The following is a 55886-nucleotide window of genomic DNA, read 5'->3' on the forward strand; positions in this document are numbered from 1 at the left end:
CCCGTGCACAGCCTCCACCACACCCGCGATACCGCCACCGGCAAGGGGCCCCCCCGGTCCCCCTGCCTCGAACACATCCGACGCGCGCCCGATGGCGGGCTGCTGCGCCGGACGGTTCGCGGGTCCCTGCGTCGGCGGCTCGGGCGGCCGACGCGGAGCGACCGGAACAATCGAGGGCTGCATGCGCGAGAGGAAGGTCATGGCCAGGCTCCTGGGCAGGGTGGAAGCTGCCTCACCCTTCCAGGACATCCGGGCCGGAATTCTTTTGCATTCCTGGCCGCATCTTCCGAAGCCCCGGGACGTTTCCGGCCCGGGGCCCGGGTGCTACTTGCCCAGGAGTCCGCCGAGCATTCCGCCCAGCCCGCCGCCGCCTTGGGAGCCGCCACCGCCCGCGAGCATGGGGGCCACGGCGAGGATCTTCCCCACGAGGCCCGGGTCCAGCCGGGACTTGAGGAAGTCGAGGAGGAGCGGGGCGACGAGGGTGGCCTTGCCCGCGTCCAGGTTGAAGCGCTGGAGGATGGCGACCACACCGGCCACTTCGCCCGCGTGGGCCGCCGCGCCGCCCAGGGCGCCCATCAGGCCGCCGCCTCCGCCACCACCCATGAGGCCGCCCAGGGCGCCCATCAGGCCACCGCCGTCGGCCGCGGGGGCTTCCGCCTTCTGCTGCCAGCCCTGCATCTCCGGGATGGCCTGGTCCATCTGCTTCGCCGCGTCCGGGCCGACCTTCTCCTGCACCGTGCCCTGCACCATCTTCAGGAGGGAGCCCGCGAGCCCCTGTGCCTGCGTGCCATCCACTCCAAGCTGCTGTGAGAGCTGTCCGATGAGGTCCATGCCGCGCTCCTTCGTGTCCGCGTGAGAGGCGGACGTTGTAGCGGGCCGGAAGGCAAAGCTCGCGGGAATCCGTGGGGGGCGGCCGCGCGAGCGTTGGTCCGCGGACGGGCCCCGGGCCCTGCGTCCGGACCGCTACAGTCGGGTGAAGGACCAGCTCACCGCGTGGCCGTTGGCGTAGGGCATGACGCCATGGAAGGGGCGGGGGTCCGCGTCGAACACGAGCGGCAGGAAGTGCCGGTCCCCGTCCCACAGCGACAGGGACAGGATGGACGACACCGGGACCCAGGACAGGGAGCCCTCGGGGTTCTTCTCCAGGGGCGTGCCCTCGAAGGCGTCGATGCGGAAGATGAAGCCCAGCCAGTCCTCGCCGTGCTTGCCGAAGCCGGGCCAGGACAGGGTGCCCCGGAGCACCATGCGCGTGCACTCGATGCCGGCCTCCTCACGGATCTCCCGGCGCATGCACGCGGCCACGTCCTCGTCCCGGTCCAGCTTGCCGCCCAGCCCGTTGTACTTGCCGTAGTGGGCGTCCTCCGGCCGTGCGTTCCGGTGGATGAGCAGGACCTGCTGCCCGTCCGGCGACAGCACGTAGCCCAGCGTGGCGACGATGGGGGTGTAGGGCATGCGCGCGTTCTCCTGAAGGAGGGGAAGGGACGCGCGGACATACCGCGACCGTGCCTGCCCGCAAGGTGGGAAAGCGGTCGTACGCACCGTCGGAGTGGGAAACACAATCGGTAACGCGAGGGACATTTTCGCGGCACATGGGGGGCGCACCTTCTCGTCCTGTCAGCCCGGAAGCCCCGGGCCTCGGCGACACGGGCCTTCGTGGGGGGCAAACCCCTCCCAGTCGGTCCCCCACGGTGTCCACGTGTCGCCAGGCCCCGGCTTCCGGGTGCGGTCATTCCGCGCACCCCGCGCGAAACCCTGGAGGAGCGTCACCATGAAGCCCCACCTGTTCATGTTGGGCCTGCTGCTGTCCGTTCCCGCCTTCGCCGAAGCCACCAGCTCCACCACGCAGGCCGCGCCCCGGCCGCCCCACGAGCGCAAGTCCCAGGTCCAGATGCTGCTCGAGCACCGTCAGGACCTGGCCCTCACCGACACCCAGGCCGCGAGCCTGGAGCGGATCCAGGCGGCACTGGACACGAAGAACGCGCCCCTGAAGCAGTCCCTCGAAGCCCTGAGGCCGCCCCGGCCGCCGGGTGACGGAACGCGCCCCCAGGGCCCGCCGCCGGGCAGCGGCACGGACGACGCCACGCGCCGTACGAACCGGGAGCAGGCCCAGGGCCTCTTCGGCCAACTGCGCACGAACGACACCCAGGCCTACCAGGAGGCCGAACAGCTCCTGAGTGACGCCCAGAAGACCCAGGCCCGGACGCTCATCCAGGCGGAGATGGCGGCCCACCGGCCAGGGCATGGAGGCCGGGGCGGTCCTCCCCCTGGGGAGTAGCCCTGGAAGCGCGGGGCCCGGCCCTCCGTCCGCCCGGGGGGCCGGAAACCCGCCGGTTGGAATGTCGTTTCCTGAAAGTCACGAACTCCCCGTCAGGATGTCGGAGGGTCCCCGTATGTTTCCGGGAACATGGGGGCGCAGATGCAGGCGATGTTGGTGTTCGTACCGGTGGTCCTGTTGGTGGGGGCCGTGTTGATGATTCCCCGCTCCCGTCGTCGCGTGCGGCGGTGGAAGGTGCGGGCCGGGTAGGGCGGATCCGGGGTCCGGATCCGACCCCCGAAAAGGGGGCGGAACGGAATGATCAGGGGGCCGAAAACGTATGCTTGACTGAGGCGTGCGGGCTCGGTACAAGCGGCCTCACTGAAGCAACGGCGGGCCGCCAAGGGCGGATAGCTCAGCGGTAGAGCGGCGCCCTTACAAGGCGATGGTCACAGGTTCAATCCCTGTTCCGCCCAAGAGATTTTGTGGGGAGTTAGTTCAGTTGGTTAGAACGCCGGCCTGTCACGCCGGAGGCCACGGGTTCAAGTCCCGTACTCCTCGCCACTGAAGGGCCCGGAACCGAAAGGTTCCGGGCCTTTCGTTTTTTCGCGCCCAGGCTCCTCCTCCGGCGCGTTGCCCGTCTCCAGCATGTCTCCAGAAGTTCGGGGGACCGCCGCATCCAGCAGGCCGATGGCGGCGCCCTTGGCCGCTGGAGACAAGTGCATGTGCCGCTGAGTGGTGGAGAGGTTTTCGTGCCCGGCCAGTTCCTGGATGGCCTTGGCGGGAGCCCCTCACATCGCCGGCCGCGAGCAGAGCGTGTGCCGGAGGACGTGGAACGCTCGTGTCACCGGCAGTCCGGCGCGCTGCTGCGCCTTCTCCATCCAGCGGTAGACCGCCACCCGGGTTGCGGTTGGCCGTCGTCCCGGTAGAGCACGCGCGGCCCCTTCAGATCCTTGGCCACCTGCGCCCGGGACTTGCCCTCCTCCAGCACTTGCTTCACCGCCCGGGCTTTGAACTCCGGCGTGTACTTCCTTCGTTCTCGTCTCGGCATCGTCGGGGACATCCTTCGGTCACCTCATCTCAGGTCTCCACAAAACCCGGGAAGGCTCAGTCCCGCTTGGCGGCTGGGGATGGAGCACTGCTGGGTTTGACGCTACACTCCCAGTGCGACCGTGAGCACCCGCGGTCTTTCTCGCGGAGGAACGCGCGCAATCATGGTTCCCTGGATTCAGGCGCTTGGGATGTCGAGCCCGCTCGGCACGCTGGTTCAAGGTTGCGCCGCGATTCGCGCGGGCCTTTCAAGCGCACGCCCCTCTCCCTACCTGTCACATGTGGGGGAAGGGGAGAGCCTCGCCCAGCCTGTCATGACCAGCGAGGCGTCCCTGGTCACCCTGGGCTTCTCGAACGTGGGCCGACTGGTGGCCCTGCTCGTGGAGGCCCTGGAGGATTTATCCAGACGCGTGAGCCTCTCCACGATGCCCGCCGATACCCTCCTCTTCGTGGCGATGCCAGACCCGGTGGAGCGTGGCATCCCCCTCTCGCCCGAGCTCGAAGCGGACCCGTTTCGGAGATGTGAGGCCCTCGGCCGCCGGGTGATGGAACGCGCATTGGACGGAGTGGGTGTGACGTGGCGGGGAGGCGCCTGGCACTTCTTCAGCGCGGGACATGCGGGCTTTGCCCAGGCCTTGAAAGCCGCCACGAACGCACTGGCCGAGCGGCGCTGCGGCAACTGCCTCGTCGTCGCGGTCGACAGTCTCTGTGGCCCCGACGTGCTGCCTGAATTCAGCGTGCAGCGCCGGCTCAAGACGTCGGACACTCCGACGGGCTTCATCCCTGGGGAGGGTGGGGTCGCGCTCTGGCTGACCGGGCGGAGCGCCTCGGTATCTCCATCCGGGCCGGAGCCTCGCATCACGCTTCGCGCGGTGATGCTGGGAGAGGATGACGCCCGGTTCCGGGGCGCGACGCTCCCGCCGGACGGACGCACCCTGGCGGCCTGCGTGACGTCCGCGCTCCGCATGGCCGGCGGTGATGGCAGTCGCCTCGTGCTGGTCGGAGACCACAATGGTGAGGAGTACCGTGCCCGCGAGTGGGGAATGATGCTGATGCATCTGCACTCCGAGCGCCTGGGCCAGGAGACGCAAGTCTCCTGGTTTCCGGCGGAGGGCTTCGGGGACACCGGGGCCGCTTCCGGAGCGCTCGGGCTCTGTGTGGCGGTGCGGAGCCTGCAACGCCGTTACAGCCCGTCACCGATGCCCGTCGTCCTCTCCATTTCTGACGAGGGTCCGCGCGCCGCCATGGTCGTCTCGGTGGCCACCTGAACCACCTGGAGGTTTCACATGGCGATCAGTGGCAAGAGCGCGAAAAAGCTGGAGCGGAAGTCCAAGGTCCGCAGTGCCTCTCCGCCCGATGACAGCAAGTTCCCTGAGCTGAAGGCAGGCTATCCCGACTCGTACATTCAGGAGAAGGCTGCCTCCAACTCCTTCCACATGGACGAGGGCCAGCCAGAGACCTCGATACTCACGAGCGGCAACTACTACGCGTATCGCGGCCCCAGGTTCATCTTCCAGGATGCGCCGCGGAAGAAGATCTACAACGACTTCAATCGCTCCATCTTCAGCAAGACGAGCGTCCTCTACTACTTCGGGGGACGCGTTCGCAAAGGTGGGGAGCCACCGCTCTACGTCACGGCCAGCCGGGAGAAGTGGTCGCAGGTGGCCATGTTCCCCGAGGCAGGAGGCAAGTTCCCGGGGGAGCTGGGCAATTTCTACTACCTGTCTCCCCAGGGACAGCGCCTTCCCTATCCATGGCAGGCGCACCATCTGCTGCCGCAGTCCGTGTTCTTCGACAAGAACACCCCGTTCAACTACGAGCAGATGATGGTGCTGAGGCGCTCGTTCTACGACATCAACAACGGGCACAACATCGTCATGCTGCCCGCGGACGCGAAGTACAGCCCCGTCCACACGCTCGTGGTCCACTTCTCGGACCACCCCGCCTATACGAGCCACGTCCAGACGCGCATGGACGAAGTCTCTGCGGAGCTCGACAAGGTCTTCAAGAAGGCGAAGAAGGAGAAGGAGCACCTTGCTCCCTTCGAGGCCATCCTGAAGGCGCTCCATGTCCTCGAGGATGAGTTCTGGTCGCTCATCATCATCATGAGCAACGCCGCCGCCGCCGCCGCCTTCAACGACATGGAAGAGGAGGCGACGCAGGCCTATGGCGATATGCTCAAGTTCTGGACCACCAACAAGCAGGGCGAACGGATCCGCCACCTCTTCGGTATCCTCAAGTGAAAGACGTCATCATGAGCTATTGGGTCATGACTCCCTCCGGAGTGAACGGAGGGGCGGTGCTCGAGAAGCTGCCGGCAGGCAGCCCTGGCAAGTCCGACTTCTTCGAAGCCGTTCCCCTGGGTGAGAGCTTCCCCCGGGGCGGCACCATGAGCTTTTCGAATAACTACCCCGACTTCATCCAGGTCTTCGACGTCGTCGCCAACACGCTGGGGCTGCCCATCGTCTCGAACCGGGTGTTGGACGTGCTCATCCGGCTGGGAGCGAAGCGGTTCGAGTCGCTGCCCGTCGTGCTCCAGGACCACAAGGGCCGGGTTGCATCCAAGGACCACTGCATCGTCAACATCCTGGACGTCCAGGACATCATCGACATGGAGCGCTCCGAGTACGACCTCAGCCCGTTCGACTCGAGCCAGATATTCCGTATCAAGCAACTGGCGGTGAAGCCGGACGGCGTGGCGCCGGAGGCGTTGCTGTTTCGCGCCCGGACCCGCATGCGGGAGGTGTTCCTCCACGCGTCGCTCCATGAGGCCCTGCTCCAGGCGGGAGTCACCGGGCTCAAGGCCTTTCCCGCCGAGGGCTGGAATGGCTTCGCGCTATGATGCGCATCGACTTGGTCTCGCTGGGGCAGCGCGCGGCGGAGACCGTTCCCTCGCTGCTCCGCCGCATCGACCTGAAGGGGGACCGCGAGCCGGAGCTGCGGAAGTTCGAGGAGCTGTGCCTGGGCCTGCACACCCTGGCCGCCGCGTCCCTCCTGGTCGAGGGTGAGCCACGGGCCTTCAGTGAAGAGCTCCACAACGCCGCCAGTCAGTGGCTGAGATTCCTCCAGCACCAACGTGCCCGGCAGTGGGCGCCACCGCCCGCGAGCCGGAACACGCCTTTCCTGGGTGCTGTCCTCGCCAATCACTGGGAACTGGCGCGGTGGCTCGCCGAGCTCTCGACGGACTGCTGGCGGCAAGGCGAGGAGTACGAGGACGATGCCTGCTGGGCCATCATCCTCCAGGAACTCGTGCTCACCGACGGGCGCGGCAACCCTAAAATCGAGACGTTGCTCGCGAGGCTGGAGGAACTGGAGGGGGAGTTGAACGGGCACCGCGTGGCCTGGACCCGTGCGTTGCTCGCGGCGGAGGTCGGCGCGCTCTCAGACGCCTTCTCCGCGTTGCTGCACCTTCACCAGGAGGACATTGAGGCGCGGGTCCTGGCCGTGACGGCCTCGGAGGTGAAGCTGGCGCCGTACCGATTCCTCTGGTTCGAGGGACTCGCCCTGCTCCGCTTGGCAGCGAGCGCGGGCGTCGCCCTGCCCGACGGGTACTACCCCTACTGCCCTCCCATGGCCCGGCTTCCGCGCCCATGAGGAACCAGGGTCCCCGAGACTCCGGGCCGGCCGGCAGGCACTGACGGCGGGCCGTGTTACGGAAAGCACGTGCAGAAGGTTGGCTACCTGATTTCCGAGTTCCCGGGCAGACACACCTTTTCTTCTGGCGCGAGCTGCAGGCCGACAGGCGGGCTCAGCGTGTGGGCTCGCCCTCGGATGTTCCTTTGAAGTCAGCGGCGGACAGGCCGTGCCGCTTGAGCAGGTCGTAGAAGTCGCTCCGGTTGCGCCCGGCCATTCGAGCCGCGGCACTGACACTGCCACTGCTGCGGCGCATGGACTCCGCGAGGTAGGCGCGCTCGAAGGCATCGCGTGCTTCGCGCAGCGAGGGCAAGGCCTCTGCCCCACCTGGAATTCCTGGCAGTTGAGCGCTCTCGGCTGGGGGGCGCTCCAGCGCCTGACCGAGGCGAGGCACATGTCGCGGTTGAAGCTCGTCCGCGCCGGCCAGGAGCACCGCGGCCTCCATCTCGTGGATGAGCTCTCGGACGTTGCCCGGCCAGCCATAGCGCTGCAGGAGTTCCACCGTCGCAGGCGCAAGGCGCGGCGGACGCAGGCCATAGCGGTTCGCCGTGCGCTCTAGAAAGAGCTGCGCGAGCAAGGGGATGTCCTCGAGCCGCTCGCGCAAGGGGGGCAGCTCGATGGGTACCACGTGCAGCCGGAAGTAGAGGTCCTGTCGAAAGCGCTTCGCGGCCACCTCTTCCGCGAGGTCTCGGTTGGTGGCGGCCACCACCCGCACGTCCACGGGCTCTTCCTCGTCCGCGCCCACGCGCGTGAGCCGCTGCTCCTGCAGCACGCGCAAGAGCTTCACCTGCACGGACGGGGACGCCTCGCCAATTTCATCCAGGAACAGCGTGCCGCCGTTGGCCGCGCCAAACAGGCCTTCGCGCTCGCGCACGGCCCCGGAGAACGCGCCCTTCACGTGTCCAAACAGCTCGCTCTCCAGCAGCTCTGGCGGAAGGGCGCCGCAGTTGACGGCGACAAAGCGCTCCTTGGTGCGGCGCGAGAGCACGTGGAGCATCCGCGCCGCCAGCTCCTTGCCGGTGCCACTCTCGCCGGTGAGCAGGACGGTGGCGTCCGTGGGGGCAATGCGGGCAATCACCTCGCGCACGCGCGAAATGGCCTCGCTGGTGCCCAGGAGCAGGGGCTCGCCGTCTTCACCCATGCGCCGCCGCAGCTCGGCCACCTCCCGGCGCAGACGCGAGCGCTCGAGCGCGTGCGTGAGCTTCTGCATGAGCTCGTGGTCGTGAAACGGCTTGGTGAGAAAGCCGTAGGCCCCCTCCTGCATCGCCTGCACCGCGGTTTCGATGGAGCCGTGTGCGGTGAGCATGATGACGGACAGCTCGGGAGCACGCTGTCGCGCGGCCCGGAGCACATCCATGCCATCCATGTCCTCCAGGCGCAGGTCGAGCACCATCGCGTCCACGCGCTCCTGCGCGAGCCTGCGCAGGGCGCCTTTGCCCTCGCTCTCCACGGTCACGTGGTAGCCGCGTGAAGTCATCCGCATGGACATGAGCTCCGCGAGCTGGAGGTCATCGTCCACCAGGAGCACATGGGGCTGCTGGATGGGGGGCTCATGTGTCAAGGCGGCCTCCAGGGGACGTAGGGTCTTCAAGGGGAATCCAGAAGATGAAGGTGGCTCCAGGCCCAGGCGTGTCCGCGAGCGACAGCTCACCCCCGTGCGCGGTGATCATCTCGCGCGCGATGGCAAGGCCCAGGCCCGTGCTGCGGCGCCCGCCCACCTCGAGGCTCGCGAAGGACCGGAAGATCCACTCGCGCGCGTGCGCGGGCACGCCTGGGCCCTGGTCCGCGACGGACAACTGGACCGCGGGCAGGGAACTGGCGGCGCCAGGGCGCTTGCGGCTCACCAGCTCACACGAGATGCGCACCGTCTTGCCCGCGCTGGAGACCGCGATGGCGTTGCTCACCAGGTTGGACAGGGCGCGCTCGACAAGAGGGTCATCCATGGGCGCACGCACGGGCTTCGCGGCTGCTTCGTACACCAACAGGACCTTGCGCTCATCCGCTTCAAAGGCGAGGTCCTGAAGGACGTTCTGGACAATCTGGTCCACCGAGGCCCCGGCATTGCGCTGCAGCGGCTGGCCGGACTGCACGCGCGACAAATCCAACACGGAGGTCACCATGCGGATCTCACGCTCGCACGCTGCCTGCGCGAGCTTCACCACGCGGGCCTGCTGCGGCGTCAGGGGGCCGATGCTGCCCTCGCCCAGGAGCGAGAGGGCCTCGCGCACCCGGGCCAGCGGCGTGCGAAGGTCGTGGGACACCGAGGCCACGAACGCGCTCTTGAGCTGGTCCAGCTCCGCCAGGCGCCCACGCATGCGGTCCAGATCCAGCGAGAGCGCGCGCAGCTCCTCGGGCCCGCGCAGTGGGGGCAGGGGGCTGAAGTCACCCTGGCCAATGCGGCGCGCATGCGTGGAGAGCAGCGCCACCGAGTTCGACACCGCGCGCGCCTGCGCGAAGGCGAGCGCTCCCGCGGCGAGGATGCCCAGGAGGCCGAAGAGTCCGCCTGAGCGCAGCGCCGACGAGCCGATGGCACGCGCGTGGTCCTCCTTCGCCTGGATGGCCAGGCGCATGTCCCGCGTGCGCTCGGACCACACCGTGGTGAGGACCTCATCCAACTGCAGCCGCCGCTCACGCAGGGGAAACGACAGCATCGACTCACAGGTGCCGGCCTGCTCCAATTGCAGGGCGTACTGCACATAGTCCTGGGCGCTCGCGCGGATGCCCGCATCGAGCTGCACCGTGCCGGTGCCGAGCGCGGTCTGGAGCACCTGGCGTGCGCTGGCGACGGCGCGGTGCACGGTGGGCGCGCTGCTGTCGCGCTGCTCGCAGGCCACCACTCCGCGCCGCACCGCCAGTTCGAGCGCCCACGCCGCGACGTACACGCGCTGCTCTCGCTCGAAGGATGCGAGCTCCTGCTGGCCCACGCTTGCCACCACCTCGTGGGTGCGCATGAGGCCCACGGCCATCTGTGAGAACGCCGCCACCAGCAGCGCGGTGACCACCGCGTAGGACAACAGGAGCCGGGAGCGCAGTCGAAGCACCAACATGGCGCGCAATCTAACGCGCTTCCGTGCGCGCGCCCCGTCACTTCGCATGGCCGTCTGTCGGCCCCGACAGTGTTGGTCTGAGCCGACAGGGGCCCTGCTGGGATGGACCGACAGCGGGGGCACGCTGCCCTCGGACACGGCGCTTGGCACGACACCTGAAAGACGCCGTCGTCCATGCGTTCGACGACCGTTTTCTCCAAGCGACCTTTCTGGACCCAGCGTGCGGGCGAGCTCATCCACGGCTGGCGCGAGATGGTGCACCCAAGCAGCCTGCCAGCCGATGCGGCCGCCGGCTTGAGCGTGGCGTGCGTGGCACTTCCTCTGAATGTCGCGCTCGCGACCGCGGCGGGACTGCCCGCGAGCGTGGGGCTCGTCTCCGGCGTGGTGGCTGGCATCGTGGGCGGGCTGCTCAGTGGCAGTCGCTTCCAGGTCACGGGCCCGGAGGCGGCGCTGCTGCCCCTGGCCGCGGCCATCGTGGCGGCGCATGGGGCCGCGGGCCTCGCCATCGCCACGGTGCTCGCGGGCGCCATGCAGGTGGCGTTGGGGCTCGTGCGCGCCGGGCGGTTCGCGCGGCTCATCCCCCGGCCGGTGGTGATGGGCTTCACGGTGGGCATCGGGCTCTTGTTGCTCAACACGCAACTGCCGCGGCTGTTCGCGGTGGAGGACACGCACGCGGATGCCGTGGCGCTCGTGATGCAGCGCACCTGGGGCGGGCACGTGGGCTGGCTCGGGGTTGCCGCCGGAGCCCTCACGGCGCTGGCCATGTTGACCCTGCCCCGGCTGCACAAGCGCATCCCCGCGGTGCTCGTGGGGCTGACGCTCGGCACCGGTCTCATGGTCTGGCTCGGGGCGGGCTACGACGCGGTGGGCGCCTTGCCGCGCTCGCTGCCCATGCCGACGCTGCCGTCCTTCGAGGGCGTGCACCTCGCGGAACTCTTGCCGGCGGCCTTTGGCCTCGCGCTGCTTGCGTCGCTCGGCTCGCTGCTCGCGACGAGCTCGCTCGATACGCTCACGGGTGCGCGCACCCACAGTGACCTGGACCAGGACCTGGTCGCGCAAGGATTGGCCAACATCGCGGCCGGACTGTGCGGCGGCTTCCCGGTGATGGGCGCCATCGTGCGCGCCAGCGCTTCGATTCAAGCGGGCGCGCGCACCCGCGCTGCCTCCGTCATGCATGCACTGTGGCTCTTCGTGGCCATGGCGCTTCTCGCGCCGCTGGTGGCGCGCATCCCAATTGCCGCACTCACCGCCATCCTGCTGGTCGTGGGGGTGCGGCTGCTCAACCTGGAGGGTCTTGTTGCCATGTGGAATCAGTCCAAGTCGACGTTGAGCGTGGTGCTCGTCACCGCGCTGGGCATTGCTGTGTTCAATGTGTTTGCCGGCATCGGGGCCGGGCTCGCGCTGGCGACCCTCCTCTACGTGCGGCGCCATGGCGCCCTGCGGCTGGAGGTGCAGCGGGTGACGGATGTGTCGCAGTTGCAGCGCAACCTGCATGTGCAATCCCTGGAAGCGCCCAACGCCCCCCAGGCGCTGGACCTCCTGGTCGCGCGCGTGGGCGGGCCCATCCTGTTCATCAACCACATCAAGCTCTACGATCTCCTCGACGGCCCGCCCTGGGCGAAGCTCGTGGTCATCGACCTGTCGCGTGTGTCGCTCGTGGACGCCGCCGGTGTGGCGACGCTCAAGTACCTGGCGGAGTTCCTCTCCGTGCGCAGTGCGCACCTGGCCCTGGTGAATGTGCCGCCCCAGTTGGAGGCCGCGCTGGAGCCGCTCGCGCAACACCTGCTCGAAGCGCGGGTGCACGGCTCGCTCGAGGAGGCACTCCTGGGGGCAGGCTTCGTGCAGCCTCCCGCGCCCATGGAGCCTGTCGCCCTCCCTGCGTCCATGGCGCCTGTCGCCCGCCCCGCGCCCGCCGCGCACTTGTAAAGCGCTGCGCACGGCCACTGGCTCGCGCTTGAGCGCAGAGGCGGGATTACACATCGGCCCTGGCCACGCTCCCATGAGGTGCGCGGCAGGGGCCTGGTGCTCTTGGCTGTGACGGCTTGCGCCCCGACACCCCGGGGCTCGCGGGGGCTCTCTGGAGGCTACGGGACCGGATAGACGCAGACGGCGAGCGCGCCGCAGCCGAACTCGACCGCGAGCTTGTTGCAGCCCGGCTTGAAGTCCGACCGGTACAGGGAGTGGGTCTGGGTCCGGCTGTAGGGCCCATTGACGCCCACGCCGCTGTAGCTGATGGACACGGTGAGGTCGCCGTTGCTCCCGGTGCCAGGAGGGATGAGCGTCGTGACGCTGCACGCGGTCTCCGCGCTCGCCTTCACCGGGATTCCCTCACCGCCAATCTTCACGCTGTTGATCTTCATCTCCCCGCTGTTGTCGAAGACCACGTAGGCGGTGGCCGAGTTGTCGATGAGCTCGCCGTCCTTCAGCGTGAAGTCGCAGGCCTCGGGTGTCCAGGTGCCCTGCCGGTACTGGCCCAGGAAGGTGTCGGTGCCGTTCTGGGGCTTGAAGCGCATGGTGGTGCCCTCGAACACGACCTCGTAGTCGGGCAGGTTGTGGTTCGCGTCCCAGCGGATCATCCGCGGGCTGATGAGCCGGCCCTTGTAGAGGCCCGCGGAGGGGGAGCCGGGCAGTTCGCACATGTACACCCGGTCCGACGACTGGCCCGCGATGCCGCCATACGCGATGTCGGTCTGATAGCCGTACTCGCTGCCGTAACGGTTCCAGATGCCGGTCACGACCATGTTGTCGCCGCCTGTGTCCGTGTCGTCATCGTCATCGTCGGCGACGCTGGTGTCACAGGCGCTCAGGGAGGTGGACAGGACGCAGCCGAGGATGAGACGCGCGAGGGAGAGATTCACCGGAGTTCCTTCCGTGGGGGGAGGGTTCGCAGCACACCCCATGCCGCTCAGAGCGACAAGGTCCTGGCGAACTCCCGCAGGTCCTGCGCCAACGCGTCCGGCACCTCCCATGCGGGGAAGTGGCCGCCGTGCGTGAAGGCCCCCAGTGGGTCACTTCGAGCGCATCGGCGGGAGTGAAGCCCTGTTGAGGGTGCAGGCTGGAGCGGAGGATCCGAGGGGGCCGCAGACGGGGGCCGACAACGCCGTCCACGCCGAGGAGGCGGCCCGAGCGGTCGCCAGCGCAATGAAGTCGCTGGCGGCCTTCGTGGGGGCGCGTGAGCTCCGCTTCCAGGACCCGGTCCCGAAGGCCTGGCGACGCGCACTCGTCACGGGGGCGTGAGGGTGGGGCGGCTTGTCGTCAGACGGAAGCCGTGCTCGGCGAGCACCGCGACATGAAGTCGCGGCGCGCGCCGCTTACCCCTTCAGTTCGCGCGTCAGCTTCGAGTCCCACGGGCACCAGTGGCTGCCAGGGAGGAACGCACCGCCGGCTTCGTCCAGGTGATCCTCGACGTACATCATGTTGGCGTCGCACACCTCGATGGCCATCGCGAAGAACCGGATGGTCGAAGGGTCGATGTGGAACGAGAACTTCGGATTGTAGGGTGCGGTCCTCTTGATGATGCGCCCGTGGACATGAACCTCGTTCTTCTCCTCTCCGGCGAGAATGCGGCGCGCATGGGAAATCGTCGACTCGTCAGTCAGCTCAATGACGAATTCGGCCCCAGGCGAGCTGGGCTGGGTGAAGACGAAGCGGGTGGCGGTTGCCATTGTGAGGCTCCTTTTGCGGTGGCCGCCGGGTGTAGATGATTGGGTTTTCTCTGGGAACTGGCTTTGGGGTGGATGGGTGTGTTCGGAACCTGCCAGTGCGATGCGTGGGGGCGCCCTTGCCGCGCCGTGAGCGACTCGACGCGGGGCTCGACCCTGCGTTGGCACACAGGTGGGCGTGTGCCGATGAGCACGTATCAGAGGACCGCCCGAGCAGTGAGCCCGGCCGGTGGAGAGGCCGCTTGAGCCCCCTTGGGGGACACGCCGGCCCTGGCCACGCTCCCATGAGGTGCGCGGCAGGGGCGTGGCGCTCTTGGCTGTGGCGGCTTGAGCCTCGACACCCCTCGGCCCCCCGTCTGATCGGCCGTGCCCCCGGCGGATGTCGGTCGGACTGCTGGCGGGCTGTGGCGGCGCGGAAGACGGAGCGCTCGGCCGGGATGGGGCCGAGCGCAGGGGGCAGATACTTCTCTGGGCAAGGGGCATCAAAGGGTATGAGGAATGCCCATGAGCAATGAGCACACGCCCGCCGAGCCCGAAGTCATGGAGCCTACGTTCTGGCGGAAGAACGGCTGGACGGCCAAGGTCATCAAGAACGAGGAAGACGACGGCTGGGCCGTGGAGATTCGCAAGCAGGGGATCTCCGAGCCCGTCCTCATCAGTCCGTGGGTGATGGGCCGCGATAAGAAGAATCCCAAGCCCTTCGATGCCACGGCCTTCGCGACCTTCGTGAAAACGGCCTCGGAGGTCCTGGACCGTTCCGAGCGACAGCGCGACCAGGCCATGACCAAGAAGCTCTCCATCGCCTGGGAGGGCCGCTGGTACGAGGTTCGGCTCGAGATCGTGGCTGACGAGTATGAGCCCCACGCGCTGCTCTCGGCCATCGACGACGCTGGCGCGACCGTCGCGAAGCATCGCGTGCCGGTGAACTTCAAGTTCACCCGAGACGTCGCCAACGAGTGGGTGCGCGGCGGCTTCCGCGAGCCCTGAGCGGGTTCTCCTACGTTCGCGCCGCGGTGGACGCGGCGCTGCACGTTCAAGTCGAGGGTGATGGGACGGGTGGCGCGCGTGTTCCGAGGCCCTCCAGATCCGCGAAAACGTCGAGGCAGGCGGCCTGATTGCGACCAACCTGGTGTCTCATCAATCCGGTGCGGTCCACAGGGCCGTGACCTCTCCGCGCTCATCGCCCGCGGGAGCGGACCCGAGCCCCGTGTCATCGATGCCACCACCACAGCCAGTCATCAGCCCTGCGCGCTTCCGGATGCCGGTGCACGATTAGCGGTTGAAGAATGACGCCTGCTGGAAGCGCATCCCGGCCAGGATCTGCTGTACCCGCTCGTCGGACAGCGTCCCGATGTATTCACCCAGCCGGGTCTTCTCGACCGACGACACCTGCGACACGACCAGGACGCTCTGCCGGGGCAGGTTGCCTTCGCCCACCTCGAGCAGCACGTTGCCGGGTTCGTTCGCCCGCTTCAGGTTCGAGGTCAATGCACAGACAATCACGGTGTGGATGCGGGAGCGGTTGAAGACATCCTCCTGGATCACCACGTGCGGGTGGGGGATGGCCGGGATCGACCCCTGGGATTCGTCCGACTCCATCCAGAAGAGGTCCCCTTGATGGATGTCGCCCGGGCCCCGGTCCGTGCGTGTGTCTGTCTTCATCCCCATGCGAGCACCTGGCGGAAAGCGACCCCTGCGCAAGGACTCCTACCCCAGGGCGGATGACGGGCAAAGCCCCTGCTGAAATGACGAGGGGCTCCGGGCCGCCGCGGCTCAGGGCTCCCAGCGCACGCGGTAGGAACAGGCGTGGCCGTCGAAGTCGAAGGGTTCGACCCGCAGGTTCCGGGCCCCGGCCTTCGTCAGGCCCGCCTCGATGATGCCCTGCAGGTAGCCCGGGTTCCCGTTGCACTCACTCACCCGGATGACGTGGTGCGCGGGGCCCTGGGTGTCGAGCTCGGTCTGCTGGTAGTTGTTCACGGTGGCGAAGCTCTCCCGGATCCGCACGACGACCCGCTCCGGACCGAAGATGGGCCACATCGACACGAGCGCCTTGCCCAGCATCGTCTGCTCCATGCCCTGGATGATGCCGACGCCGAGCTGCCGGTAGCCCTCGGACAACTCCTCGTTCGGATGCAGATGCTCCGCGGTGATCCGCAGGGCCTCGGCGAAGACAGTCCGGGGCGTGTTCCGGGGAATCTGGGCGTCGAGGTCCAGCCCTGCGTCTCGCAGCTTGTTCTTGAGGTCTGGCGTGAGACGTCTGCCAATGGAACGGAAGAGTCCTTCAATCGTATGTCGATAGACGATCTCATCACTCATGTGACATCCCCCCCGGCCACGGCGTCCCATCCCGCCGTGTGCACACAAGCGTAGCGCATCCGTTCCGAGGACACGCAAGGCCGCGCCTCGCGAACCGTTCACTCCTTCGTGAATACCCGCGATACCTTGGAAGTCTTGAGCCATCCCGTCCTGCTGCGATGCACGGAAGGGCGCTCACTGCATCGCGCGCTTCGCACCGCATCCCGTGTTTCGCGTCTCCCGCCCGATGAATCCAGTGACGCGGTCTCTTTCCTGGGGCTCTCCCTCTACATCGCGGTGCGTCCAGACGATGGGCGGAAGCGGGCACACCCATTGCTGTGTTCGTTTCCCAGGAGGCGTTCATGCACCCGCTTCGCGTCAGCGTCGTCGCAGGGGTCGTCGCACTCGTGTCCACCGGCTGCACCACCACGCTGTACAAGTCGAACCAGGTCAGTGCCCCGCTGCTGCGTGAGCAGGGTGAGTTCAAGGGCAGCATCAGCCCCAGCAACGTGCAACTGGCGTGGTCGCCACGCGAGGGCGTGGGGCTGCTGGCCAATGGCTATTACGAGTCCTACGAAGAGGGGCGGCGGGACGCGAACGGGCTGCTCGCGGAGGTCGGCGGAGGCGTCTACGGGCGCTTCCTGGAGAACGCGGTGTGGGAAGCCTACGGCGGCGTGGGCTACGGGCGCTCCACGGCCAGTGATCAACTCGATGCAGGGGGCGGCGCCTTCCGGGACGTCGGCTTCACGGCGCGGGGCGTGCGGGCGTTCGTGCAGCCGAACCTGGGCTACGTCACGCCCTACTTCGAGGTGGGGGGAAGCCTTCGCATGTCCGCCGTGAAGTACCTCTCACTGGACGTGGCGGGCTACACGGAATCAGAGCGGGCGCGGGAGTTCCTCGGGGAGGATCAGGTGACGGACCCCGTGTGGCTCTTCGCGGAGCCCGCGCTGACGGCGAAGGTGGGCTACAAATGGGTGAAGGCCTTCGTGCAACACACGTGGACGCTCAAGCTGGGCGGCGACGCGCTTCCCCATGAGGAAGACACCACCGTGGTCGGGCTCAGCGTGGACGTGGCGAGCTGGTACCACGACTTCCGGTGGAGCCCCCGGGCGTCTTCCGCCAGCGATTGAGGAGTGGGCGCCGGGCGTGTCTCATCCCCCCAGCGGTCGAGGATGGGCCCAGAGCACATCCCAGGTCCAGGCAGGGGGCGTGTGACCGGGTATGACGAATTGAACAACGACCTGGGTGGCCGCGACCTGGGCCCCCTGTCGTCGCGCTTCCGCGAACAACTGCGCAAGCAGCGAATCACCATCCACGTAGCTCGCGAACAGCATGCCTGACTCCCCCACGGGGACGGCCGGCGCGAGGTCCGGGGTGTGTGAATCGAGCCCCCAGGCTACGAGGACGTCCTCGTAGAGTTCGTCCAGGTCGTACAGCGGGGCGTGGAGGCCCCGTGCCCCACAGGGACAATCCCAGCCAAAGCCTCCGGCCAGCATGCCCTGGTGGAGCAGCTTGCCGCGCGACGGTGTTCCGCAGAAGCCACACTTCACCGGGGTCAGGTCGCCCACCAGCTTCTGCTGGGCGTCGAATTCGATGCGGATCTCGTCGGTGGGTCCAGGTGCCATGAGAGGCAATCACATCACCCGCACCCCCCGCCTGTCTCTCCCCGCATCAGTCCTCGTCCCGGACCTGCCTCGCGGCCAGCCCCACCGCCTCCAGGAGCGCGTGGAGGGTCTGTTCGTCGGTGGCGGGGGCCATGACGGTCGCGCGCAGCCAGCGCGTCCCCCCGACCATGGAGGACGCCAGGTGGAAGCGGCCGTCGGCGATGAGCCGGTCCCGGAGCGCGACCTGCTTCGGGTCGCCCTGCGCATCGCGGTGGCGGAAGCAGACCACGTTGCTCTGCGGTTCGAAGGGCGTCTCGAAGTCGGGTCGCGACCGCACCAGCTCCCACAGCCGGTGCGCGGTGGCGTACCGGCCCGCGACATACCGGCCCAGCCCCGCTTCGCCCCTCCAGGCCAGGTTGAGGAAGAGCTTGAGCCCAAGCTGGGCCTTGGCACCTTCGACGGTCCGCATCATCAGGTCGGGGCCGCCGCGGTCGTCGTCGAAGAACAGGTAGTCCGCCTCCTGGCGGAACGCCCGGTCCAGGTCGGTCTTGTCCTTCAGCAGCACGGCCGCCGCCAGCGTGGAGGTCCGCAGCATCTTGTGCGCATCCCAGATGACCGAGTCCGCCAGCTCGATTCCGGTCAACAGCCGCTTGAGCGTCGGGGCCAGCAGGGCCGAACCCCCGTGCGCGGCGTCGACGTGGAACCAGAGACCGCGCGGGTTGCAGATCCTCCCGATGCTGACGAGGTCATCGTAGAGGCCGGTGGCGGGCGCGCACGCATTCGCCACGACCGCCATCACCGTGTGTCCCTGGCGCTCCTGGGCCACGACGACCTCGGGGATGGCGCTGGGGATGACCCGCCCGATGGGATCACACGGCAATGCCACCACCGCGTCACTGCCGAGCCCGAGGATGGCAGCGGCCCGCGTGATGGAGAGATGACACGACGCCGGTGCGAGGAGGACCGTCCGCCGTGGCACCCCCGTGTTCCAGGCTTCGGGGAAGGCACGGGCCCGGGCCGCGAGCAGCGCCGTGACGTTGGCCAGCGAGCCCCCGTTGACGAGCACCCCTCCGGCGGTCCGCCCGGCCCAGCCGACCTTGTCCAACATCCAGTCGATGACCGCCATCTCGACGGTGGCCGCCGCGGCGCCCATCTCATACAGGGACATGGCGTTGTTCGTGACGCCGTGGATGAGGTCACCCAGCGCGGCCGGAAGGTCGGGGCTCGCGCACTGGTGGGCGAGGTATCCCGGGTGGTGCAGTCGGGTTCCTTCGCTCAGATAGGTCTCCAGGAAGTCATCGAGCGCCCCTGCATCCATGCCGCCCTCCCGGATCCACGACTGCAATGACAGGCTTTGCGCCAGCTCCGCCGGTGGCCGCCGCGAGGTCACCCGCGAGCCTCCGAGCTGGCTGTCCTCCACGTAGGCCCGGAGCCGGCGCACCGTCACGTCGACGGCCGCGTCCCATTCCGACAGCTCCCAGACGCCCTCTGTCGAGGCGGGGCCTGTCGGGAGCGGGTCCTCGGGTCGGTGTGCCATGACGCTGTGTCCTTTCTGGAAGGCCGTGCGGAAGCCGCCGTCTTCCGGGGGCGTGTCAGCCCTGGTGACCGGTCAGCAATCCCGGATGGACTCCGAGCCCCAGGGACGCGTCCAGGACCGCGCCATGCAGGACCCGGGCTTCTGGCTGACAGAGCCACCGCACCGGATGTCCACCGGACCCGGTAGTTTGCTGACCAGCTCCTGCACCTGCGCCCAGTTCCCCTGATCCAGCGGGAGGGCCAGATGCCCCCGGTCACCGTCTCCACCCACCTCCTGAAGCAAGGCCAAGGCCCGCTCCTCCCCCCGGTGATACGTCAGCCACACCCGGTCACCCTGGGCCGCCATCGCCCGGACGATCTGCGCACCAATCCCACTTGAACCTCCGGTGACCAGCACCGTGCGGCCCGTCCATCCCGCCTCGTCCGGGAAACTCACGGGGAACCGCTGGATGCAATGGGATTGATGAACGGGCTCACGCGGGCATGATTCATGACAAATCCTTGCCAGTCCGGAATCCAACCCGACTCCGCTGAAGTGATACAGCCATCCTGGATGAAGGGTCGGACCTGGACGCCGAACAGCGCGCCTGTTTCATCTGCTTTTGATATCGCCAATCTACAGCCTCAATCCTTGCCAATCCATCCGGTGCATGACTGTCGCAGGGACGAGGATCTTGTCCGTTGGGGAACGGTTGACTGCGTTTCAAGGGCGTGTCGGAGTGCGCACACGTCACTGGCTTCGCGTCGCGGAACTTCTAGCGAGCGGCGTTCTTGCCCAGCGACTGGATGATGCGGCCATCGTAGAATTCCGCGATGGGCTTCGAAACGTACTATCAGGCCATTCCCGCGTCCTCGGAGTTGCTGGACGTGGCCCGGCAGGACCTTGAAGCGGGCGAATACTTCTGGAGCGTCCTCTTCATGTTCAGGGCCCCACGTATCGAACACCTCTTGTCCGGGGGCCCCCCCATCCCGGGGCAGGTCAAGCTCTGGCACCTCGTGGTCGAGCATCTGCGAACACGCCCCGACCTCGGGGGGCTCAACACGACCCTGGATCGACACTGGGATCGGCTCCACTTCGTCCTGTCGGCCGAGCGCAGGGACGAATCTGGGACTGACGAGGACCCCCTGATCAAGCTCGCGATCCGGGGCGAGGATGAAATCGCCGAGCACGTGCGGGGAGGGCAGGGCGTTCCCCTCCGGTACACGCGACCGGAGACGGTGGGCCGCATCGCCCACATGCTGGACGGAGTCCGGTTTGAAAGCCTCCGGCGCCACTTCACCGCTGTCGCCATGGACGAAGGCTCTGTCTACAAGCATCCTCATCCGGCGCAGCTCGATGATGACTGGCACGCCCTCCAGGAGTACTTCGAGAGGTTTCGCGTCTTCTATGGCTCGGCTGCGAAGCACGCGGATGGCGTCCTGGTCCACCGCGATTGAACCTGCCCGCTCTCGGGTGGAGGATGCCGTCCCCTCTCGTCCCGATGGAGCCACGACATGTTGAAGGTGCTCGCCTTTCTCACGAAGAAGCAGGGACTCGAGACGCAGGCTTTCATCGAGTACTACGAGAAGAACCACGTGCGGCTGGTCTGCGGCCTGGCGCCCCCGCCCATCGTCTACAAGCGCAACTTCCTGGTGCGGGGCGATGCGCTCAACATGGAGGACAGCTCGATCGACTTCGACGTCGTCACCGAGCTGGTGTTCCCCGACCGGGAGGCCTTCCATGCCTGGGGGGCCCTGCTCTTTGCTCCCTCCAATGGTGACGCGATCGCCAGGGACGAAGAGAAGTTCCTCGAACGCTCACGGACCCGTGCCTACGTCGTCGAGGAGCACGTGACGACCTCCGGGTGACCGGTGGCCCCCTCCGCCCCATGAACAGGCATCATCAGGCGGTTTGTTTCGCTGCCGCGCCGGGGTCCAGGACACTGGAGTTCGAAGTGCCCGGCCCTCTCGCGGAGAGGGCGATGCAGAGCTGCGCGGCCCAGTACAGCGACATGATGGCGTAGCCCGCGCCGGGCAGGGGACGCACGAACAGCTTGATGGACAGCAGGCCGTCACTGGCCGCGAACAGCAGCGCGCCCGCGAACGCCAGCCACTGCTCGCGCCGCGCCAGCCCCGGAGCCCCCATCAAGGCCCAGGCCCGCCAGCCCATGGTGCAGATGACGGCGACATAGGCCATCACGGGCAGCGCCATGCCTCCCAGCCCGGGCCCCAGGGCCACGCTGGCGCCCACGGCCAGGACCCCGAAGGGAAGCGCCCTGGCCAGATGCAGCCTTCGCGTCACGGTGAGGTACGCGGCCGCATAGCTGACATGCGCCAGCAGGAACGCGCCCAGTCCCGGCAGGAACAACTCCGGCCCCACGTCCAACAGCACGTCTCCGAGCAGCGAGAGCGCCAGCCCGGCGAAGATCCACCGCGAGTAGCGCTCCCGGGGCTGCCACAGCCACAGGAGCAGGCAGATCATCGGCAGGGCCTTGGTGACCACGCGGATGTCCCGGCGCTCCAGGTCCAGCACCAGCAGGAAGCCCACCGCACCCGCGAGGCCCACGCCCGCGAGGATCCTCGTTCCACCTGTCAGCTCCCGGCCCATGGCGGGCACCTTACCCCGCCGGTGTGCTCCAACCCCAGACAGATGCGTTCCCATCTCCCAGGATTTTCCCGCGAGAGAGGGCCGCCTCCGGTGAGCAGTTCAATGACAGCATTATTTATTCGCCAGAGCCCGGTGCGTCATGCGGGCTTCATCCTGAAGAATAGGCCCCTCCGTGGCCCTGTTCAGAGGGAGGAAATGGGTTCGCCCTGCCTCGTCTGTCTCAAACGTTCGGGATCCGACCCTGGAAAAAAGCTCGACCCCGGGCCTTGTGGCCTTCGGGGCGGGCTGGCACCATTTGAAGCGAAATGCTGGATATGCCGGGATGGCGGATGTCGGTATGGATGCCATTCGAATGGAGCTCAGCGTGCAACGAACGGATGTGATCCGGCTCACCGACGGCCGCCTTCAGCATCACGAGCACTTCGGAGATTCGTCGCGGGTCGTGTTGCGCGTCAGCGAGCGCTACCGGTTCGCCCTGGAGGTGCTGGCGCGGCGGGACGCGCGTCTTCGTGACGTCGCGGGCCGTGTCGAGGCGTTGGACGCCGCGACGGCGGAGACCGTGTTCGGCGACCTGCTCGTGCGCGCGGCACTGGAGGCCGCGATCAGCCGACTGGAGACCTCAGGCGCGGACGGTGCCGCGGGTGAGGAGCTGCCCGGGTTGCTGGGTGAGGCCCTGGCCTGCGTCGCGCGAACGCCGGGCCGGTGCCTCTCCCGATCGGCGATGGGACGCGACCTGTCCGTGGGCCCCGGGGGCAAGGTCTGGGTCTGGGACCTTCCGGAGGAGTCGACGCCCCTTCGCGACAGGCTGCGCGAGAGCATCCGCACGGGCTTCATGCCGGGCGCCGAAAGCAGCGTCGAAATCATCCGTCCCACCCCGGCCATGGTCGCGGGACTGGAGCGCGCTTGCGCGCTGATCCAGCGGCTGGTGCCGGAGATGACGGCCAGCGTCTTCCGGCACCTCCACTCCATCGCCATCGCGAACATCCGTGGCCCCCGGGGCCGGATGTTGACGGGCTCCGGAGGGGACGGCACCCCGTGCATGATCTTCATCGACCCGCTCGAGCTGGAGAACCCCTGGGATACGGCGGGCCACATCCTGCATGAGGCGGTGCACCTCAAGCTCTCCGACCTGATCCGCACGGGCGCCATCGTGACGGATGACGGCCCCGTCGAGCTGGCCTGGGGCCGGAAGACCTCGCTGTCGAACAGCATCTTCGCCTACCACGCGTACGTGCACATGCAGGTGTTTCGCGCCGCCGTGGAGCACCTCGGGCCCGACTGTCATGCCGAGTTCGGCGCGCCCCGGGACTACGACGCGCCGGCCCACGCGATGTCGGTGGTGAACAACGACACCCGCAAGCCCTTCTCCCGCGCGGAGGAGCGGCTGGACTTCCTGCACACCCAACTGGAGGGCCCCCTGGCGTCCCGGGTGACGCCGTATGGACGCGAGATGAACGCCTGGCTCTGGGAAGCGATTCGTCCCCTGGAGGCCCTGGGGGCGGTGCCGTCTGGCGGACCGCCTGGACGGGCCGTGAAGCCTCCGGTGCTCACGCTCGGGCGGGCCCCGTCTCCGGCGCGCTATCGCCAGGGCCGGGACCTCTCCCTGCGCCGCTCGCCGTCCTCCGAGGTGCTGTTCGCCCTGGACCCGGGCTCACGGAAGATCGTCACGCTGAACCTCGCGGCCTGGCTGGCCTTCGAGCTGTGCGACGGCAAGACCGAAGAAGAGATGCTGTCTTCCTATACCGCCTCGCTGGGACTCGGTGCCGAGCGCGCCTGGGCCCAGCTCGCGCCGACCCTCGAGGGACTCGTGTCGAGTGGAATGATTGAACCGGTCTCCGAAGGGCGGGTGTCGTGATGGGTGCTTCGGACGTCATCCACGCGGCGGACCGGGCCCTCATCGCGCAGCCCTCCTTCGGAGACTCGCCGAGGATCCTCGCGAAGGTCCTGACCCGCTATCGCTTTGGCCTGGAGTTGTTCGCCGAACGGCTGCCCTCCCTGGCGCGCGCGGTGACCACCGTGGAGGCGCTCGACGATATCGACGCACGCCGGATCTTCTTCGACCCGCTGGTCCGGCTGACGCTCGAACAGGCCTTCTCCGACCTGGAGGCCGGCCGGCTGACATCGCCCCATCCGCTGGAGGAGATGCTGCCCGGAGCGCTGGAGGCGCTTCCCCTGGGGCTGTGCGAGTCGCGCATGCCGTCGCGCTTCCGCGTGGGCACGGAGGCCCCGAAGTGGCTGTGGGACGTGGCCCAACGCGGTGATGCCTACTCCAAGGCGCTGCACTCGGCGTTCGACGGCATCTTCCTGACGAACCCCAAGAGCGGCGGGAAGCTGCTGAGCCCGGATGCGTCCGCCCAGGGGAAGATCAACGACTCCATCGCGCTGCTCTCCCAGTTGCTGCCGCATTCAGGGGCGAGCGCGCTGACGCACATCGAGGCCATCGCGCTGCTCAGCGCCCGGCTCGAAGGTGGCACCGTCCTGTCCGCCGCCGGTGGGGACCTGACGCCCTCCACCATCTTCCTGTCGCTGACGGACCTGGGGAATCCCTGGGATGTCGCCGGGTGTCTGCTGCACGAGGGGCTTCACATGAAGCTCTTCGACGCCACCCGTTCGGTGTCCATCGCGGCGAAGCCGGAGGAGACCATCCAGGTGCCCTGGCGCGACGTCCGCTGGTCCATCGTCCGCACGGTGTTCGCCTACCATGTGTATGTCCACCTCGCGCTCTTCAAGGCCGCCGCGCTTTCGGCGGACCGGTCGCTGATTGAACGCTTCGGGGACCCGTCCGCCTACGCCACGCGCCCGCATGCGATGTCGGTGGTGAACAACGACGGTGGCTCTCGCTTCGGGCGCTCGGTGGACCGGGCGCGCTATCTGGGTGAACAGCTCCAGACGGAGTGGTCGCACCTGCTCACGCCGCAGGGGCGGGACTTCGTCCGGTGGCTGAGTGAGTCCCTGGCACCCGTCGACCGCGAGGTGTTCGGCAAGGCCTCCGCAGGGCGCGCGGGCGCCCCCGACAAGGCGGCCTACCAGAAGGTTCGCGGTCTGCGGGCCCGCCCCTCCACCCGGGGTGAGTGCCTGATGGTTTTCTCGCCGGACGCGCCAAGGCTGCATTGGCTCGATCTGAATGCGTGGTTGATCTTCGAACTCAGCGATGGCCGCACGTTCGCTGAGATGGAGCGGGCGTACCTGGAGGCGATCGGGGGGCGTGTTGCTCCCGATGAAGCACGCCGCCAGTTGCGCACGGGGCTGGAGACGCTTGTACGCAGTACCCTCGTAGAGCCAACCCGGCAGCAAGGAGACATCTCATGAACAACGGATCGCAGTGGCTTGAGACCGTGAAGGACCTCCTGGCCAAGAAGGAGCAACTGCAGGAGCCGACCGTGACGTGCGGGTCGAGTGCGGAGCGCCAGTGGTGGCCGCCGTACATCGTCTCCGACACGGCGAAGAAGGAAGACTGATTCAGCACCGGTCGGTCCGATGATCCGCCCGCCGTGTCCGCGCCCCCCTGGCGGGCGCGGCGGGCCCCGGACCGGATGTCGTTGCAGTGTGGACCTCCCAGACCCGCCGAGAGGGCATCCAGCGAATGAGCACCTATGACGTCGTGGTGGCGGGAAATGGCGCGCTGGGTCTTGCGACCGCGCGTGCCCTGTCGCTCCAGGATCCGAACCTGCGCATCGCCGTGGTGGGCCCTGCGGGCAGGCCCGGTGGAGCCTCCGGCGCGGCCGGGGCGATGCTGGGCTGCTACGGCGAGGTGACGGCCCCGCTGCTGCGCACCGCGCCGGGCCGTGCGCGCCATGCCCAGGGCGTGCTCGCCTCTCGCCTCTGGCCCGAGTGGCTGGAGGGCTTGAACAGCGAGCTGCCCGTGGAGGACCACGTGCGGCTCGATGCCGGCACCATCGTGTTCAGCAACGCGAAGTCCGGCACCATCGAGGATGAGAACTACGCCGCCATCCAGCAGGCGGCGACGGCGGAGGGGGAGCCCTTCGAGGAGCTGGATCCAAACCATGTTCCCGGCCTGTACCCCGCGGAGGACTGCCGGCCGAAGCGGGCCCTGTTCCTGCCGCGCGAAGGGTCGGTGGACGCAAGCCGCCTGCTGCGGGGACTCACGCGGGTGCTTGAGCAGTCCGCGAAGGTTTCGCTCATCGACGGGGCGGTCAAGGCGCTCGACGTGAACGCGGGGCGAGTCACCGGCGTCCGGCTGGAGGATGGTCGGACGCTCGCGGCCGCCCAGGTCGTGCTCGCCATGGGCGTCGGGACGCAGGCCGTCCTCGACGAGCTTCCGGACCTGGCCCGCCGCATCCCGCGCATCTTCAGCGGAGGCGGGACGTCGCTGCTGCTCCAGGTGCCCAGGACCCAGCTCAAGCACGTGGTGCGGACGCCGAACCGCGCGTTCGCCTGCGGCCTCCACGGCATGCCCCGCGCGGGCAACCAGCTCTACTTCGGCGCGACGAACATCCTGATGGCGCGGCCCATGCTGCGCACCACGCCGGCCGACATGTTCTTCCTGCTCGAATGCGTCCTGGAGCAGATCGACCAGGACCTCTGCGCGGCGCAGCTCGTCGGCTGGCAGGCCGGCAACAGGCCCGTCACGGTGGACACGTGTCCCCTCATTGGCCCCACGTCCGTGGAAGGCCTGTGGTTGCTCACCGGCACGTACCGGGATGGCCTGTTCCAGTCGCCCCTGCTCGGCCAGCACCTGGCGCGGCGGATGCGAGGCGAGCCCGGGCTCGTCAACGAGGACTTCCTTCCGGAGCGCAAACCCATCTCACTCTACACGCTGCCGGAGGCGCGGGCGGAGGCGCTCAAACACTATCTGGCCATGGGCTGGGAGCATGGCATCCGCCTGCCCAAGGTCGGCTGGCACCGCTCCTTCCCCCGGTTCTACCAGCAGATGCTGGACTCGCTGTACGACGAGCTGGGGGAGGAGGAGTTCGTCCTGCCACCGGAGCTGCTGGCGATCGTCGACGGCAACCGCGCGGCGATGGTGCCGTTCTTCCGCAACTACTACGCGGAGGTCCGCAAGGCCTGGGCGTGACCCGCCTGCCTGCCTGCCCGTCTCCGGGCGCCATGACAGAACCATGACAATCACGTGGCGGCCCCATGGCCACCCGGAGACACCCCACCCGCTAGGTTGAGCACCGTCGCTGACCCCAGCCCCGGTGCCTCCACCATGCGTGTGCTGACCTCCGATCTCCTCGTGGCCGCAGTCACGGAACTCTCGAAGGGCTCAAGGCTTGTCCGGGCCAGGGACGTAGTCGCCTGGTGTGAGTACAACGGCGTGGACGCCCAGGGCGACGGGTTCAAGAACCAGGCGCTCTGGGAGGCGGACCACGACGAGGCCCGGGGCCGGCACCGGCTCCTGAAGTTCCGGAGCGGGGAGAGCCGTCAGTCCCGGATGGGATGGGCGCTCGTCGCTCACGGGGACCGGGCGCGTGAAGCCGCGGCGCACCTGGGGTGGGGCGAGCAGTGCTGGAACGGAGAGGCCTGGGACTGGCTCCGCGGAGGCCCGCCCGTTCCTACGCGACGCTACGGGGCGGCGGCCCATGAAGAGCAGGGCGGGTGCCCCACGACGGAGGGCACCTCGCCGGGTTGAGCCGCCTTCCCCGGGCGGTGGGCACTACACGATGGGCCGGAAGATCTTCAGCCCGGAGCGGCCACCGGCCCCGAGGGTGTTGCGCTCGATGAAGTCGCTCACGGAGGAGCGGCCGTCGCCGGTGGTGATGGCCGTGTGGCCGTAGATGCTGCCCAGGCGCGACGACGTCTTCTCCCAGGTGAGGACGAGGCCCGGGGTCTTCAGCGCCTCCGCGAGCGACATGTTGACCTGCTTGAACTTGTCGCGCGGCAGGTTGTTGTCAATCTGGTTGCCATTGCCCCAGACCTTGACGCCAAAGGCGTTCTGGATGGCCCGGCTCACGCCCGTGGCGCACAGGCCCTGGCTGTTGTAGCCGCCCATGCCCATCGCGGCCGCACGGCCCGCCGCCGCCAGCTTGCGCATCGCGGGCGTCGCGCCGCCCGAGTTTCCGGCGCCAGCGCTCGAATCCACCTTGCCGCCGCCGTTCGAACCGCTGGGCCGCCCCGCGCCGCTGGGGCGCTTCGTGCCGCCCTTGGCCGGCTGGAAGCTGTCGCTCCCGCTGTGGCCGGGAACGCGCAGGGACGCGCCCGCGTAGATGAGGTTCGGGTTGGCGATCTTGTTGGTGCGCGCCAGCGCGGAAACGCTGGTCTTGAAGCGAGCGGCGAGGGCCGAGAGGGTGTCGCCTTGACGAATGCGGTAGTTGGACATGCGGATCTCCTGGACCGATTGTCGAAACGACCTTTACGGAGTTGCGCGAGTTTCCCATGTTCTAGGAATCCGCTTGTCTTCCGTTGAGAGCGTTCTGGAGTGGATCCGCTGTGGCTGAAGAATGTCAGTCGCGGCGATAGCCGAAGTTCTTGCGCATCAGTGCGAGGTACTCGGCCTCGGAGGTTTCGCGGCGGGCCTTCACCAGCGCCTGGATTTGCGGCGTGGCGACGTAGCGGAGCTGATCCGTGCCGTCGGTCGCGGCGCCGAAGATGACCTCGGCCACATCGTCGGAGGTCGCGCCAGCGCGGGTGTTGCGCAGGCCCGCGAAGAGTTCCTCGGAGCGCGCGATGAACGGTGCGTAGTCCTCGATGCGCCCGGTCCGCGCCGCCTCGTTGCCGGTGCGCGAGACGAACTGGCTGTCGAGCACGCCGCCCGGTTCAATCAGCTTGACGGTGATGCCCAGCCCGACGAGCTCATAGCTCAGCGCTTCGGAGAAGCCCTCGACCGCGAACTTCGACGCGCAGTACAGCGAGCTCATGGGCAGGCCGAACACGCCCGCGCCCGACGTGATGTTGAGGATGACCCCCGACTTCTGGCGACGCATCTGGGGGAGCACGGCGCGCGTGACGTCCATCAGGCCGAAGAGGTTGACGTCGAACTGCTCCGCCACCTTCTCTCGCGGCGTGGCTTCGAACACGCCATACAGGCCGAAGCCCGCGTTGTTGATGAGCGCGTCGATGGCGCCGAACCGGGCGAGGCCCGCCTCGACGGCGGAGGTGATGCTCGCGCCCTCCTGGACATCGAGCCGGGTGACGAGCACGTTGTCGAGCGCCTGGAACTCTCGCTCCGCTTCGGGCGTGCGCAGGGTGGCGATGACGTTCCAGCCCGCGCGCGCGAAGCGGCGGACGGTGGCCCGGCCGAAGCCGGTGGAGCTGCCAGTGACAAGGACGGTCTGGGGCATGGTCTGTCTCTAGCAGCCGTGCTGTGGTGCGAGAACTGCACGAAGAGACATGCACTGATGCAAGGAATCGCACAATGAGTCAGCTCTCGGAGCTTCGCGCCTTCGTCTGCGTCGCGCGGCACCGCAACTTCCGGGCGGCGGCGGCCGAGCTGCGGATGTCCCCCTCGGCGCTGAGCCATGCCATCGCCACGCTCGAAGCGGAACTGGGCGTGCGCTTGTTCCATCGCACCACGCGCTCGGTCGCGCTCTCGGATGCGGGGGAGCACCTGCTCGCGCGCGTCACACCGGCGCTCGAACAACTGACCCAGGCGGTGGAGACCCTGGATGGCTTTCGTGCCACGCCTCGCGGCACGCTCCGGATCAACACGTCGCAGGTGGCGGCGCGCTGGGTGCTCATGCCGTACGTGCGCGAATACGTGAAGCGCTTCCCCGACGTCCAACTGGAGCTCGTCACCGAGGACCGGCTCGTGGACATCGTCGCGGACGGCTTCGACGCCGGGGTGCGCACCACCGACCTCGTGCCGCGCGACATGGTCGCGGTCGAGTGCAGCCCTCGCATCCGCTACGTCATCGCTGGCGCGCCGTCGTACTTCGCCCGTCGGCAGACGCCGAAGCGGCCGGACGACCTGCTCAAACACGAATGCATCCGCTTCCGCATGTCGAACGGCCGCGTGTACCGCTGGGACCTGGAGCGCCGGGGGAAGGTCCTGTCGCTGGAGGTCAACGGCCCGCTCACGGTCAGCAGTGACCAACTGGTGCACCAGGCCGCGCTCGACGGAATCGGCCTGGGCTACTTCAGTGAGTTCATGGTGGCGGAGGACCTGGCGGCGGGGCGCCTGGTGCGCGTGCTGGAAAGCTGGGTCCCCGAAGACGACGCGCTCAGCCTGTACTACCCGGGCCACCGACATGTGCCCGCGAGCCTGCGTGCGTTCGTCGACGTCATCAAGGAACTGCGCGGCCGTCGCTGAGCGTCGCGACGGCGCGCGCGAGGCGGCCCTCAGTTGATGGGGCAGCTTCCTCCCGAGCAGTAGAAGCAGGCGCTGGTGCAGTTGGAGCCGCTGCAAAGCGAGATGTCGGGGCCATGGCAGGACGGCGACGAGATGTCCGTCATCGTGTAGTCGGTGTAGATGTCGCCGCAGGCAATCACCCGATCATCGGTGCCGCCATGGGTCTCCACCGACAGGCTGTTGCCCACGTACGTCGCGCCGCTCGCGGGCTTGCCCGTCTTCCACTGGCCATAGCTCACGAAGTTGGCGGCGTTCCCGGGAACGATCTCCGACCCCAGCTTGACGTAGAGCATGCCGTTGAGCGGCACCTGGACGGTAGAGGTGCTGGCCGTGCCCCGCCTGTAGTTGAAGTCCACGGGCCCATTGCCGGTGCAGTTGGCGACACCGAAGTGGGCGAAGTGTCCCGGGTGATTGAAGTTGAGGTCACCCCAGTTCGTGGCGCGCAGGCGCACGACGGTCGCCTTTCCCTGGACGATGTCGCAGGAGCGAAGCTTGGGCTGGCACGTCCCCTTGTCATAGGCGCCGAGCGTGTAGTCGCAGCCGCTGGTGCAGTACGTATCAGTCGGACGGACGGTCCCGATGACCTCCTGGCTGGGGTCTCCGCAGGTGGCATCGTCATAGACGTTGCCGACCCAGTCGCGGAAGGATGCCGAACAGCTTGCCGCGAGGGACTGACCTCCGGAATCGCTGGTCATGGGCAGACTGGCGAGCGCGTCCGCGTTCTCCCGCTGGAGCTGCTCGCGCGTGTCGCGGTCCACCGCGAGGCGCGCGTTTCGCGTGAACGCCGCGGGCAGCTCCTGGTGGGCAGGGGCCACTGCCAGGAACACCTCCGCCGCCGTGTGTGATTTGAGGAAGCGGGGGGCGATGAGGGGGCGCGACGGATAGGTCGCCGCGACCGCCACATCCACCTCTCCCTCGTCATTCTCCAGGAACAGGACGTGATTGCCGGGTGCCCCACTGACCCGCGCGATTTCACGCGGGCCGGAGGAGGCGGTCGGTGCCGCGTGGACGGGGGACGCGCCAATGAGCCAGCCAGCGCCGACGAGTGCCAGGGCAAGGGAAGTCGAGGACGGTTTCACGGGGGGATGCTCCAGGGGGGACGGCGTTCATTCGCCGTTCCCCCCCGGAACGTGGGTGCCCGGTTTTTCTCCTCACCCCCGGATGCGATTTCCGGGGTGGGGCCCTACGGCGTGGTGGCGCGCGCGTCGTCGTAGGTCGCGACGCCAGTCGCGTAGAAGCCTACCTTGCCCGCACCCAGGCCCGTGTCCGTTCCCTGCACGCGCAGGACGCCATCCACGTAGCCCTGGAGGGATGTGCCCTGCACGACGAGCGTCAGCGTGTGGAACGCCGACGTGCTCGCGGTGAAGGGCACCGACTGCACGGTCTGGGTGGTGCCCACGACCTTCTTGTTCAGCACCAGGTTCCCGTTGTGCAGGATGAAGAAGTAGAAATTGTTCCCATCCACATACCGCGCGACGAGCCCGGTGCGCAGGCCCGTCGCGCCCGTCTTCACCCGGGCCGACCAGGTGTAGTTCGTCCACGTGGGCTGGCCCGCCGTGACGATGTACGTCGCGGACGAGGAGGACTGCTGCTTCGCCGCCTTCGTCCCGTCCGTGACGAGCGCCCAGCTCCCGTTGCCGCTGGCGTTCGTCCAACCCCCCGACGGGAAGCTGGTGGACGCTTCGAAGGTGTCCGACAGCAGCACGGTCCCGGAGGACGCCTGAGTCGTCACGCTCACCGTGTTGCTCGCGGAGGAGGTATTGCCGGCCGCGTCGTAGGCCCGGACGGTGTAGCTGTACGTCGTTGAAGGGCTCAGGCCCGTGTCACTGCAAGCGCGCGCCGACACCGTGCACACGACCGTGCTTCCACGGGACACCTTGTAGGACGTCACCCCGACGTTGTCCGTGCTCGCGCCCCAGGCCAGGTCCACGGTGCTGCTGGAGGACGCGGTCGCGGTCAGCCCTGCCGGCGCCGTGGGCGGGGTCGTGTCCTGGCCGCCGGTGCAGGGGGCGGTCGGCGTGCCCACCGAGCTGCTGCCCGTCACCGGCGTCGCCGTCGAATCGAACGTATTGCCGCAGAAGGTGTCCTGCGGCGCGCTGTTGTCGTTGCGGATGAAGGCGCCCGTCGCCTGCCGGAAGGTGTTGTTCCGGGCGGAGTTGCCACCCTTGTCGTAGGCGCCGGAGTCGGACTTCAGCTTGAGCGCGTAGCTGCGGCTGCCGGTGATGACGTTGGAGTCCAGCACGTTGTCGTGGCCCCGCAGCTCGATGAGGCTGCCGAGGAACTCCAGCGGCTCGTCGTTGTTGCGGCAGTCGTTCCTCGCGAACGTGTTGTCGTGCGCGTTCTCCTTCACGTTGAGGCACTCCGACCCGAACGTGTGGACGGTGTTGTCGTGGATGTCATTGAACGAGCTGGGATCGTTGGCATACATCGGCTGGTCGGTCGACTTGGGGCTGGTGCCAATGTAGACGCCCTCGCCGTTGTGGTACTTGTAGCTGTCCACGTCGTCGCCCTTGCCGTACATCCCGCACCACTGGATGACCGAGTTGGCGACTTCATTGTGGTGGGCGTTGCTGCGCATGCGGATGCACTCGCCGCCCGCCCCGTTGAGGAACATGTCGCGAATCACCACGCCCGTGATGTCGCGCGAGGTCTCCGACGAACCGATGTAGATGAGCCGCCCGTCGGCGATGAGCCCCTGGTTTGCGTCCTTGAAGCTCCGCACACTCGACAGCGCCGTGGGCCAGGTCGCGTTGACGAGCTTCTCCTGCCCATCAATCGTGAAGCCCTCCAGCACGTAGTGGCTGTGGTCGATGTTGAAGATGCGCCCCGTGCCGAACAGCACCGCCTTGTAGCGCCCCGAGCGCGCCTTGCCCGTCTCAGGCCCCTTGAGGGTGATGGGCGCGGACGCCGTGCCCGCCCGCTTCGTCACCGGCCGCTCGCGGTAGATGCCCGCGGCGAGCTGGATGGTCGTGCCCGCGGTCGCCTTGTCCAGGGCCGCCTGGAGCGTCTTCAGCGGGGCCGTGGCGCTGGTGCCGGCGTTCGAATCGGAGCCGCTGGGGCTGACGTAGAGCGGCGCGGCGCTGGCGGTGAGCGGCAGGGCCGTCAGCAGGGCCAGGAGCCGGGCAATGAGGTGGCGCGGAGGGAAACGGAGGGGAGGGGAGGGGCTCAAGAAAGTTCCTGGAGATGGGGGATGTCCTGCTTTCCTATTTTAGGCCCACGTTTCGGACAATTGAACGCGGGAAGTCCATGGCCAACGGATGTGTCACGGGACGCACGCGAGGTATCGCGAGGCGTGGTCTACCGGGGGCGACATGCCCTCTTCCCACGCGTCGCGGTACGCCCTGCTCGGTCTTCTTCTCGTGTTCATGTCCGCCTGTGGTGACGACCCGGAGCCGGGGACGGGCGGTCCTTCCGACGCGGGCACTTCCCGGCCGGACGCGGGCCTGCCTCCGCCCGAAGTCGTCGCGATTCCCCGGACGCAGGTGATGCTCGGAGGGCGCGAGTACCGCGCCTACCAGCGGCCGGGCGACACCTTCCGCATCGTCTGCGAGGAGCCCTGTCCCATCGAGGAGACGTACATCTTCGCGCGCTACGCGGGGTTCCTGGCGGTGAAGGAGGACCTGATCTCGGTGGCGGGGGTGGACGTTGCGCCGCGGATGGTGCCGGTGGACCTCCATCTGGCGGGCGACAGCCTCTGTGGTCCGAAGGGGGCCGCGTCCGGCAGTTCGTTCATGAACCAGACCGGGCTCGAACCGGGACCGGGTTCGAATGTCTGCCTCTGGGAACTGGAGGCTTCACGGGCGAAGCCGCCTGAAATCGCGCGGCCCCTGACGGTCGAGAACGCGGTGGCGCGCGAGAACCAGGTGCTGGTGGCGCACGAGTACGCGCACATCGTGCTCTTCCTGAGACAAGAGCTGTCTCATGAGTGGCTCGTGCGGGCCATCTCGTACCGGGTGGGCGGACAGGCGAGCAGTCTCTGTGATGACATCAACCAGCAGTTCGCCCCCACCGCCTGGGAGCTCTGCCAGCGCAACGGGCTGGATTACGCGCAACTGGCGGAGGGCCTGCGGAAGGTGGAGACGCTGTGGTCGACGGACGGGGGCACCGTGGAGCTTCACGCAGGCGTGCCGCGCGCCACGTCGGTGTACCAGTACCGGCGCACCCTGGATGGACTGGCGGGCGGTGACACGCTGGCCGCGTGCATCGCGGGCGGTGAGCTGAGACCGAACCAGTGCGGAGACGCGTCGCTGTTCACGCCCGCGGGGGGGACCGTGTCCATGTACGAGGGGAGGGTGCGGTGGGAACTGCCCGTCGGCGCGCTGCCGGCGGAGGTGCGGGTCGAACCGGGATCCTGGCGCCTCGGAATGGTTGTCCCGACGCAGTGGACCGCCTTCATGTTCGCGCACAACTACAGCTTCGAGCCCGCGTCCGGAGTGTTCAAGCAGCCGGCGCGGCTGACCCTGGCGTATGACCCGAAGCTCATTCCGGAGGGAGGCTCGGAGTCCTCGCTCACGCTGTACTGGAAGGCCGACGACGCACCGGCCCAGGCGGTCGCCGGGGCCGGGGTCGACATGGAGGCGAACACCGTCAGCGGGGTCGTCTCCAAGCTGGGGCGCTACATGGTCGCGCCCCGCTGAAACCGCCAGGCCCCCCTCACGGGCCGCGGGAGGCTGTCCCCCGCGGCCCAGGGGCCGTCACTCAGTGCGGGACGCTGAGCCGCAGGCGCAGCAGGGTGGGCTCCACCCAGGTGCTCGCCTCGGGACCACCGGCGGCGGCCTGACCATCCAGGGACGCGTCGATGGTGGCCTTCAACCGGTCGGCTCGCGACGTCACCGCCGGGTGCAGGTCCACCAGGAGGTTGTGGGTCGGCGGCGTGGTGGCGACGCTGAACAGCGCGTACATGTCCATCACGTCGTTCATCACCGTTGTCACCTCCACATCCTGGAGGGTGTCGTAGCCGGACATCACCCCGTCCTCTCCGTACAGCAACCCGCGCAGGTTCTCGTCGTGGTCCAGCGACAGGGGCAGCGCCAGCGCGACATAGGCCTGCCACAAGAGCCGCGTTCCCGTCATGCGCTTGGCCTGGAACTGCAACGCATCACCGCTCTGGTTCATCCGCGTGGCGATGGAGCCGTAGAACTGACGCTGCTGGTCTTTCAGCGCCTCCACCACCCGGGTGCGCACGGTGGCGCGGAACGGGTTGGCCGCGGGGACGAGGTAGTCGGACGACGCGATGTTGCCCTGGACGTAGCCCCAGCGCTCCACCATCGTTTCGTTGGAGTCCTCCGCCGAGTTCGGGTTGTACGTGGGCCGGTCCACCCCTCGCACCAGGACGACGAGATCGTAGCCGCCGGTGAAGATGTGGGCGAACACCCGTTCGGACTTCACCGTGTTCGTGGCGGTGTCCCAGTAGGTGTAGCGGACGTAGATGTTGGACTGCAGCCGGTACTTGCGTTCGTAGTAGCCGCCGAAGCCCGTGGGGACTTCCGAGAAGAGCTGCCAACTGCCCTCGCCGCACAAATCGACGGCGGCGCTGTCCACGTTCATGTTGTCCGCGATGAGCAGCGGGCGCAGCACGTCATGGTTCCAGCGGGCGGGGTTCACATACATCTCGTCCGGCGCCCCGTCCGCATTGTAGTCGCCCCAAACGCCACCCGCGCACGGCACGATGGGCTTGTCCCCCTGCTTGAGCACATGGGTCGCCGGCTCCTGCTCCGGAACGCCCCACAGGTCGATGCCGTGCAACCCCCGGTTGGGGTCGTTGCGCCAGGTGGTCTCCGCGTTCTCGATGAGCGTCTTCAGCAGGCTCCAGTCCGCCTGGTAGCGCGTGTGGAGTTCGGCGAACAGCGGCTTGCCAATGTTGCGCAGCGCCGTGTCCAACTGGGTGCCGGCGGTGATGAGGTTGCTGTGCCGGGTGGTGAGCATGGCGCCGCCGTGGCCCGGTTGCTCCTCGAAGAGCTGCGCGTAGGCCTCCGAGCCCGCCATCCAGTCCTTCGGGCTGGAGATGCGCTCGGCGTGCAGCATGCCCAGGCCCAGTTGGACGGGGAACTCGCGCAGGTAGTTGATGTTGTAGGTGAGCGGGTGCGAGGACAGCTCATCCGCGGGGCTGACGTCCGGGTTGGCGCCGCGCCCGTCGATGCCCGCGAGGATGGTGGAGAATCTCGCGTCCACCGCGCCCCACTTGGAGAACTGGTTCTCCGCGGGCACGAACTCCTCCTCATAGCGCATGGGGGTGGGGTGGCGTGAGTTCCAGCCCAGGTAGGACCACGCCGACAGTTCGAACGCGTCGTTCTTCGAATCGTTGAAGTATTCGTACATGCTCTGGTCCACGCGGCTCAGTCCCGCCTGCAGCGAGTGCAGCGACTGCTGGACCTCCTGCACGTTCTGGTTCACCAGGCCCAGGTTCCAGTCCACCAGCGCGAAGCGGTCTTGCATGTCCCGGTGGATGTCATTGAGCTTGTGGTCCACCCGGTCGAAGCGACTGACCATCCGTCCCTGCAGTTGTTCCACCAGTTGATGCAGCTTGCGGACCTCCAGGAGGATGGTCTGCTCGATGGGCGGCTCCGCCGGCTTGCCCAGCATCGAGAAGAGCTGGAAGGCGGCGCTGATAAGCTGTCCGGTGAACACCGCGCTGCTGATGATCTCGAAGCCCTTGGCGCCCAGGTCCAGGAGGCCGCTGACCTTCTCCGCGATCTTGACGGAGCTCTCCGCGTACTTCGACACCGCCTCCAGGGTGGTGTTCAACGCCGCGCTGAACCTCACCAGGTCATTGGCGAACTCCACCTCGCCGTCCCTCCGGAAGAGGTCCGCGACCAGCCCGAGTCCGCCGGTGACACCTTCACGCACGCCGTTGAGTTGACCCTTCAATTCCGTGCCCCGCACTCGCGCCGCGTCGATGGCCGTCCTCAGGGCGGTCTCCTCCGGCGTGGCGGTGGTCGTCGTCATCACGGCCTGCTCCCCGGTGCCGCCCGTCAGGGTCAGCGGGGTGGTGGGCTTCTTCAGCGCGATGGCGGCCCGGTACGCCTGCTCCGCCGTGTTCAGGGCATGGAGCATGTTGGAGTACTGCTGCACGGCATCCAGGCCCTGGGTGCTCGCGGTGGCCATGAAGGAGCGCGCATCGTTCTGCGTGGCGGCAAGGCTCCCGTCCGACGCGAGGCGGGGCAGGATGAAGCCCGCGAGGGGCCCCAAAGGATGCACCGCGAGCATCTGCGCGGCGTGGTGGGTGGTGTGGACGCCCATCGCGCTCCCGATGCCACCGCCATTCACGGCCGCCCCCAGCGCGGCGTTGCCCTGCGCCAGGTCGAACAGCTTGCCCCAGGTCTCCTCGGTGAAGGCCTCGGCCTCCGCGTAGCGCTCCACCTGGGAGTGGGCGGTGGCCAGCCCGCGCTCCAGGTCCAGGCCGTTGTGCATGCTGGCCAGCAGGGCGCGCGCGTGGGCACGCAGCGCCCGGCCGGGCGCCGTCGTGGTGGACATGGCCGGTTCGGCGCGGGCGAGCATGCGGAGCATCACCCGCATCAATGGACCGCTGCCGTCCTTCGCGGGGTCGAAGGGGTAGGCGTCCAGCGCGGTGGAGAGGGTGTTGATGCCCGCCGTCAGCTCGGCCTGCGTCAGCGACGGGTTGTCGCGGGCGAGGACGTACGCCGCGCCCGCCAGCAGGTGCAGCTTGGGCGCCTTCTTGTACATGGCCACCGTCGCGTACACGCGCCGGTCTACCTCCTGCCGGCTCAGCGAGAAGCCGTCGCGGCACTCCGAGCAGGTGATGGGCGCGTCATAGACGGGCGAGCCCAGGCTTCCGGATGCGGCCCATTGCGCCGTGGCCTGGGCCTGCACCTGCGCGACCGTGGAGCCGCCGGCGGCCTGCCCGTCCACGAAGCCCGCGCCACAGTCGGCGTCCGGCGCGGTGCCGTGGCTGGCGTCACGGCAGGCGTTGTAGAGGGGCGAGACACTGCCGGAGCCGCACGTGCCCACCATCGTTCCGCACAACTGGGCGTCGGTGACCCAGGCGCCATTCACCTGGCACGTCTGGGGATTCACGCACGCCGCCGTACACGCCGACGCCACGGTGCCGCACTGGGGCCCGGTGCCCGTCCCGACGACCGGGAAGTTGGCGAAGGTGATGTAGCAGGCTTCCGGGCCCACGCTCGCGGCGGCCTTCCGGGACGCACCGCCCCCGCGCACGGACTCCTCGCCGCCCGGCACCGGCAGGTTGCCGATGTACCAGAGCCAGGTGATGCCCTGTTGCTGCGCGGTGGGCACGTGCTGCCTCATGTAGCTGCGCGCCAGCGTGTCGCACGTGACGCCCGACAGGCTGTCGAAGGGCAGCACCGCGTCGTGGATCTGTCGCTGGTAGCCGAAGTCCTCGTGCTGGCACGAGGCGTAGGACGTACACGTCTTGGGGGCGGTGTCCTGGCCACACGCCGCGGAGGTCGTTCGCGCGTAGCACTCCAGGCTGTAGGTGAACTGGCTGGTGCAGATCCACTCACCGGACGCGATGTCGTCGGCGGTGCAGGACACGCCCTGCTCCACGTCGCGAAGGGCCACGGGCGCTTCGGTGGGCTCCGCGACGGGCACGGCTTCGCCGCATCCCCAGAGCCCCAACGCGGCCACCACGCCCTGGAGCCAGCGCGGACGCCAGCCTTCCGTGAGCACAGGCGCCCCCGGTGGGCGCACTCCTCCCAACAATGACGGTTCTCGAGACATCTGCATGGTGGGCCTTCCCCTCGTAAGGACGCGCGACGCGGTCCGGGTCGACGGTGGTCGCCCGGGATCGATACGGGGGGAATGCGCGGTCCTGGTTCAGTCTCCGACAAATAAAGACGCGACCGGGCGCCGAGGCCGTGCTGACGCACTGCGTATTGTGGCCCCCCTGCCCGAGGCCTAAACAAGACGCTGTTGTCAAAGTGCCAATAAGCGATGGAGGCCGCGCCAATGAGATTGAGATGGAGCCGTGAGTGGGCGTTATCGAGTTCCCTGATGCTCACCCTGGTGGTGTCCAGGGCGAGCGCGGACCCCCTGCCGTTGCTGGAGACGACAAGCCTTCGCTCGCCGTTTTCGGCGGCCTGTGCGGGCAAGCCGGATGCGACACCGCTGCCGGTGGACCCGCGCACCCTGGTCGTGCCGGGCGTCAACAAGCCGGGGGCGGCGGTGCAGTTCAATGCCTTCTGGGTGGACCTGCACACGCCGCCCGCGCCGTTCGTGTCGAACCTGGCCCCGAACCCGCAGACCTGCGGCGAGTTCCGCGCGAGCGTCAACCGGGGGCGTTCGAACATCTCGACGAAGGGCTACTTCCAGCCGTTCAGCAACTCGCTGGCCTATTACAACATGTACATGCTCTGGGGGTACCTCATCCGCCCCAGCGACTTCGACGAGCAGATCATCAATCGCTACGGGCTCACGAAGGCCCCCTTTCGCAATCCCTACCCGCTGCCGTGGGAGAACCCCAACCTCACGCAGGGCGGCAGCGGCCAACTGCCCCTGGGGCTCGTGCAGGAGAAGGACGCGAACGGGCGCTACACGGGCAACATCGGCTCCAGTTGCTCGGGGTGCCATGACTCGCGGCTGGGGACGGAACAGGAAGCCGGCTTCACGTGGGGCCGCTCCAGCGACGCCTCCGACTCCGGGTTGATCCAATCCGACCTCTTCCGCTCCACGGGCGTGGGCAACGTGCTCCAGCTCGCGCCCGTGCCCTGGAGCGTGGGCCGGGGTTCCAGCGATGCCATTGGCATCGTGGACCTGCTGCCCGCGCTCTTCGACATGGACTCGCTGGCGCTCGCGCCCAGCCTGCTTGAATACTTCCCCACCCATGCGGGTGGCATGTCCCGCGCGCCCAACTGGTGGCAGCGCGCCTTCAAGACGCGGCAGTTCTGGGACGGGGCGCTCACGTCGGACAACGTCCGTTCGGAGATGGCCTTCGGTGTCGCGAACCTGGGGCTGTCGCCCGCGCAGCGGCGGGGGCTGACCGCCGAGTTCGAGGACAATGACAACTTCTTCATCTCGCTCTCCCCGCCGCCCTATCCCACGACCATCAACACCGCGCTCGCGGAGCAGGGCGCGGTGCTCTTCCACGAGCGCGACCTCTGGGCGAATGGTGCCAACGCCAACATCCCCAAGGCCGCGGGCAACGGCTCCTGTGCCAGTTGCCACGGCGTCTATTCGCCACGGTACGCGGCGAATCCGGCCTACCTGCCGGACCCGCGTCTCAAGGGCGTCGCGGGCGTCGTCACGCCCATTGAAACCATCCGGACGGACCCGGCGCGCAAGGAGTTGATGGCGGACGAGCGCAAGCGCAGGGCCTGGAACACGTCCATCCTGGCCTACAACGACCAGGCGCCCAACCACGGCCCCTTCTACGACGACCTCATCATGAGCGCGCTGCGCCGCGTGCCGCGCAGCGCCTACGACAACAGCAAAGGGCCGGTGTACTCCCCCGAGGGGCCGAACATCTGGCTCAAGCCGTTTGGCTACATCGCGCCGCCGCTCTACGGCGCCTGGGCCTCCGCTCCCTTCTTCCACAACGGCAGCGTGCCCACCCTCTGGGACGTGCTGAAGCCGTCGGACCGCCCCAAGGTGTGGAAGCGCAAGCAGACCGCCGCCAACGTGCTGGGCAGCAACGCGGGCTACGACATGAGCTATTCGGCCTATGACTTCGCGAAGCTGGGCTGGAAGGTGACGGCGCTGGCCTGCGGCGATGTGCCGTCCCGCGACCCGTTCATCCCGTGCAGCCAGGAGATGGCGACGCCGGACATCGTCTTCGCGAACATCGCCAACCTGGTTGCCAACTACAACTCGCTGGCCTACCAGTCTCCGCCTCCCATCACCCAGAAGCAGATCCGTTCGCGAATGATCTTCAATTCGCACCTCTACGGACTGGGCAACGAGGGCCATGACTTCACCCAGTCGCTCACCGACAGCGAGCGCTGGGCCGTCATCGAATACATGAAGACGCTGTAGCCCCCCAGCAACGCGCAAAAAAAGGCAGGTGGCGCCGGGGACGGAACCCGGCGCCACCTGCCTTCAAGCCGTTCTACAGGAAGCGCTTGAACAGCCCGAGCTTCCCGGCATAGGGCGGGTAGCGCAGCTTCATGTCGAGCGCGAAGGGCCGCTTCACCACGCTCTTCTTGTGGCTGAAGGCGTCGAAGCTGGACCGGCCGTGGTAGCCGCCGCTTCCGGACTCGCCCACGCCGCCAAACGGCAGCCCTTCCGCGGCGAAGTGGACGCAGACGTCGTTGGTGACCGCGCCGCCGCTGGAGGTCTCCGCGAGGACGCGCTCGTTCACCGCCGCGTCCTTCGCGAAGCTGTAGAGGGCGAGCGGCTTCGGACGGGAGCGCACGAAGCGGATGGCCTCGTCGATGTTCGGGCAGTCGACGAGCGGGAGCAGGGGCCCGAAGATCTCCTCCTGCATCAGCGCACTGGACAGGGGCGCATCCGTGATGACGGTGGGCGCGAAGTAGCGGCTGGGCGCGTCGCGCTCGCCGCCGAAGGCGACCTGTCCGTCGGCCGCGAGCGCGCTGATGCGCTCGAAGTGACGGGCGTTGATGATGCGGCCGTAGTCGCTGCTCTCGCGGGCATCCGCGCCGTAGAAGCTCTTGACGGCCTGCTGCACCAGGTCGGCGAAGCGGCTCTTCAGGTCCGGGGGGATGAGCACGTAGTCCGGCGCGATGCAGGTCTGCCCGGCGTTGACGTACTTGCCCCAGGCGATGCGGCGCGCGGTGACTTCCAGGTCCGCGCTCCGGTCGATGATGCAGGGGCTCTTGCCCCCCAGCTCCAGCACGGTGGGCGTGAGGTGCCGGGCCGCGGCCTGGGCCACGATGCGTCCCACGCCGGGGCCCCCGGTGAAGAAGATGAGGTCCCAGCGCTCTTCCAGGAGCAGGCGGCTCTCCTCCGCCGCACCCTCCACCACGGCGACGACCTCCGGCGCAAAGGCCTGGGTCAGCATCCGCGCGAGGACACGCGAGGTCGCGGGGGCGTGCTCACTGGGCTTCAACACGGCGGTGCAGCCCGCGGCGAGCGCCCCGATGAGCGGTGCGATGGACAACTGGTAGGGGTAGTTCCAGGGCGCGATGATGAGTGTGACGCCCAGCGGATCCGCGTACTGGTAGGCCCGCGCCGGCTGGATGACGAGCGGGGCGGAACCCCGCCGGGGCTCCATCCACGCCTTCACCTGCTTGAGCGCGTTTTTTATCTCCCCATAGATGCTGCCGACCTCGGTGAGGTAGGCCTCCTCCGGGCTCTTCGACAGGTCGGAGCGGAGGGCGTCGAGGATGTCCGCCTCGTGCTGGCGCGCCGCCCGGTCCAGCGCCCGCAACTGCTCCCGCCGCCATTCCAGCGGGAGCGTGGCGCGGGTCTCGAAGTACGCACGCTGGCGCGCGACGAGCGCCTGCGCATCGAGCGAAGGCCCTGCCTGGGGCCCCTGCCTGTCGAGGGCGGCGGCTACGGTAGGCATTGGCCCTTCTCCGCCTTCTCGACGAGGGACGCGGGCGGCAGGAAGTGCTTGCCGTAGCGCTCCGCGAGCTGGCGCGCGCGGCTGACGAAGCCGCGCGTCCCCGTGCCGGTGGGCCCTTCGTAGCCATTGATGTACTGCACCACGCCGCCCGTCCAGGCCGGGAAGCCGATGCCGAGGATGGAGCCCACGTTCGCGTCGGCGGCGGAGCGCAGGACGCCCTCGTCGAAGCAGCGCACCGTGTCGATGGCCTCCGCGAACAGCATCCGCTCCTTCATGTCCTCGAAGGGGATGGTGTGTCCGGCCTTCGTGTAGTGCTGGGTGAGCCCCGGCCAGAGGTTCGTGCGCTTGCCGTCCACGTAGTCGTAGAAGCCGCCCCCGGTGGAGCGGCCCTTGCGCTGGTGCTGGTCGATCATCGCGTCCATCACCGCGTAGCTGCCGTGGACGTCCCACGTCTTGCCCTCGGCCTCGACGGCGGCCTGGGTCTCCTTGCGGATCTTCCGGGGCAGGGTGAGCGTCAATTCGTCCACCAACTGGAGCGGGGCGGCGGGGTAGCCCGCCTGGAGTCCCGCCTGTTCGATGGACGCGGGGGAGATGCCCTCGCCCACCATGGCGATGGCCTCGTTGAGGAACGTGCCAATCACGCGGCTGGTGAAGAAGCCCCGGCTGTCGTTGACGACGATGGGCGTCTTGCCAATCTGCACCGCGATGTCGATGGCCTTCGCGAGCGCGGCGTCACTCGTCTGCTTGCCTGCGATGAGCTCCAGGAGCGGCATCTTGTCCACGGGGGAGAAGAAGTGCATGCCCACGAAGTCGGGCGGCCGCGTCACGCCTTCGGCGAGCAGGGTGATGGGCAGGGTGGAGGTGTTGGACGCGAGCAGCGCGTCCGGGGCCACCACGCCCTGAATCTCCTGGAACACCTTGTGCTTGAGCTTCACATCCTCGAACACGGCTTCGATGACCAGGTCACAGCCCGCGAGCGCGGCGGGGTCCGCGGCGGGGGTGATGCGCGCGAGCAGCGCTTCGCCCTTCTCCTTCGTGGAGGAGCCCTTCTGGATGGCCTTCTCCACCAGCTTCGCGGAGTACTGCTTGCCCTTCTCCGCGGACTCGAGGCTCACGTCCTTGAGCACCACGTCGATGCCGGCCTTGGCGCAGACGTACGCGATGCCCGCGCCCATCATCCCGGCGCCCAGCACGCCGACCTTCTTCGCGGTGTGCTGCGGGAAGCCCTTGGGACGGCCGCCGCCGGAGTTGATGTGCTGCATGTCGAAGAAGAACGCCTGCATCATGTTCTTCGCGACCTGGCCCACGGCCAGCTCGGTGAAGTAGCGCGACTCGATGGTGAACGCGGTGTCGATGTCCACCTGCGTGCTTTCGACGGCCACCGCCATGATGGCGCGCGGCGCCGGCATGTTCGCGCCCTTGAGCTGCTTGCGCAGGTTGGCGGGGAACGCGGGCAGGTTCGCCGCGAGCGCCGGGGTGGACGGGGTGCCGCCCGGAATCTTGTAGCCCTTCTGGTCCCACGGCTGCTGCGCCTTCGGGTTCGCCTTCACCCAGGCCTTGGCCGCGGGCAGCAGCGCGTCCACGGACTCCACCACGTCGTGCACGAGGCCCAGCTCCTTCGCCTCCTGCGGGCGGTAGCGCTGGCCCTGGAGCAGCACCTTCATCAGCGCGTCCACGATGCCCAGCATGCGCACCGTGCGCACCACGCCGCCGCCGCCGGGCAGGAGCCCGAGCGTGACCTCCGGCAGGCCGACCTGCGCGCCTTTTACGTCCGCGATGATGCGCCGGTGACAGGCCAGCGCGATCTCCAGCCCGCCTCCCAGCGCCGCGCCGTTGAGCGCCGCGACCACGGGCCTGCCGAAGGTCTCCAGCGTGCGCAACTGCGACTTGATCTCCTCGCCCAGCTCGAAGACCTGCTTCGCCTCGTCCTTCTTCACGCGGCGCAGGTCGTTGAGGTCCCCGCCCGCGAAGAAGGTCTTCTTCGCGGAGGTGAGGACGACGCCGGTGATGCTGTCCTTCTCCTGGACCAGCCGGTCCACCGCCGCGCGCATGGACTTCACATACGCGGCGTTCATGGTGTTGGCGGACTGGCTCGGGTCATCCAACGTCAAGACCACGATGCCGTCGGCGTCCTTGTCCCAGTGCAGGGTGTTCTGTTCGCTCATGGGTTCGCTCGAATGTTGTCGAAAGGAAGGGGAGGGGTTCAGACGCGTTCGACGAGGGTGGCCACACCCATTCCGCCGCCCACGCACAGGGTGACGACCGCGCGGCGAGCCTTGCGCCGCTCCAGTTCGTCCACCACGATTCCGAGGATCATCGCGCCGGTGGCACCCAGCGGGTGGCCCATGGCGATGGAGCCGCCGTTGACGTTGAGCTTCTCGTCCGGGATGCCCAGGTCCTTCTGGTACTTGAGGACCACGGAGGCGAAGGCTTCGTTGAGCTCGAAGAGGTCGATGTCCTTCACCGTGAGGCCGGCGATGTCGAGCAGCTTCTTGGTGGCCGGGATGGGGCCGGTGAGCATGATGGTGGGGTCCGAACCGGACGTGGCCACAGCGGCGATGCGGGCGCGGGGCGTGAGGCCCAGCGCCTTGCCGACCCGCTCCGAACCCACCAGCACGAGCGCCGCGCCGTCCACGATGCCGGAGGAGTTGCCCGGCGTGTGCACGTGGTTGATTCTCTCCACGGAGTGGTACTTCTGCAGCGCCACCGCGTCGAAGCCGCCGGCCTCGCCCATCACGCTGAAGGACGGGTTGAGCTGCCCCAGCGAGGCCACGGTGGAGTCCGGGCGCATGTGTTCGTCACGGTCCAGCACGGTGAGGCCGTTCTGGTCCAGCACCGGGACGACGGACTTCTTGAAATAGCCACCCGCCCAGGCCTTGGCCGCCAGCACCTGGGAGCGCGCGGCGTAGGCGTCCACGTGCTCGCGGGTGAAGCCCTCCATCGTCGCGATGAGGTCCGCGGAGATGCCCTGGGGCACGAAGTAGGTGTCGTAGTTGGTGGCGGGGTCCAGGGCCCAGGCGCCGCCGTCGGAGCCCATGGGCACGCGCGACATGCTCTCCACGCCGCCCGCGATGACCAGGTGCTCCCAGCCGGAGCGCACCTGCTGGGCGGCCAGGTTCACGGCGGTGAGGCCGGAGGCACAGAAGCGGTTGAGCTGCACGCCGCCGGTGGTCTCCGGCAGGCCCGCCGCCAGCACCAGGGTCCGCGCGATGTCCGCGCCCTGGTCGCCCACGGGGGAGACGACGCCGAGCACCACGTCGTCGATGTGCTGGGGATCCAGGTTCGGGTTGCGCTGCTTGAGCGCGTCCACCAGCCCGATGAGCAGCGACACCGGCTTGGTGCCGTGCAGCGCGCCCTTCTTGCCCTTGCCGCGAGGGGTACGGACGGCGTCGAAGATGAATGCTTCCTGGCTCACTCGGAGCCTCCTTGGGAGACGGGGGATGGGGCTACAGGGAACGTGCGACGAGTTCTTTCATGACCTCGTTCGCGCCCGCGAGGATCCGCAACACGCGGGTGTCCGCGAACAGGTGGGCGATGGGGTACTCCTTCATGTAACCGTACCCTCCAAACAGTTGAAGACAACGGTCCGCGACGATGCAGGACTGGTCCGTCACCCAGTATTTCGCCATGGCGGCCGTCGTCACGTCGAGCCTGCCCTCAAGATGGGAGGTGATGCAGTCGTCGATGAAGGTGCGACAGACGCGCCCCAGGGTCGCGCACTCCGCCAGCTCGAAGCGCGTGTTCTGAAGGGCGAAGAGCGGCTTGCCGAAGGCATGGCGCTGCTTGGTGTACTCGACCGTCACCTCCACGGCACGCTCCAGGCTGGCCATGGCGATGAGCGCCGTGCTCAGCCGCTCCTGGGGGAGCTGGCTCATCAACTGCCCGAAGCCCTTGCCCTCCTCGCCGCCCAGCAGGTTGACCGCGGGGACCTTCAAGTCGTCGAAGAAGAGCTCGGTGGTGTCCTGTCCCTTGCCCCCCAGCTTGTCGAGGATGCGGCCCCGTTGGAAGCCGGGCGTCGAATCAGACACCTCCGCGCACACCAGGGAGATGCCCGCGTGGCCCTTCTCGTCGCCGGTCCTGACGACGATGATGATGAAGTCGCACACGTGGCCGTTGGAGATGAACGTCTTGGAGCCGCTCACCCGGTAGAAGTCACCGTCACGCACCGCGCGGGTGGTGATGGCCTGGAGGTCGGAGCCCGTCCCCGGCTCGGTCATGGCGATGGCGCCCACCCATTCCCCGCTGGCCAGCCGGGGCAGCCACTTCTGCTTCTGGGCCTCCGACGCGTAGGCGAGCAGGTAGTGCGCGACGATGGTGCAGTGCACCGCGAAGCCCATGGACGGGTCCCCGGCGCGCACCTGCTCCTCGATGAGGACGGCCTCGTGCGCGAACGTGCCCCCGCCGCCGCCGTAGGCCTCCGGGATGGACATGCACAACAGGCCCAGCTCACCGGCCCTGCGGTAGAGCGCCTTGTCCGGATACCCCTGGGCCACGTGCTTGGGCACGTTGGGGATGACCTCCTTCGTGAAGTAGGTGGCCGCCAGTCCGCGCACCTGTTCGAGTTCGTCCGAGCTCCACCGGGGCCGTGTCGTCATGTCTGTCTCCCTGCGCTCATGTTGCGCCCTAGAGTCCGAACGTCTTGCCAATGATGTCGCGCTGGATCTCGCTCGTGCCGCCGTAGACGGTGGAGATGACCGTGGCGCGCAGGTGCGACTCCATGTCGTATTCGGTCGCGTAGCCGTAGCCGCCCAGCATCTGCATGCCTTCGAGCGCCACGCGCTTGGCCGTCTCCGTCGTCTTCAGCTTCGCCATCGAGGCCTCGCGGGGGAGGGTCCGCTCCGGGGCCTCGTCCGCCATGGCGGCCACTCGGTAGATGAGCAGCTCGCAGCAATCCAGTTCGGTGGCGAGGTCCGCGATCCGGTGTTTGATCGCCTGGAACGAACCGACGGGCTTGCCGAATTGCTTGCGCTCCTTCACGTAGGCGAGGGCGTCGTCGAACGCGCGACGACCGCGGCCGAGCATGGACGCGGCGAGGATGAGCCGCTCGCTGTTGAGGCCCGACATCAACTGCGGCCACGCCCGGTCCACGATGCCGACCACGGAGTTCTCCGGCACGAAGCAGTCGGTGAAGAAGACGTCGTTGACCTCCTTGCCGCCCAGGGTGGGGATGCCGCGAATCTCCATTCCCGGTGTGCCCGCGGGGACGCAGAACATGGTGAGCCCCTCGTGTCGGGAGCTCAGGGCGTTCGTGCGCGCCACGAGCAGCAGGTGGTCCGCGAAGTGCGCGTTGGAGCACCAGGTCTTCTGCCCGTTGATGACGAAGCCCCCGTGGACCCGGGTCGCGCGGCAGGTGATGGCGGCGGCGTCCGAACCGGCTCCGGGTTCGGAGATGGAGATGGCCTCCACGCGGCCCCGGGAGATGCCTCCGAGGACCGCCTCGCGCTGGGCCTCGGTGCCGAACTTGGCGTAGGGGCCTGCGGCGACCGCGGTGGTGATGTAGCCGCCCACGGGGGCGAGCCCGTAGGAGGTCCGCTCCGCGAACAGGCAGATGTCGGACATGCCGCCGCCGGAGCCGCCGTGCTCGATGGGCAGCCCCACGCCGAGCCAGCCGAGCTCCGCCATCTGGGCGTAGAGGGTGGGGCTGTGCGCCTCCGTGCCGTTGTGGGTCAGGGCGTCCCGCTGCGCGCGCGTCCCGGTCCTGTCGCGGCAGAACGCATCGATGGCGTCAGCGAACGCTGCTTGCTCCGGTGTTCTCACATGCATGGGGTTCTCTGGAGGAGGTGGGGTGTCAGGCGTCCGCGTAGAGCGCGGCGATGCGCTCGGCGTACTGCGCGAGGATGACGCGGCGCTTGAGCTTGAGGGTGACGGTGAGCTCGCCCGTCGCGGGCGACCACATGTCGGGGACCACGTCGAAGCTCTTGATCTGCTCCGCGCGGGACAGCCGGGCGTTGGCCGCGCCGACGAGCGCTTCGAGTTCGGTCCGGACCGCCGGCTCGCGCGCGAGGTCGGCGAGCGACACGGAGGTCAGTCCCTGGGACTTCGCCCAGAGCGGCGCGGCCTCCGGCTCCAGCGCGATGAGCGCCGTGACGTAGGGCCGGGTGTCTCCAATGGCGATCGCCTGCCCCACGAGGGGGTGCGCGCGCAGCATGCCTTCAATCTTGGACGGCGCGATGTTCTTCCCGCTCGACGTGATGAGCAGTTCCTTCTTGCGGTCGGTGATGGTGAGGAACCCATCCGCGTCGAGCGTGCCGATGTCGCCGGTGGCGAGCCAGCCGTCCGCGTCCAGCGCGCTGACGACCTGGCCCTCCGCTGAGAGGTATCCGGAGAACAGGATGGGGCCCCGGACGAAGATCTCTCCGTCCCCGGCCAGCCGCAGTTGCAGCCCGGGGAGGGGCCGGCCCACGGCGCCCACCCGGAACTCGGTGGGGGTGTTGATGGTCGCGCAGCCGGTGGTCTCGCTCATGCCCCAGACCTCCAGCACCCGGATGCCGAAGCCGCCGAGGTACTCGAGGATCTCCACCGGGATGGGCGCAGAGCCGCTGCTGGCCCATTCGAGCGCGTCCAGGCCCAGCGTCTTGCGAAGCGGGGCGAGGATCTTGGCATCCGCCTCCGCGACCTGCTGCTGGAGTTCCGGGGGCACGTCGCGTCCGGAGCCCTGGAGTCGGAAGGCCTCCAGGGCCAGCGCATGGGCGGCGAGGATGGGGTCGCGCCGGGCCGGTTCGAGCGCGCCCAGCTTCACCTTCAGGCCCCCCGCGAGCTTCTCCCAGAGGCGCGGCACGCCGAAGAACGCTGGAGCGCGCGCCCTGGCCAGGAGCGGCACCACGCCCGTGGGGTCCGTGCAGATGTGCACGTGCAGTGCTTTGTAGAGCGCGCGGTAGAGGCCGAGCTCGCGCTCCGCGACATGCGCCAGCGGGAGGTACGCGATGGACGGCACCCGCATCTGGACGGGGATGGCGGCGTCCACGGCGATCGCTTCATAGAAGGCGTTGCGGTGGCTCAGCACCACGCCCTTCGGGTCCCCGGTGGTGCCCGAGGTGTACATCATCGCGATCGGATCCTCGGGGCGGATGCCGCTCCAGCGCTCCTCGAAGACGCGGGGCGCTGCCAGGTGTGCTTCGAGCCCCTGGGCCTCCACCTGCGCGAAGGAGACGAAGCGCGCGTCTCCGGTGGGAATGGCCGCCGGGTCGACGACGATGATGCGTTGGAGGGCCTCGAGCGATTCGAGCACCGGCCACCACCGGGCGACCTCGTCCTTGCCTTCCAGCACCACCACGGTGGCCGCGCTGTGTCTTGCGACGTAGCCCACCTGTTCGGTGCTCAGGGTCTGGTACGCGGTACAGGGAATGGCGGAGAGGTGGACGGCGGCAAAGTCGACGATCCAGTGCTCCGGCCGGGCGGACATCATGATCATCATCCGCTCGCCCCGCTTCAGCCCCAGCGCGTCCAGGCCCCGGGTGAGCGCGGCGGTCCGCTCACGCATTCGCGCCCAGGTGAGGGTCGTGTCTCCGGCGGTGAGGGCGGGGGCGCTCGCGTATTCCTCCGCGTTGCGTTTGAGCAGGAGCGGCAGCGTGAGTTTATCCGCCAGGGATTGGCACTGCGCTTCCATTTCCGCGCGCGACGGACCCATGGGCAACCGCCTCCGGTTCAATAGACAAACGGGCTGCTACGTTCCTCTTCAGGGATCGACGTAGAGGTCGAGCACGACGTCGGGGCCGCCCCCGTAGCGACTGAAGTCGGTGACACCTTCGGCGCGCAGGACGTCCTCGTCGATGAAGGTCTGCCCGGTGCATTCACGCGGCGGGCGCTGGAGGAGGGCCACGGCCGCGTCCGCCATGATCTCCGGCGCGCGGGCTCGCTGCATGGAGGTGTCACCCCCGAGCAGGTTCTGTACGGCGGCGGTGGCGATGAGCGTCCGGGGCCAGAGCGCGTTCGCGCCAATGCCAGCCTCGGCCAGCTCCGCCGCCCAGCCGAGCGTGAGCAGCGTCATCCCATACTTGGCGAGCGTGTACGCCGGGTGCAGGCCCATCCAGTGCGGCGCCAGGTTGATGGGCGGCGAAAGCGACAGGATGTGTGCGTGGGGAGAGCGCCGCAGGTGGGGGATGGCCGCGCGCGTCAGCAGGAACGTGCCCCGAAGCTGGATCTGCTGCATCAGGTCGAAGCGCTTGACGGACAGCTCTTCGGTCTTGAGCGGAGCCAGGGCGCTGGCGTTGTTGAGGCAGAAGTCGATGCCGCCAAAGCGCGCCACGGTTTCATCCACGGCCCGCTGCACGTCTGCTTCGTCGCGCACGTCACCCACCACGGCGAGCGCCTGGCCTCCCGCGGCGGTGATCTCCGCGGCGGCCGTGTGCACCGTTCCGGGCAGCCGTGGGTCCGGGGTGTCTGTCTTCGCGAGGAGCGCGACGTTCGCGCCCAGCCGCCCCGCGGCGACACCGATGGCCAGCCCGATGCCCCGGCTGCCTCCGGACATCAACAGCGTGCGCCCCGTGAGCGGACCCGGGGAGGTCGTTCGTCCCGTCACCGCTTGGGCCCCGTCTTCGGCGTCCGGGCCTCGCCGCGCGCGGGCGCGGGCTGCTGGGCCAATTGGGGGAAGACGTCGCGCACGATGACGATCAGCGCTTCGCTCAGCAGCAGGTGGGCGTCTTCACGGGAGAGGGTTTCGCCGCGAATCCACTCGCGGATGGTGGCCTTCACCAGACCGCCGTAGGAGCGGATCATCGCGCGGTGCCGAGCGTCGCTGCCGACCTCGATCTTGAGGCCCAGGAACTCGAGCGTCCTCACCGCGGCGACGTCGTCCGCCTCGGAGATGATGCGCTCGACCTCCGGGTCCGCCCCGATGCCTCCCATGCCGGTGACGGCCACGTACGTCTTGCCGTGGGTCGCCACCGTATCGAGGTACCACTCGACGCTCTTCTCCACCCGCTCCCGCAGGGTTCCGGTCATGGTCACGCTCGTTTCCAGGCCGGGCATGAGCAGCATCCTCTTCACGACCTTCAGATACAGGTCCCGCTTCTGCCCGAAGTAGTGGTTGAGCAATCCGCGAGCGACACCCGCCTCCTTGGCGATGTCGGTGGTGGAGACCTCCGCGTACGGACGCTCACCGAACAGCCGGGCGGCGCACTCGAGGATCTGCTCGCGGCGCTCGTCCGGTTCGAGCCGCTTCCAGCGGGGAGAGAGGGCGGGGCTCATGAGGTCTGCTCCCGCCACGGGAGGAAGGCCGGCAGGTCCTGCTCCACCGTCCGGGAGAACTTCGCGGGTCGCTTTTGCATGAAGGCCATTATGCCCTCCATGGCGTCAGCGCTGTCTCCCAGGCTCGCGATGAGCTGGCTGTCGAGTTCGAACGCGGGCTCGGGCGAGGCAAGGGCGCTCATCCGGTAGAGCGCCTGCCGGATGACGGCCACGGAGACGGGCGCGGTGGTCTCCACCAGCTCGCGGGCGAGCGACAGGGCGGCGTCGAGCAATGCTTCGGGCTCATGGAGGGAGCGGACCAGCCCCGCGCCCAGCGCCTCTTCGGCGAGGATCAACCGGCCGCTCACCATCCAGTCGAGCGCGCGTCCCATGCCGACGAGGCGCGGCAGGAACCAACTGGAGCCGGCTTCTGGATAGATGCCCCGCCGGCTGAAGACGAAGCCGAAGCGGCTGTTCTTCGCGGCGAGCCGGAAGTCCGCGGGGAGGATCATCGTCGAGCCGACACCCACCGCGGCGCCCTGGATGGCGGCGATGACAGGCTTGCGCAGCGCGAACATCTGGCGGCTCACCCGCGTCGCCGGCTCCACCCAGGCGCCCTCGGGGACGCGCGTATTGGTGACTTCAAGCGAGCTGCCGCTCAGGTCCGCGCCCACGCAGAAGTCCTTGCCGGCGCCGGAGAGGATGACCACGCGCACGCCTTCGTCCGTATCCGCGGCGGACAGCGCGTGGGCAAGCTCGTCCGCCATCATCACGGTGAAGCCATTGCGAGCTTCGGGACGGTGCAGTTCCAGGGTGGCGACCCGGTCCTCGACCGAAAACCGGATGTGCTGATAGCTCATGGTGAAGTCATGATGGTAGCTTGTTGGCGGAGCGTCAACAGCAAGAAGCATTGCCGGTGCTGTTTGGCTTTTCGACCTTTTGCGTCATTCCGTGGGAGCCCCCTCCATGCAGCCAACCTCCTTTCGTCTGGAGGGCCGTCGGGCCCTGATCACAGGCGCCTCCAGTGGTCTGGGACTGCACTTCGCTGGGGTGTTGGCGCGAGCGGGAGCTGAAGTCGTGTTGGCCGCCCGCCGTGTGGACACGCTGGCCGCCGAAGTCGAGCGGCTGCGGGCCTCGGGCGCGCGGGCCCACTGTGTGGCATTGGATGTGACCCGCTCGGAATCCGTGCAGGCGGCCGTGGCGGAGGCGGAAGCGCTCGCTGGGGGAGCGATGGAGGTGTTGGTGAACAACGCCGGAGTGTCTGGCGAGCACTTCTTCCTGGAGGTGGAGGAGGCCGAGTGGGACTCCGTGGTCGACACCAACCTCAAGGGTGCCTACCTGGTGGCGCGTGCGGTGGCCCGCCGTCTGGTGGAGCGGGGCCTGCCTGGAAGCCTCATCAATATCGCCTCCATCCTGGGGTTGCGGGTGGGCGGCGCGGTGTCGCCCTACTGCGCTTCGAAGGCCGGGCTGATCCACCTCACCAAGGCGATGGCGTTCGAACTGGCGCGACACAAGATTCGCGTCAACGCCCTGGCGCCGGGTTACATCGAAACGGATTTCAATCGCGGGTTCTTCGCCAGGGAGGCCGGCCAGAAGATGGTGACGCGCATTCCCTTCCGGAGACTCGGCCTCATGCATGAGTTGGATGGCCCGCTGCTGCTTCTGGCCTCGGAGGCCGGCAGCTACATGAGTGGCAGCGTGCTGGAAGTGGACGGCGCCCATCTCTGCTCGACCCTGTAGTCCACCTGGAGTCCCTGATGGATTTCTCCCTCTCCCCCGAAGTGGAAGCCTGGCGGCTGCGCGTGCGTGCCTTCGTGGAGCAGCACGTGCTGCCGCTGGAAACCCAGCCGGAGCTCTTCGACACGCACGAGAACCTCCGCGAGGAGGTGGTGGCCCGGGTCCGCGCCCAGGCCCGTGCCGAAGGGCTCTGGGCCTTCCAGATGCCGAAGTCGCGGGGTGGGCAGGGCCTGGGCGTGGTGGGCATGGCGGCCTGTTATGAGGAAGCCGCCCGGTCGCCCTTTGGTCCGGTGATGTTCAACGCCGCGCCGCCGGACGACGGCAACATGATCCTCCTGGAGAAGGTGCTGGAGACGGAGGCCCTGAAGCAGCGGTGGTTGCAGCCCATCATCGACGGGAAGGTGCGCTCCGCCTTCGCCATGACGGAGCCCCAGGGCTGCGGCTCCGACCCTTCGCTCACCTACACCCGGGCGGAGAAGCAGGGGGATGAGTGGATCATCACCGGTCGCAAGTGGTTCATCACCGGGGCGGAGGGCGCGCAGCACTTCATCCTGCTGGCGCGCACCTCCGACGATGAGCGCAAGGGGCTCACCGCCTTCCTGTTCGATGCCAGTCAGCCCGGGTGGCGCATTGAGCGCCGCATTCCCATCATGGGTCCGGAGGAGCATGGCGGTCATTGCGAGCTGGTCTTCGAGGGCCTGCGGATTCCGGATGCGCACCGTTTGCTGGGCGTGGGGGACGGTCTGAAGGTCACGCAGATCCGCCTGGGCACCGCCCGCCTTACGCACTGCATGCGCTGGCTGGGATTGTCCAAACGGTGTCTGGAGGAAGCGGGGGGCTACGTCACGCGGCGCATGAGCTTCGGGGAGACGCTGGCGAAGCATGAGGGCGTGCAGTGGATGCTGGGGGATGCGGCCAAGGACATCCATATCGGACGGCTGCTCACGATGAGCGCCGCGTGGAAGCTGGACCAGGGCGACTTCGCTCGCACGGACATCTCCATCGCGAAGATCCACGTGGCGGACGCCCTGCACAAGGCCGCCGACACGGCCATCCAGTTGATGGGGGCCCGCGGCTATTCGAAGGACACGATCGTCGAATGGATCTACCGCTACGCCCGACAGGCGCGGCTGGTGGACGGGGCGAGTGAAATCCACAAGATGGTGCTGTCTCGCGCCTACCTGGCCGAAGGCCCGGAGTTCTTCACGTGGGGCGTGCCCGCCGCTTCCACGAAGAAGGGGTGAGCCATGCGCGAAGAACAGAAGCGGGCGCTGGAGCACTTCCTGGCTGGCAGGGCGGGTGCCAGCGCGGTGCGGATTGACGACGTGCACCTGCTGTCTGGAGGCGCCATCCAGGAGAACTGGTCGCTGACCGCCACCATGAAGGGCGGCAGGTACGACGGCATCCTGGAATGCGTGCTGCGCTCCGACGCGCCCTCGGGTGTCGCCGTGTCGCACGGCCGTGCACAGGAGTTCGCCCTGCTTCAGGTGGCCTTCCGGGCCGGCGTGACGGTGCCGGAGCCTCTGTGGGTCGGTGACGCCTCCGTGTTCGGCCGGGAGTTCTTCGTGATGCGCAGGGCTCGGGGGACGGCCTCCGGTCATCGCCTCGTGAAGGAGCTGAACCTGGGCGGGGACCGGGAGCTGCTGGTGGAACGCCTGGGGGAGGAACTGGCGCGACTGCATGCCATCCGCCCTCCGGTGGAAGGACTCGACTTCCTCCGTGCACCGACGCTGTCGCCAGCGCTCCAGGGCGTGAAGGACTTCCGGAACTTCCTGGATGGGCACCGCACGGCGTTTCCGGCGCTGGAGTGGGGGCTTCGTTGGCTGGAAAGGCATGCACCGGCGACTCCGGAGCTGGTGCTGACGCATCGCGATTTCCGAACCGGGAACTACCTGGTGGACGAAACCGGGCTCACGGCCGTGCTGGACTGGGAGTTCGCGGCCTGGTCGGATCCGCTGGAGGACATCGGCTGGTTCTGCGCGCGCTGCTGGCGCTTTGGACGGTTTGAAAAGGAAGCGGGGGGCATGGGCTCCCGCGAAGCGCTGTTTCGTGGCTATGCGCGCGTGAGCGGCCGGCCACTGACGCGTGAGGCGGTGTTCTATTGGGAGGTCCATGCGCATGTGCGGTGGGCCGTGATTGCCCTTCAGCAGGGGGAGCGCCATGTCTCCGGTCAGGAGCCGTCGCTGGAGCTGGCGCTGACAGCGCATGTTGTTCCGGAGCTGGAGCTGGAGATCCTGAACATGACCGGAGGACGGCATGCGTGAACCGCCGGAAGGGGCCGCGCTGCTGGCGATTGCCCGCGAGGTGCTGCGCAAGGAATTGCTGCCCCTGCTGCCCGCGGACAAGGTCTATGCGGCGCTGATGGTGGCCAATGCCATGGGCATCGCAGAGCGCCAGTTGCAGCAGGGTGAAGGCCCCCAGCGGGAAGAACAGAAGGCGCTGGCGGCCCTCCTCCAGACCGAAGGGGCGCTGGAGTCATTGAACCGTGAGTTCGCCACGCGGATCCGCCGGGGCGACTTCGATGGGGATGACGAAGCCCGCAGGCTGCTCTGGGAGTCCACCGTGCAGCGGGTCCGGGAGAGCGCACCGAAGGCCCTGTCGGCCTACCGCGACCGTCACGGCTCGT

51 protein-coding genes, 2 tRNA genes and 1 pseudogene (2 of these 54 only partly in view) are annotated in these 55886 nt (G+C 68.2%); 25 read left to right on the top strand and 29 right to left on the bottom strand.

Annotated features, from left to right (window positions below; translation table 11 throughout):
* The 3 genes from D7V88_RS43765 to D7V88_RS00680 form a co-directional block, all read right to left on the bottom strand.
* Positions 1–201 (bottom strand): hypothetical protein (locus tag D7V88_RS43765; RefSeq protein WP_208726047.1); only part of this gene is annotated, 201 nt, incomplete at its 3' end.
* A gap of 123 nt (positions 202–324) precedes the next feature.
* Positions 325–900: a DUF2780 domain-containing protein gene (locus tag D7V88_RS00675; protein WP_279635966.1), complete on the bottom strand. Its 576-nt coding sequence runs from the start codon at positions 898–900 to the stop codon at positions 325–327.
* Positions 901–963: 63 nt separating this feature from the next.
* Complete coding sequence (locus D7V88_RS00680) at positions 964–1452, bottom strand: NUDIX hydrolase (protein WP_120538635.1); 489 nt, start codon at positions 1450–1452, stop codon at positions 964–966.
* 316 nt (positions 1453–1768) lie between these two features.
* On the opposite strand from D7V88_RS00680, the gene D7V88_RS00685 reads away from it, so the two are divergent.
* The 3 genes from D7V88_RS00685 (at position 1769) to D7V88_RS00695 (ending at position 2818) form a co-directional block, all read left to right on the top strand.
* The gene (locus tag D7V88_RS00685) at positions 1769–2275 is read left to right on the top strand and encodes a Spy/CpxP family protein refolding chaperone (RefSeq protein WP_120538636.1); all 507 of its coding nucleotides are present in this window, start codon (positions 1769–1771) and stop codon (positions 2273–2275) included.
* A gap of 383 nt (positions 2276–2658) precedes the next feature.
* A tRNA-Val gene (locus tag D7V88_RS00690) sits at positions 2659–2730 on the top strand.
* An 11-nt stretch (positions 2731–2741) separates the two neighbouring features.
* A tRNA-Asp gene (locus D7V88_RS00695) sits at positions 2742–2818 on the top strand.
* A gap of 382 nt (positions 2819–3200) precedes the next feature.
* On the opposite strand, the pseudogene D7V88_RS45640 reads toward D7V88_RS00695, so the two are convergent.
* A pseudogene (locus D7V88_RS45640) lies at positions 3201–3305 on the bottom strand (transposase); the annotation flags it as partial.
* Positions 3306–3426: 121 nt separating this feature from the next.
* Between D7V88_RS45640 and D7V88_RS00710 the strand changes: the two are divergent.
* Genes D7V88_RS00710 through D7V88_RS00725 form a run of 4 tightly spaced genes read left to right on the top strand, consistent with a single transcriptional unit; the run spans position 3427 to position 6898 of the window.
* Positions 3427–4572: a hypothetical protein gene (locus tag D7V88_RS00710; protein ID WP_147448550.1), complete on the top strand. Its 1146-nt coding sequence runs from the start codon at positions 3427–3429 to the stop codon at positions 4570–4572.
* Positions 4573–4590: 18 nt separating this feature from the next.
* The gene (locus D7V88_RS00715; protein ID WP_120538639.1) at positions 4591–5547 is read left to right on the top strand and encodes an AHH domain-containing protein; all 957 of its coding nucleotides are present in this window, start codon (positions 4591–4593) and stop codon (positions 5545–5547) included.
* A gap of 26 nt (positions 5548–5573) precedes the next feature.
* On the top strand, positions 5574–6146 hold the full coding sequence (locus tag D7V88_RS00720; protein WP_147448551.1) for an imm11 family protein: 573 nt from the start codon (positions 5574–5576) through the stop codon (positions 6144–6146).
* Positions 6143–6898: a hypothetical protein gene (locus tag D7V88_RS00725; protein WP_120538641.1), complete on the top strand. Its 756-nt coding sequence runs from the start codon at positions 6143–6145 to the stop codon at positions 6896–6898. Before D7V88_RS00720 ends, D7V88_RS00725 begins: the two co-directional genes overlap by 4 nt.
* A 154-nt stretch (positions 6899–7052) precedes the next feature.
* Here the strand turns inward: D7V88_RS00725 and D7V88_RS00730 are convergent, their stop codons facing one another.
* The gene (locus tag D7V88_RS00730; protein ID WP_120538642.1) at positions 7053–8498 is read right to left on the bottom strand and encodes a sigma-54-dependent transcriptional regulator; all 1446 of its coding nucleotides are present in this window, start codon (positions 8496–8498) and stop codon (positions 7053–7055) included.
* Entirely contained in the window at positions 8488–9984 is a 1497-nt protein-coding gene (locus D7V88_RS00735) for a HAMP domain-containing sensor histidine kinase (RefSeq protein WP_158624958.1), read from the bottom strand. Before D7V88_RS00735 ends, D7V88_RS00730 begins: the two co-directional genes overlap by 11 nt.
* Before the next feature lie 252 nt (positions 9985–10236).
* On the opposite strand from D7V88_RS00735, the gene D7V88_RS00740 reads away from it, so the two are divergent.
* A complete protein-coding gene (locus D7V88_RS00740; RefSeq protein WP_279635967.1) occupies positions 10237–11910 on the top strand; it encodes a SulP family inorganic anion transporter in 1674 nt (557 codons plus the stop codon).
* 158 nt (positions 11911–12068) lie between these two features.
* On the opposite strand, the gene D7V88_RS00745 is transcribed toward D7V88_RS00740, so the two are convergent.
* A complete protein-coding gene (locus D7V88_RS00745) occupies positions 12069–12842 on the bottom strand; it encodes a hypothetical protein (protein WP_120538645.1) in 774 nt (257 codons plus the stop codon).
* A 145-nt stretch (positions 12843–12987) separates the two neighbouring features.
* Here D7V88_RS00745 and D7V88_RS00750 point away from each other — a divergent pair, with 145 nt between their 5' ends.
* Complete coding sequence (locus D7V88_RS00750) at positions 12988–13221, top strand: hypothetical protein (RefSeq protein ID WP_120538646.1); 234 nt, start codon at positions 12988–12990, stop codon at positions 13219–13221.
* 74 nt (positions 13222–13295) lie between these two features.
* Here the strand turns inward: D7V88_RS00750 and D7V88_RS00755 are convergent, their stop codons facing one another.
* Positions 13296–13649: a BP74-related protein gene (locus D7V88_RS00755; RefSeq protein ID WP_120538647.1), complete on the bottom strand. Its 354-nt coding sequence runs from the start codon at positions 13647–13649 to the stop codon at positions 13296–13298.
* A gap of 501 nt (positions 13650–14150) precedes the next feature.
* Here D7V88_RS00755 and D7V88_RS00760 point away from each other — a divergent pair.
* Entirely contained in the window at positions 14151–14633 is a 483-nt protein-coding gene (locus D7V88_RS00760) for a hypothetical protein (RefSeq protein ID WP_120538648.1), read from the top strand.
* 285 nt (positions 14634–14918) lie between these two features.
* On the opposite strand, the gene D7V88_RS00765 is transcribed toward D7V88_RS00760, so the two are convergent.
* Entirely contained in the window at positions 14919–15308 is a 390-nt protein-coding gene (locus tag D7V88_RS00765) for a type II toxin-antitoxin system PemK/MazF family toxin (RefSeq protein ID WP_120538649.1), read from the bottom strand.
* Positions 15309–15419: 111 nt separating this feature from the next.
* Positions 15420–15962, bottom strand: coding sequence for a DUF2378 family protein (locus D7V88_RS00770; RefSeq protein ID WP_120538650.1), 543 nt, complete (start codon positions 15960–15962; stop codon positions 15420–15422).
* Between the two features lie 341 nt (positions 15963–16303).
* Here D7V88_RS00770 and D7V88_RS00775 point away from each other — a divergent pair, with 341 nt between their 5' ends.
* Positions 16304–17071, top strand: a complete 768-nt coding sequence (locus D7V88_RS00775; protein WP_147448553.1) for a hypothetical protein — start codon at positions 16304–16306, stop codon at positions 17069–17071.
* Positions 17072–17092: 21 nt separating this feature from the next.
* Here D7V88_RS00775 and D7V88_RS00780 read toward each other — a convergent pair whose 3' ends face one another.
* The 3 genes from D7V88_RS00780 to D7V88_RS00790 form a co-directional block, all read right to left on the bottom strand.
* The gene (locus tag D7V88_RS00780; RefSeq protein ID WP_120538652.1) at positions 17093–17566 is read right to left on the bottom strand and encodes a hypothetical protein; all 474 of its coding nucleotides are present in this window, start codon (positions 17564–17566) and stop codon (positions 17093–17095) included.
* Positions 17567–17612: 46 nt separating this feature from the next.
* On the bottom strand, positions 17613–19082 hold the full coding sequence (locus tag D7V88_RS00785; RefSeq protein WP_120538653.1) for a pyridoxal phosphate-dependent decarboxylase family protein: 1470 nt from the start codon (positions 19080–19082) through the stop codon (positions 17613–17615).
* 72 nt (positions 19083–19154) lie between these two features.
* Positions 19155–19517, bottom strand: a complete 363-nt coding sequence (locus D7V88_RS00790; protein WP_158624960.1) for an SDR family NAD(P)-dependent oxidoreductase — start codon at positions 19515–19517, stop codon at positions 19155–19157.
* A 377-nt stretch (positions 19518–19894) separates the two neighbouring features.
* Here D7V88_RS00790 and D7V88_RS00795 point away from each other — a divergent pair, with 377 nt between their 5' ends.
* Positions 19895–20518, top strand: coding sequence for a DUF1877 family protein (locus tag D7V88_RS00795; RefSeq protein WP_120538655.1), 624 nt, complete (start codon positions 19895–19897; stop codon positions 20516–20518).
* A 57-nt stretch (positions 20519–20575) separates the two neighbouring features.
* On the top strand, positions 20576–20929 hold the full coding sequence (locus D7V88_RS00800; RefSeq protein ID WP_120538656.1) for an EthD domain-containing protein: 354 nt from the start codon (positions 20576–20578) through the stop codon (positions 20927–20929).
* A gap of 34 nt (positions 20930–20963) precedes the next feature.
* Here the strand turns inward: D7V88_RS00800 and D7V88_RS00805 are convergent, their stop codons facing one another.
* A complete protein-coding gene (locus tag D7V88_RS00805) occupies positions 20964–21668 on the bottom strand; it encodes a lysoplasmalogenase (protein WP_208726048.1) in 705 nt (234 codons plus the stop codon).
* 364 nt (positions 21669–22032) lie between these two features.
* On the opposite strand from D7V88_RS00805, the gene D7V88_RS00810 reads away from it, so the two are divergent.
* The 5 genes from D7V88_RS00810 (at position 22033) to D7V88_RS00825 (ending at position 27261) form a co-directional block, all read left to right on the top strand.
* The gene (locus D7V88_RS00810; protein WP_147448554.1) at positions 22033–23523 is read left to right on the top strand and encodes an aKG-HExxH-type peptide beta-hydroxylase; all 1491 of its coding nucleotides are present in this window, start codon (positions 22033–22035) and stop codon (positions 23521–23523) included.
* Positions 23523–24977 (top strand): aKG-HExxH-type peptide beta-hydroxylase, encoded by a 1455-nt coding sequence (locus D7V88_RS00815; RefSeq protein WP_120538659.1) that lies wholly within the window; start codon positions 23523–23525, stop codon positions 24975–24977. Before D7V88_RS00810 ends, D7V88_RS00815 begins: the two co-directional genes overlap by 1 nt.
* Entirely contained in the window at positions 24974–25126 is a 153-nt protein-coding gene (locus tag D7V88_RS43600; protein ID WP_167508727.1) for a hypothetical protein, read from the top strand. Before D7V88_RS00815 ends, D7V88_RS43600 begins: the two co-directional genes overlap by 4 nt.
* A 125-nt stretch (positions 25127–25251) precedes the next feature.
* Positions 25252–26703: an NAD(P)/FAD-dependent oxidoreductase gene (locus tag D7V88_RS00820; protein ID WP_120538660.1), complete on the top strand. Its 1452-nt coding sequence runs from the start codon at positions 25252–25254 to the stop codon at positions 26701–26703.
* A gap of 135 nt (positions 26704–26838) precedes the next feature.
* Positions 26839–27261 (top strand): hypothetical protein, encoded by a 423-nt coding sequence (locus tag D7V88_RS00825; RefSeq protein ID WP_208726050.1) that lies wholly within the window; start codon positions 26839–26841, stop codon positions 27259–27261.
* 24 nt (positions 27262–27285) lie between these two features.
* Here D7V88_RS00825 and D7V88_RS00830 read toward each other — a convergent pair whose 3' ends face one another.
* Positions 27286–27948 (bottom strand): LysM peptidoglycan-binding domain-containing protein, encoded by a 663-nt coding sequence (locus D7V88_RS00830; RefSeq protein WP_120538661.1) that lies wholly within the window; start codon positions 27946–27948, stop codon positions 27286–27288.
* 124 nt (positions 27949–28072) lie between these two features.
* Positions 28073–28909 carry an SDR family oxidoreductase gene (locus D7V88_RS00835; RefSeq protein ID WP_120538662.1) on the bottom strand — a complete coding sequence of 279 codons (837 nt, stop codon included), beginning with the start codon at positions 28907–28909 and terminating at the stop codon, positions 28073–28075.
* 74 nt (positions 28910–28983) lie between these two features.
* Here D7V88_RS00835 and D7V88_RS00840 point away from each other — a divergent pair, with 74 nt between their 5' ends.
* Positions 28984–29877 carry a LysR family transcriptional regulator gene (locus D7V88_RS00840; RefSeq protein ID WP_120538663.1) on the top strand — a complete coding sequence of 298 codons (894 nt, stop codon included), beginning with the start codon at positions 28984–28986 and terminating at the stop codon, positions 29875–29877.
* A gap of 29 nt (positions 29878–29906) precedes the next feature.
* On the opposite strand, the gene D7V88_RS00845 is transcribed toward D7V88_RS00840, so the two are convergent.
* Both D7V88_RS00845 and D7V88_RS00850 read right to left on the bottom strand, forming a co-directional pair.
* Complete coding sequence (locus D7V88_RS00845) at positions 29907–30995, bottom strand: hypothetical protein (RefSeq protein WP_244237886.1); 1089 nt, start codon at positions 30993–30995, stop codon at positions 29907–29909.
* A 104-nt stretch (positions 30996–31099) separates the two neighbouring features.
* Complete coding sequence (locus D7V88_RS00850) at positions 31100–33085, bottom strand: fibronectin type III domain-containing protein (RefSeq protein WP_120538665.1); 1986 nt, start codon at positions 33083–33085, stop codon at positions 31100–31102.
* Between the two features lie 142 nt (positions 33086–33227).
* Between D7V88_RS00850 and D7V88_RS00855 the strand changes: the two genes are divergently transcribed.
* Positions 33228–34553, top strand: coding sequence for a hypothetical protein (locus D7V88_RS00855; protein WP_120538666.1), 1326 nt, complete (start codon positions 33228–33230; stop codon positions 34551–34553).
* 61 nt (positions 34554–34614) lie between these two features.
* Here the strand turns inward: D7V88_RS00855 and D7V88_RS00860 are convergent, their stop codons facing one another.
* Positions 34615–38622, bottom strand: a complete 4008-nt coding sequence (locus D7V88_RS00860) for a hypothetical protein (RefSeq protein ID WP_244237887.1) — start codon at positions 38620–38622, stop codon at positions 34615–34617.
* 222 nt (positions 38623–38844) lie between these two features.
* On the opposite strand from D7V88_RS00860, the gene roxA reads away from it, so the two are divergent.
* Positions 38845–40866, top strand: coding sequence for a rubber dioxygenase RoxA (roxA, locus tag D7V88_RS00865; RefSeq protein WP_120538668.1), 2022 nt, complete (start codon positions 38845–38847; stop codon positions 40864–40866).
* Positions 40867–40939: 73 nt separating this feature from the next.
* Here roxA and D7V88_RS00870 read toward each other — a convergent pair whose 3' ends face one another.
* Genes D7V88_RS00870 through D7V88_RS00910 form a run of 9 tightly spaced genes read right to left on the bottom strand, consistent with a single transcriptional unit; the run spans position 40940 to position 52383 of the window.
* Positions 40940–42358: an aldehyde dehydrogenase family protein gene (locus D7V88_RS00870; protein WP_120538669.1), complete on the bottom strand. Its 1419-nt coding sequence runs from the start codon at positions 42356–42358 to the stop codon at positions 40940–40942.
* The gene (locus tag D7V88_RS00875; RefSeq protein ID WP_120538670.1) at positions 42346–44523 is read right to left on the bottom strand and encodes a 3-hydroxyacyl-CoA dehydrogenase NAD-binding domain-containing protein; all 2178 of its coding nucleotides are present in this window, start codon (positions 44521–44523) and stop codon (positions 42346–42348) included. Before D7V88_RS00875 ends, D7V88_RS00870 begins: the two co-directional genes overlap by 13 nt.
* 38 nt (positions 44524–44561) lie before the next feature.
* A complete protein-coding gene (locus D7V88_RS00880) occupies positions 44562–45773 on the bottom strand; it encodes an acetyl-CoA C-acetyltransferase (RefSeq protein WP_120538671.1) in 1212 nt (403 codons plus the stop codon).
* Positions 45774–45804: 31 nt separating this feature from the next.
* A complete protein-coding gene (locus D7V88_RS00885; protein WP_120538672.1) occupies positions 45805–46953 on the bottom strand; it encodes an acyl-CoA dehydrogenase family protein in 1149 nt (382 codons plus the stop codon).
* Positions 46954–46981: 28 nt separating this feature from the next.
* The gene (locus tag D7V88_RS00890) at positions 46982–48121 is read right to left on the bottom strand and encodes an acyl-CoA dehydrogenase family protein (protein ID WP_120538673.1); all 1140 of its coding nucleotides are present in this window, start codon (positions 48119–48121) and stop codon (positions 46982–46984) included.
* A 25-nt stretch (positions 48122–48146) separates the two neighbouring features.
* Positions 48147–49985, bottom strand: a complete 1839-nt coding sequence (locus D7V88_RS00895; protein WP_120538674.1) for an AMP-dependent synthetase/ligase — start codon at positions 49983–49985, stop codon at positions 48147–48149.
* A 48-nt stretch (positions 49986–50033) separates the two neighbouring features.
* A complete protein-coding gene (locus D7V88_RS00900; protein WP_279635964.1) occupies positions 50034–50876 on the bottom strand; it encodes an SDR family oxidoreductase in 843 nt (280 codons plus the stop codon).
* Positions 50873–51544 carry a TetR/AcrR family transcriptional regulator gene (locus D7V88_RS00905; RefSeq protein ID WP_120538675.1) on the bottom strand — a complete coding sequence of 224 codons (672 nt, stop codon included), beginning with the start codon at positions 51542–51544 and terminating at the stop codon, positions 50873–50875. Before D7V88_RS00905 ends, D7V88_RS00900 begins: the two co-directional genes overlap by 4 nt.
* Entirely contained in the window at positions 51541–52383 is an 843-nt protein-coding gene (locus D7V88_RS00910; RefSeq protein ID WP_120538676.1) for an enoyl-CoA hydratase-related protein, read from the bottom strand. The genes D7V88_RS00905 and D7V88_RS00910 overlap by 4 nt, the downstream gene beginning before the upstream one ends.
* 106 nt (positions 52384–52489) lie before the next feature.
* On the opposite strand from D7V88_RS00910, the gene D7V88_RS00915 reads away from it, so the two are divergent.
* The 4 genes in view from D7V88_RS00915 to D7V88_RS00930 are tightly spaced (at most 17 nt apart) and all read left to right on the top strand, a layout consistent with a single transcriptional unit that may run on beyond the window.
* Positions 52490–53263 (top strand): SDR family NAD(P)-dependent oxidoreductase, encoded by a 774-nt coding sequence (locus D7V88_RS00915; RefSeq protein WP_120538677.1) that lies wholly within the window; start codon positions 52490–52492, stop codon positions 53261–53263.
* 17 nt (positions 53264–53280) lie between these two features.
* Positions 53281–54504 carry an acyl-CoA dehydrogenase family protein gene (locus tag D7V88_RS00920; protein WP_120538678.1) on the top strand — a complete coding sequence of 408 codons (1224 nt, stop codon included), beginning with the start codon at positions 53281–53283 and terminating at the stop codon, positions 54502–54504.
* Positions 54505–54507: 3 nt separating this feature from the next.
* Positions 54508–55524 (top strand): phosphotransferase family protein, encoded by a 1017-nt coding sequence (locus tag D7V88_RS00925; protein ID WP_120538679.1) that lies wholly within the window; start codon positions 54508–54510, stop codon positions 55522–55524.
* Positions 55517–55886, top strand: the 5' portion of a protein-coding gene (locus tag D7V88_RS00930; protein WP_120538680.1) for a DUF6285 domain-containing protein. The gene runs 38 nt beyond the window's last position; 370 of the gene's 408 nt are visible here — the first part of the coding sequence; its start codon is at positions 55517–55519; the stop codon falls past the right edge of the window. The genes D7V88_RS00925 and D7V88_RS00930 overlap by 8 nt, the downstream gene beginning before the upstream one ends.
* On the bottom strand, positions 55876–55886 hold the 3' portion of the coding sequence (locus D7V88_RS00935; protein WP_120538681.1) for an LVIVD repeat-containing protein. Its footprint extends 1615 nt past the window's final position; the window shows 11 of its 1626 coding nt (coding positions 1616–1626); its start codon lies off the right edge, out of view — the gene reads right to left on this strand; the stop codon is at positions 55876–55878. The genes D7V88_RS00930 and D7V88_RS00935 overlap by 49 nt on opposite strands.

This window comes from Corallococcus terminator (assembly GCF_003611635.1).
Classification (GTDB): domain Bacteria; phylum Myxococcota; class Myxococcia; order Myxococcales; family Myxococcaceae; genus Corallococcus; species Corallococcus terminator.

What these genes read in the sequence shown, in the direction of transcription:
- D7V88_RS00815 (WP_120538659.1), top strand. Translation starts at nt 23,523, where the DNA reads ATGGGTGCTTCGGACGTCATCCACGCGGCGGACCGGGCCCTCATCGCG.
- D7V88_RS00725 (WP_120538641.1), top strand. Translation starts at nt 6,143, where the DNA reads ATGATGCGCATCGACTTGGTCTCGCTGGGGCAGCGCGCGGCGGAGACC.
- D7V88_RS00830 (WP_120538661.1), bottom strand. Translation starts at nt 27,948, where the DNA reads ATGTCCAACTACCGCATTCGTCAAGGCGACACCCTCTCGGCCCTCGCC.
- D7V88_RS00685 (WP_120538636.1), top strand. Translation starts at nt 1,769, where the DNA reads ATGAAGCCCCACCTGTTCATGTTGGGCCTGCTGCTGTCCGTTCCCGCC.
- D7V88_RS00715 (WP_120538639.1), top strand. Translation starts at nt 4,591, where the DNA reads ATGGCGATCAGTGGCAAGAGCGCGAAAAAGCTGGAGCGGAAGTCCAAG.
- D7V88_RS43600 (WP_167508727.1), top strand. Translation starts at nt 24,974, where the DNA reads ATGAACAACGGATCGCAGTGGCTTGAGACCGTGAAGGACCTCCTGGCC.
- D7V88_RS00910 (WP_120538676.1), bottom strand. Translation starts at nt 52,383, where the DNA reads ATGAGCTATCAGCACATCCGGTTTTCGGTCGAGGACCGGGTCGCCACC.
- D7V88_RS00680 (WP_120538635.1), bottom strand. Translation starts at nt 1,452, where the DNA reads ATGCCCTACACCCCCATCGTCGCCACGCTGGGCTACGTGCTGTCGCCG.
- D7V88_RS00760 (WP_120538648.1), top strand. Translation starts at nt 14,151, where the DNA reads ATGAGCAATGAGCACACGCCCGCCGAGCCCGAAGTCATGGAGCCTACG.
- D7V88_RS00835 (WP_120538662.1), bottom strand. Translation starts at nt 28,909, where the DNA reads ATGCCCCAGACCGTCCTTGTCACTGGCAGCTCCACCGGCTTCGGCCGG.
- D7V88_RS00780 (WP_120538652.1), bottom strand. Translation starts at nt 17,566, where the DNA reads ATGGCACCTGGACCCACCGACGAGATCCGCATCGAATTCGACGCCCAG.
- D7V88_RS00765 (WP_120538649.1), bottom strand. Translation starts at nt 15,308, where the DNA reads ATGAAGACAGACACACGCACGGACCGGGGCCCGGGCGACATCCATCAA.
- D7V88_RS00870 (WP_120538669.1), bottom strand. Translation starts at nt 42,358, where the DNA reads ATGCCTACCGTAGCCGCCGCCCTCGACAGGCAGGGGCCCCAGGCAGGG.
- D7V88_RS00860 (WP_244237887.1), bottom strand. Translation starts at nt 38,622, where the DNA reads ATGCAGATGTCTCGAGAACCGTCATTGTTGGGAGGAGTGCGCCCACCG.
- D7V88_RS00775 (WP_147448553.1), top strand. Translation starts at nt 16,304, where the DNA reads ATGCACCCGCTTCGCGTCAGCGTCGTCGCAGGGGTCGTCGCACTCGTG.
- D7V88_RS00920 (WP_120538678.1), top strand. Translation starts at nt 53,281, where the DNA reads ATGGATTTCTCCCTCTCCCCCGAAGTGGAAGCCTGGCGGCTGCGCGTG.
- D7V88_RS00895 (WP_120538674.1), bottom strand. Translation starts at nt 49,985, where the DNA reads ATGGGTCCGTCGCGCGCGGAAATGGAAGCGCAGTGCCAATCCCTGGCG.
- roxA (WP_120538668.1), top strand. Translation starts at nt 38,845, where the DNA reads ATGAGATTGAGATGGAGCCGTGAGTGGGCGTTATCGAGTTCCCTGATG.
- D7V88_RS00890 (WP_120538673.1), bottom strand. Translation starts at nt 48,121, where the DNA reads ATGCATGTGAGAACACCGGAGCAAGCAGCGTTCGCTGACGCCATCGAT.
- D7V88_RS00740 (WP_279635967.1), top strand. Translation starts at nt 10,237, where the DNA reads ATGGTGCACCCAAGCAGCCTGCCAGCCGATGCGGCCGCCGGCTTGAGC.
- D7V88_RS00905 (WP_120538675.1), bottom strand. Translation starts at nt 51,544, where the DNA reads ATGAGCCCCGCCCTCTCTCCCCGCTGGAAGCGGCTCGAACCGGACGAG.
- D7V88_RS00825 (WP_208726050.1), top strand. Translation starts at nt 26,839, where the DNA reads ATGCGTGTGCTGACCTCCGATCTCCTCGTGGCCGCAGTCACGGAACTC.
- D7V88_RS00855 (WP_120538666.1), top strand. Translation starts at nt 33,228, where the DNA reads ATGCCCTCTTCCCACGCGTCGCGGTACGCCCTGCTCGGTCTTCTTCTC.
- D7V88_RS00820 (WP_120538660.1), top strand. Translation starts at nt 25,252, where the DNA reads ATGAGCACCTATGACGTCGTGGTGGCGGGAAATGGCGCGCTGGGTCTT.
- D7V88_RS00915 (WP_120538677.1), top strand. Translation starts at nt 52,490, where the DNA reads ATGCAGCCAACCTCCTTTCGTCTGGAGGGCCGTCGGGCCCTGATCACA.
- D7V88_RS00770 (WP_120538650.1), bottom strand. Translation starts at nt 15,962, where the DNA reads ATGAGTGATGAGATCGTCTATCGACATACGATTGAAGGACTCTTCCGT.
- D7V88_RS00805 (WP_208726048.1), bottom strand. Translation starts at nt 21,668, where the DNA reads ATGGGCCGGGAGCTGACAGGTGGAACGAGGATCCTCGCGGGCGTGGGC.
- D7V88_RS00720 (WP_147448551.1), top strand. Translation starts at nt 5,574, where the DNA reads ATGACTCCCTCCGGAGTGAACGGAGGGGCGGTGCTCGAGAAGCTGCCG.
- D7V88_RS00885 (WP_120538672.1), bottom strand. Translation starts at nt 46,953, where the DNA reads ATGACGACACGGCCCCGGTGGAGCTCGGACGAACTCGAACAGGTGCGC.
- D7V88_RS00755 (WP_120538647.1), bottom strand. Translation starts at nt 13,649, where the DNA reads ATGGCAACCGCCACCCGCTTCGTCTTCACCCAGCCCAGCTCGCCTGGG.
- D7V88_RS00925 (WP_120538679.1), top strand. Translation starts at nt 54,508, where the DNA reads ATGCGCGAAGAACAGAAGCGGGCGCTGGAGCACTTCCTGGCTGGCAGG.
- D7V88_RS00800 (WP_120538656.1), top strand. Translation starts at nt 20,576, where the DNA reads ATGTTGAAGGTGCTCGCCTTTCTCACGAAGAAGCAGGGACTCGAGACG.
- D7V88_RS00795 (WP_120538655.1), top strand. Translation starts at nt 19,895, where the DNA reads ATGGGCTTCGAAACGTACTATCAGGCCATTCCCGCGTCCTCGGAGTTG.
- D7V88_RS00875 (WP_120538670.1), bottom strand. Translation starts at nt 44,523, where the DNA reads ATGAGCGAACAGAACACCCTGCACTGGGACAAGGACGCCGACGGCATC.
- D7V88_RS00840 (WP_120538663.1), top strand. Translation starts at nt 28,984, where the DNA reads ATGAGTCAGCTCTCGGAGCTTCGCGCCTTCGTCTGCGTCGCGCGGCAC.
- D7V88_RS00785 (WP_120538653.1), bottom strand. Translation starts at nt 19,082, where the DNA reads ATGGCACACCGACCCGAGGACCCGCTCCCGACAGGCCCCGCCTCGACA.
- D7V88_RS00735 (WP_158624958.1), bottom strand. Translation starts at nt 9,984, where the DNA reads ATGTTGGTGCTTCGACTGCGCTCCCGGCTCCTGTTGTCCTACGCGGTG.